40 protein-coding genes and 1 tRNA gene are annotated in these 45,005 nt (G+C 70.7%); 28 read left to right on the top strand and 13 right to left on the bottom strand.

Annotation, left to right across the window (positions count from 1 at the left end; translation table 11 throughout):
* Nucleotides 1-171 precede the first annotated feature (171 nt).
* A complete protein-coding gene (locus E1161_RS23720) occupies nucleotides 172-1,974 on the top strand; it encodes a gamma-glutamyltransferase family protein (RefSeq protein WP_132626936.1) in 1,803 nt (600 codons plus the stop codon).
* 2 nt (nucleotides 1,975-1,976) lie between these two features.
* Here the strand turns inward: E1161_RS23720 and E1161_RS23715 are convergent, their stop codons facing one another.
* The 5 genes from E1161_RS23715 to E1161_RS23695 form a co-directional block, all read right to left on the bottom strand.
* Nucleotides 1,977-3,113: a glycerate kinase family protein gene (locus E1161_RS23715; RefSeq protein WP_132626935.1), complete on the bottom strand. Its 1,137-nt coding sequence runs from the start codon at nucleotides 3,111-3,113 to the stop codon at nucleotides 1,977-1,979.
* A gap of 18 nt (nucleotides 3,114-3,131) precedes the next feature.
* Nucleotides 3,132-4,553, bottom strand: coding sequence for an SLC13 family permease (locus E1161_RS23710; RefSeq protein ID WP_132626934.1), 1,422 nt, complete (start codon nucleotides 4,551-4,553; stop codon nucleotides 3,132-3,134).
* A gap of 244 nt (nucleotides 4,554-4,797) precedes the next feature.
* The gene (locus tag E1161_RS23705) at nucleotides 4,798-5,460 is read right to left on the bottom strand and encodes a response regulator transcription factor (protein ID WP_132626933.1); all 663 of its coding nucleotides are present in this window, start codon (nucleotides 5,458-5,460) and stop codon (nucleotides 4,798-4,800) included.
* Entirely contained in the window at nucleotides 5,457-6,914 is a 1,458-nt protein-coding gene (locus E1161_RS23700) for a sensor histidine kinase (protein WP_207920372.1), read from the bottom strand. Before E1161_RS23700 ends, E1161_RS23705 begins: the two co-directional genes overlap by 4 nt.
* Nucleotides 6,904-7,182, bottom strand: coding sequence for a hypothetical protein (locus E1161_RS23695; protein WP_132626931.1), 279 nt, complete (start codon nucleotides 7,180-7,182; stop codon nucleotides 6,904-6,906). Before E1161_RS23695 ends, E1161_RS23700 begins: the two co-directional genes overlap by 11 nt.
* Nucleotides 7,183-7,321: 139 nt before the next feature.
* On the opposite strand from E1161_RS23695, the gene E1161_RS23690 reads away from it, so the two are divergent.
* Nucleotides 7,322-10,543 (top strand): glycosyltransferase, encoded by a 3,222-nt coding sequence (locus E1161_RS23690; protein WP_132626930.1) that lies wholly within the window; start codon nucleotides 7,322-7,324, stop codon nucleotides 10,541-10,543.
* A gap of 78 nt (nucleotides 10,544-10,621) precedes the next feature.
* Here the strand turns inward: E1161_RS23690 and E1161_RS23685 are convergent, their stop codons facing one another.
* A complete protein-coding gene (locus E1161_RS23685; RefSeq protein ID WP_132626922.1) occupies nucleotides 10,622-11,866 on the bottom strand; it encodes a hypothetical protein in 1,245 nt (414 codons plus the stop codon).
* Nucleotides 11,867-12,088: 222 nt separating this feature from the next.
* Between E1161_RS23685 and E1161_RS23680 the strand changes: the two genes are divergently transcribed.
* Both E1161_RS23680 and msrA read left to right on the top strand, forming a co-directional pair.
* Nucleotides 12,089-13,507 carry an acyltransferase family protein gene (locus E1161_RS23680; protein WP_235875262.1) on the top strand — a complete coding sequence of 473 codons (1,419 nt, stop codon included), beginning with the start codon at nucleotides 12,089-12,091 and terminating at the stop codon, nucleotides 13,505-13,507.
* 20 nt (nucleotides 13,508-13,527) lie between these two features.
* A complete protein-coding gene (msrA, locus tag E1161_RS23675) occupies nucleotides 13,528-14,184 on the top strand; it encodes a peptide-methionine (S)-S-oxide reductase MsrA (RefSeq protein WP_132626920.1) in 657 nt (218 codons plus the stop codon).
* Between the two features lie 147 nt (nucleotides 14,185-14,331).
* Here msrA and E1161_RS23670 read toward each other — a convergent pair.
* Together E1161_RS23670 and E1161_RS23665 are read right to left on the bottom strand one after the other, a co-directional pair.
* Nucleotides 14,332-14,404 (bottom strand) — tRNA-Gly (locus E1161_RS23670).
* Nucleotides 14,405-14,498: 94 nt separating this feature from the next.
* Nucleotides 14,499-14,897 (bottom strand): PPOX class F420-dependent oxidoreductase, encoded by a 399-nt coding sequence (locus tag E1161_RS23665; protein WP_132626918.1) that lies wholly within the window; start codon nucleotides 14,895-14,897, stop codon nucleotides 14,499-14,501.
* Nucleotides 14,898-15,144: 247 nt separating this feature from the next.
* Here E1161_RS23665 and E1161_RS23660 point away from each other — a divergent pair, with 247 nt between their 5' ends.
* From E1161_RS23660 to E1161_RS23590, 15 genes are all read left to right on the top strand, one after another.
* A complete protein-coding gene (locus tag E1161_RS23660) occupies nucleotides 15,145-15,582 on the top strand; it encodes a cytochrome d ubiquinol oxidase subunit II (RefSeq protein ID WP_165939920.1) in 438 nt (145 codons plus the stop codon).
* Between the two features lie 104 nt (nucleotides 15,583-15,686).
* Nucleotides 15,687-16,538 carry an Fpg/Nei family DNA glycosylase gene (locus E1161_RS23655; protein WP_132626914.1) on the top strand — a complete coding sequence of 284 codons (852 nt, stop codon included), beginning with the start codon at nucleotides 15,687-15,689 and terminating at the stop codon, nucleotides 16,536-16,538.
* Nucleotides 16,539-16,706: 168 nt separating this feature from the next.
* Nucleotides 16,707-17,960 carry a histidine kinase gene (locus E1161_RS23650; RefSeq protein ID WP_132626943.1) on the top strand — a complete coding sequence of 418 codons (1,254 nt, stop codon included), beginning with the start codon at nucleotides 16,707-16,709 and terminating at the stop codon, nucleotides 17,958-17,960.
* A 9-nt stretch (nucleotides 17,961-17,969) separates the two neighbouring features.
* Nucleotides 17,970-18,881, top strand: coding sequence for a S49 family peptidase (locus tag E1161_RS23645; protein WP_132626912.1), 912 nt, complete (start codon nucleotides 17,970-17,972; stop codon nucleotides 18,879-18,881).
* A 301-nt stretch (nucleotides 18,882-19,182) separates the two neighbouring features.
* Complete coding sequence (locus E1161_RS23640; RefSeq protein ID WP_132626910.1) at nucleotides 19,183-20,019, top strand: LytR/AlgR family response regulator transcription factor; 837 nt, start codon at nucleotides 19,183-19,185, stop codon at nucleotides 20,017-20,019.
* A 10-nt stretch (nucleotides 20,020-20,029) separates the two neighbouring features.
* The gene (locus E1161_RS23635) at nucleotides 20,030-20,434 is read left to right on the top strand and encodes a DUF485 domain-containing protein (RefSeq protein ID WP_132626908.1); all 405 of its coding nucleotides are present in this window, start codon (nucleotides 20,030-20,032) and stop codon (nucleotides 20,432-20,434) included.
* Between the two features lie 252 nt (nucleotides 20,435-20,686).
* Nucleotides 20,687-22,429, top strand: coding sequence for a sodium/solute symporter (locus tag E1161_RS23630; RefSeq protein WP_132626906.1), 1,743 nt, complete (start codon nucleotides 20,687-20,689; stop codon nucleotides 22,427-22,429).
* Between the two features lie 341 nt (nucleotides 22,430-22,770).
* On the top strand, nucleotides 22,771-23,085 hold the full coding sequence (locus E1161_RS23625) for a DUF485 domain-containing protein (protein WP_132626942.1): 315 nt from the start codon (nucleotides 22,771-22,773) through the stop codon (nucleotides 23,083-23,085).
* Between the two features lie 104 nt (nucleotides 23,086-23,189).
* The gene (locus tag E1161_RS23620) at nucleotides 23,190-24,713 is read left to right on the top strand and encodes a solute symporter family protein (RefSeq protein WP_235875263.1); all 1,524 of its coding nucleotides are present in this window, start codon (nucleotides 23,190-23,192) and stop codon (nucleotides 24,711-24,713) included.
* Between the two features lie 169 nt (nucleotides 24,714-24,882).
* Nucleotides 24,883-25,239 (top strand): rhodanese-like domain-containing protein, encoded by a 357-nt coding sequence (locus tag E1161_RS23615; protein ID WP_132626904.1) that lies wholly within the window; start codon nucleotides 24,883-24,885, stop codon nucleotides 25,237-25,239.
* Nucleotides 25,236-26,147, top strand: a complete 912-nt coding sequence (locus E1161_RS23610; protein ID WP_235875260.1) for a DUF4328 domain-containing protein — start codon at nucleotides 25,236-25,238, stop codon at nucleotides 26,145-26,147. The genes E1161_RS23615 and E1161_RS23610 overlap by 4 nt, the downstream gene beginning before the upstream one ends.
* 51 nt (nucleotides 26,148-26,198) lie before the next feature.
* The gene (locus E1161_RS23605) at nucleotides 26,199-26,984 is read left to right on the top strand and encodes a glycerophosphodiester phosphodiesterase (protein ID WP_132626902.1); all 786 of its coding nucleotides are present in this window, start codon (nucleotides 26,199-26,201) and stop codon (nucleotides 26,982-26,984) included.
* Between the two features lie 24 nt (nucleotides 26,985-27,008).
* Nucleotides 27,009-27,956, top strand: coding sequence for a DUF5926 family protein (locus tag E1161_RS23600; RefSeq protein ID WP_132626900.1), 948 nt, complete (start codon nucleotides 27,009-27,011; stop codon nucleotides 27,954-27,956).
* 296 nt (nucleotides 27,957-28,252) lie between these two features.
* Entirely contained in the window at nucleotides 28,253-28,831 is a 579-nt protein-coding gene (locus E1161_RS23595; protein WP_408012034.1) for a SigE family RNA polymerase sigma factor, read from the top strand.
* Nucleotides 28,831-29,355: a hypothetical protein gene (locus E1161_RS23590; RefSeq protein ID WP_132626896.1), complete on the top strand. Its 525-nt coding sequence runs from the start codon at nucleotides 28,831-28,833 to the stop codon at nucleotides 29,353-29,355. Before E1161_RS23595 ends, E1161_RS23590 begins: the two co-directional genes overlap by 1 nt.
* Nucleotides 29,356-29,382: 27 nt before the next feature.
* On the opposite strand, the gene E1161_RS23585 is transcribed toward E1161_RS23590, so the two are convergent.
* From E1161_RS23585 to E1161_RS23575, 3 genes are all read right to left on the bottom strand, one after another.
* Complete coding sequence (locus E1161_RS23585) at nucleotides 29,383-29,943, bottom strand: ferritin (protein WP_132626894.1); 561 nt, start codon at nucleotides 29,941-29,943, stop codon at nucleotides 29,383-29,385.
* A gap of 269 nt (nucleotides 29,944-30,212) precedes the next feature.
* Nucleotides 30,213-31,433: an arginine deiminase gene (locus tag E1161_RS23580; protein ID WP_235875259.1), complete on the bottom strand. Its 1,221-nt coding sequence runs from the start codon at nucleotides 31,431-31,433 to the stop codon at nucleotides 30,213-30,215.
* Nucleotides 31,434-31,552: 119 nt separating this feature from the next.
* A complete protein-coding gene (locus tag E1161_RS23575) occupies nucleotides 31,553-32,362 on the bottom strand; it encodes a CPBP family intramembrane glutamic endopeptidase (protein WP_235875258.1) in 810 nt (269 codons plus the stop codon).
* Nucleotides 32,363-32,496: 134 nt separating this feature from the next.
* Here E1161_RS23575 and E1161_RS23570 point away from each other — a divergent pair, with 134 nt between their 5' ends.
* Entirely contained in the window at nucleotides 32,497-32,874 is a 378-nt protein-coding gene (locus E1161_RS23570; RefSeq protein WP_132626888.1) for a hypothetical protein, read from the top strand.
* A gap of 73 nt (nucleotides 32,875-32,947) precedes the next feature.
* On the opposite strand, the gene E1161_RS23565 is transcribed toward E1161_RS23570, so the two are convergent.
* Nucleotides 32,948-33,730, bottom strand: a complete 783-nt coding sequence (locus E1161_RS23565) for a DUF2470 domain-containing protein (protein WP_132626886.1) — start codon at nucleotides 33,728-33,730, stop codon at nucleotides 32,948-32,950.
* 335 nt (nucleotides 33,731-34,065) lie between these two features.
* Between E1161_RS23565 and E1161_RS23560 the strand changes: the two genes are divergently transcribed.
* From E1161_RS23560 to E1161_RS23530, 7 genes are all read left to right on the top strand, one after another.
* On the top strand, nucleotides 34,066-34,947 hold the full coding sequence (locus E1161_RS23560) for a hypothetical protein (protein ID WP_268951418.1): 882 nt from the start codon (nucleotides 34,066-34,068) through the stop codon (nucleotides 34,945-34,947).
* On the top strand, nucleotides 34,944-36,149 hold the full coding sequence (locus tag E1161_RS23555; RefSeq protein WP_132626884.1) for a fumarylacetoacetate hydrolase family protein: 1,206 nt from the start codon (nucleotides 34,944-34,946) through the stop codon (nucleotides 36,147-36,149). Before E1161_RS23560 ends, E1161_RS23555 begins: the two co-directional genes overlap by 4 nt.
* 4 nt (nucleotides 36,150-36,153) lie before the next feature.
* Nucleotides 36,154-36,840 carry an IclR family transcriptional regulator gene (locus E1161_RS23550; RefSeq protein WP_132626882.1) on the top strand — a complete coding sequence of 229 codons (687 nt, stop codon included), beginning with the start codon at nucleotides 36,154-36,156 and terminating at the stop codon, nucleotides 36,838-36,840.
* A 173-nt stretch (nucleotides 36,841-37,013) separates the two neighbouring features.
* A complete protein-coding gene (locus E1161_RS23545) occupies nucleotides 37,014-38,531 on the top strand; it encodes a cytochrome ubiquinol oxidase subunit I (protein WP_132626880.1) in 1,518 nt (505 codons plus the stop codon).
* Between the two features lie 9 nt (nucleotides 38,532-38,540).
* Complete coding sequence (gene cydB, locus E1161_RS23540) at nucleotides 38,541-39,563, top strand: cytochrome d ubiquinol oxidase subunit II (RefSeq protein ID WP_132626878.1); 1,023 nt, start codon at nucleotides 38,541-38,543, stop codon at nucleotides 39,561-39,563.
* Entirely contained in the window at nucleotides 39,560-42,790 is a 3,231-nt protein-coding gene (gene cydD / locus E1161_RS23535; RefSeq protein ID WP_235875257.1) for a thiol reductant ABC exporter subunit CydD, read from the top strand. Before cydB ends, cydD begins: the two co-directional genes overlap by 4 nt.
* Nucleotides 42,791-42,846: 56 nt before the next feature.
* Entirely contained in the window at nucleotides 42,847-43,995 is a 1,149-nt protein-coding gene (locus tag E1161_RS23530) for a GAF domain-containing sensor histidine kinase (RefSeq protein ID WP_132626876.1), read from the top strand.
* Here the strand turns inward: E1161_RS23530 and E1161_RS23525 are convergent.
* Entirely contained in the window at nucleotides 43,992-44,387 is a 396-nt protein-coding gene (locus E1161_RS23525) for an Rv3235 family protein (RefSeq protein WP_235875256.1), read from the bottom strand. The two genes, E1161_RS23530 and E1161_RS23525, sit on opposite strands and share 4 nt — an antisense overlap.
* Nucleotides 44,388-44,498: 111 nt before the next feature.
* Between E1161_RS23525 and E1161_RS23520 the strand changes: the two genes are divergently transcribed.
* Nucleotides 44,499-44,882, top strand: a complete 384-nt coding sequence (locus E1161_RS23520) for an HAD-IA family hydrolase (protein ID WP_132626874.1) — start codon at nucleotides 44,499-44,501, stop codon at nucleotides 44,880-44,882.
* The last annotated feature ends 123 nt before the right edge of the window (nucleotides 44,883-45,005 follow it).

The following is a 45,005-nucleotide window of genomic DNA, read 5'->3' as shown; positions in this document are numbered from 1 at the left end:
TCCCCGAACCCCGTCCCCACCGTCTTCCCGGGGTGGCCCGATCACCGCCGCCACCCGCACCCGGCTTTCCGCCGTGATCGGTCACCCTCGTCGACCAGCGGTGGGGCGAGGGTGCGCGAGGTGTGGGGTCGAGCCCTCGGCATGGGGGTGTTGGAGATCTAGGGTGGACGGGTGTTCACGACTCGCCCGGAGCTCGCCGGTACCCATGGGATGGTCGCCTCGACGCACTGGCTCGCCTCGGCAGCGGGGATGGCGGTGCTGGAGGACGACGGGAACGCCTTCGACGCCGCGGTGGCGGCCGGATTCGTGCTCCAGGTCGTCGAACCACATCTCAACGGGCCGGGCGGTGAGGTCCCGGCGCTGTTCGCCACCGCCGCCGACCCGCGACCGCGCGCGCTGTGCGGGCAGGGACCGGCGCCGGCCGCGGCGACGATCGAGCACTACCGCGACGAACTCGGCCTCGACCTGATCCCGGGCACGGGACTGCTGGCCGCCACGGTGCCCGGCGCTTGGGACGGCTGGCTGACGCTGCTGCGCGACCACGGCACGAAGACGCTGCGCGAGGTGCTGACCTACGCGATCGGCTACGCGCGCGGCGGATGTCCGATCGTGCCGCGCATCAGCGACACCATCGGCCTGGTCGCCGACATGTTCCGGCAGCACTGGCCGACCTCGGCGGAGCGCTGGCTCAACGCGGACGGCTCGGTCCCGGAACCGGGGTCTGTGGTGCGCAATCCCGTGCTCGCCGACACCTGGGAGCGGCTGCTGTCCGAGGCCGAGTCGGTGACCGGCCGGGAGGCGCAGATCGAGGCCGCTCGCCGGGCGTGGTCGCAGGGGTTCGTGGCCGAAGCCGTGGAGGACTTCGCGCGGATCAGGCACCGGGACAACTCGGGCCGCGATCACGCGGGCGTGCTCACCGCGCAGGACATGGCGGAGTTCGAGACGACCTACGAGCAGCCGCTGACGGTCGACCTGCCGGGCGGGTGGACGCTGGCGAAGTTCGGCATCTGGTCGCAGGGACCCGCGCTCGCCCAGCAGCTGAAGCTGCTGGAAGGTCTGCCGGTGTCCTACGTGGACGGTGTTCCGCCGGTCGACGTGGTGCACGCGGCGGTGGAGGCCACCAAGCTCGCGTTCGCCGACCGCGAGGCGTGGTACGGCGACTCGGCCGACCCCGGCGTGCTCGCCGACCTCGTCTCCGACGAGTACTCCGCGCAGCGCCGGGGCCTGATCGGCGCGACCGCGTCGCTGGACCTGCGGCCCGGCTCGCCCGGTGGACGCGCGCCCGGGTTGCCGGCGTTCGTCGCCGAGAGCCGCGGTGTGGGCGGGCCGTCGGATCCGAGCGGTGTCGGCATCGGCGAGCCGACCGTGCTGCCCAACGGGGAGAGCCGGGGTGACACGGTGCACATCGACGTCGTGGACCGCTGGGGCAACATGATCTCGGCGACCCCTTCCGGCGGGTGGTTGCAGTCCTCGCCGACGATCCCCGAACTCGGGTTCTGCTTGGGCAGCCGCGCCCAGATGTTCTGGTTGGAAGAGGGACTGCCGAACTCGCTGGTGCCGGGCAAGCGCCCGCGCATCACGTTGAGCCCGTCGCTGGCGCTGCGCGGCGGCGTTGCGGCGCTGGCCTTCGGGACCCCCGGTGGGGATCAGCAGGACCAGTGGCAGTTGTGCTTCTGGCTGGCCCACGTCCACGGCGGGCTCGACCTGCAGGCCGCCATCGACGCACCCGCCTGGCACAGCACCGCGTTCCCTCGCTCGTTCTACCCGCGCGAGTGGGAGCCCGGTGCTGTGGCGGTGGAATCCCGCCTCGGCGCCGACACCATCGCCGCGCTGGGCTCCCGGGGGCACCTGGTGAGGGACAACGGCCCGTGGTCCCTCGGTCGCCTCTCGGCGGTGTCCAGGGATCCGGAGTCGGGCCTGCTCAAGGCCGCCGCCAACCCGCGCGGTGCCCAGGGGTACGCGGCGGGCCGCTGAGCTCACGCGGCCGGGAGGGTGGTTCCGAGCAGCAGCATCCGCAGGGTTCGGGCGGTCGCGTCGGTGATGAGCGCCGGTGCTCGGGTGATGGCGTCGGGCAGCGCCACCGGTCCGGTGAGGATTCCAGTGATGGCGTCGATCCCGTGCTCGTAGCTGGTGTCGGCGCCCGGCCCGATGGTGCCGCACAGCGCGATGACCGGTTTGCCGTGCCGCTTGGCGCGGCGCGCGACCTCGGTGGGGATCTTGCCGAGCGCGGTTGACGCGTCGATGGCGCCCTCGGCGGTGATCACGAGATCGGCGGTGCGCAGCCGCTGCTCAAGGTCGGCGCTGGTCAGGAACATGTCGAAGCGCGATTCCAGGCGCGCTCCGAGGACTCCGGCAAGTCCGGCGGCCAGTCCGCCCGAAGCCCCGGCGCCGGGCAGCTCGGCAAGGTCGGGGTCCAGCAGCCGCGCCCAGTTCGACATCGCCGAGGACAGCAGCTCTACGTCCTGCGCCGAAGCGCCCTTCTGCGGGCCGTAGCGGCGGGCCACCCCGTCCGGACCGCACAGCGCGTTGCGCGGGTTGACCGCGACCGTCATGTCCACTTCGGACAGCCGAGGGTCGAGGACGGAGGCCTCGACGCGGTGGGCGCGCAGCAGCTCAGCGCCACCGGGCCCGATTTCCCGGCCGGCTTCGTCGGTGATCCGCACGCCCAGGGCCTGCAGCGCCCCGGCGCCGCCGTCGCAGGTGCCCGAGTCGCCGCAGCCGACGACGATGCGCCGCGCACCGGTGTCCAGCGCCGCGCGGATCAGCTCGCCGACGCCCCGGCTCGTGGTGCGGCCGGGATCGCGTCCGCTTGGCGGGACCAGCGATAAGCCCGCCGCGGCGGCCATCTCGACGAACGCGGTGTCGTCGTCGAGCAGCGCGAAGTGGGCCGCGACCGGATCGCCGACCGGACCGGTGACGGTCACCGGCACGAGCGTGCCGCCGGTCGCGCGGGCGAGCAGCCGGGCCGAGCCCTCACCGCCGTCGATCAGCGGCACGGTGTCGACCACGCTCCCGGGGATGACCCGCCGGATGCCTGCCTGGATGGCGTCGGCGACCTGCTCGGCGTCCAGGCATTCCTTGAAGCCGCTCGGCGCGACGACGATGCGGAACATTCTTTCCTCCACGGTGGACTAGACGGACAAACCCAGCAGTGGCCAGATGAGCAGGGAGAACAGCAGCACCAGCGCGGCCGTCAGCGGCCCGAGGACGACGGCGAGCCTGCGCAGCTCGGGCGGCTCGTAGTGCTCGGCGAACATCGCGAGTGGTTTCGCCGAGGACGGCAGCGTGTGGCAGAAGCCGGCCGCCGCGGTCGAGGCGAACGCCACCGCCATCGGGTTGGCCCCGACGGCCAGCGCCGCGGGTACCAGCAGCGGGATCAGCACCGCCGACCGCGCCGACCGGGAAGCGATCAGCAGGTGCAGCGCGGTGCTCAGCGCCACGGCGGCCGCCAGCAGCGTGACCGGGCGGTCGCCGACCAGCGCGTGACCGGCGATCCAGCCGGCCGCGCCGGAGTCGGTGAGCGCGGTGCCCAGCGCACCCGTCGCAGCCATGAACAGCAGCAGCGACCAGGGGATCTCGCCGACGGCGGCCTTCATCGGGACGGTTCCGAAGCGGGGGGAGGTGACCAGCAGCGCCGCGCCCAGGGCGATCAGCGCGGGCGGCAGCCCGTGCCAGGACTCGGTGCTCCACAGCAGCACCACGCCTCCCAGCAGCGCTCCGGCCCGGACCTCGGCCGGTCGCAACCGCTCGGGGACGTCCAGCTGGGCGCGCAGCTCGGCCACGTCGACGCGCAGCGGCGTCCGCCCGTTCGCGCCGCCGGTCCACAGCACCAGTTCGGCCGCCAGGTGCGAGCTGACCAGCGCGAACGGCAGTCCCCAGCACAGCCACCAGCCGAACGGGATGCCTTCGCCGGTGGTCGCCGCGAGCACCTGGCTGGTGATCAGGTGCGCTCCGGCACCGGTGAGGGTGGCGATCGCGGACAGCAGGATCACCACCGGCACGAGCAAACCGACCGTCCGGACCAACCGGTCCGGCAGGGCGGACGCCAGCCCCCGGTGCAGCGGAACGGCCATCGCCGCCCGGCCGCTGGTGCTGGGGATCAGCAGCGCGGTGCCGACCAGTCCGAGCGTGAGCAGGTGGCACAGCGACCGGGGCGATCGCGCCCGGCCGGCCAGTCCGAGGGCCAGTCGCGCGGGCAGTCCGGTCCGGTTGATCCCGGCGGCCAGCATGAACGCGGCCACCAGCAGCCAGATCTGGTCCTCGCCGAGCGCGGCGAACAGCCGCTCGGACTCCAGCACTCCGAGCACGGCGAGCACGGCGGCGGCCAGCAGGGCGACGAAGGTGTCGTCGACCTGCGCGCGCGTCCACCCGAGGATGGCCGCGCCGAACACCACCAGCGCCAGCACCGCGTCGCGGCTCAACGACCCGTCGAGCCCTTGGGCCGGGACGGTGAGCACTGCCAGGACCCCGAAGACGCCGACGCCGGCGAGGGTGAACGCCACGGCCCATCCCCACCCGGCGACCGGGTCTGCTCCCACGCTGTTGACCTGCACGAGGAAGACACTCCGGGGCCGGCCTGAGACTTCCGTGAACCTCCGGTGAGAGCGCCTTCATCCCGCGTTTTCCACAGCCCTGTGGATGGAGTTATCCACAGGGCTGTGAACTGCGCTGATGGAGGTGCCCAGGCGTGGTTGTGCACAGTTCTGAACAGACTTATCCACAGCTGTGCACACCGCTCGCGGGCGCTGTTCCACACCCAGTGCCCAACCTCGGTTACCAGCAGGTGCGCCCGGGGTACTAGCCGCCGAGCCGGTAGCCCATGCCGCGCACGGTCCCGATCTGGCCGTTCCCGATCTTGCGCCGCAGCGCGCGGACGTAGACGTCGACGACGTTGGAGCCGGGATCGAAGTCGTAACCCCAGACGTGGGAGAGGATCTGCTCGCGGCTGAGGACCTGGCCGGGATGCCGCAGGAACAGCTCGAGCAGCGAGAACTCGCGGGCCGTCAGGTCCACGGTGCCGGTGGGCACCTGGGCGCGGCGGGTGCGCAGGTCCAGCGACAGCTCGCCGTCGCGCAGCACCGTGATCTCCTCGGCGCGCTCCGCCGAACGGAGCCGCAGCCGGATGCGGGCCAGCAGCTCCTCGAAGCGGAACGGCTTGGTCATGTAGTCGTCCGCGCCGCCCTCCAGGCCGGCGACCGTGTCGTGCACGGTGTCGCGCGCGGTCAGGATCACCACGGGCAGCGTCACCCGCTTCGCGCGCACGTCGCGCAGCACCTCGAACCCGTCGCGGCCGGGAAGTCCCAGGTCCAGCACGGCCAGGTCGTACCCGCCGTCGACCAGGTGGTGCAGCGCGGACTCCCCGTCGGCGACGACGGTGGTGGTGAACCCGTTGGCGCGCAGCCCCTTCTCGATGAACGCTGCGATGCGTTCCTCGTCCTCGACGATCAGGATCTTGCTCATGCCTCGCCTCCCGTGGTCTTCGCGGGCAGTTCCAGCCGGAAGGTCGCTCCCGAACCGGGCGTGGAGCGGACCACGACCCGGCCGTGGTGCGCGTCGGCGATGGCCCGGACGATCGCCAGGCCCAGCCCGGCTCCGCCCTTGCGGCCGCTGCCGTGGCTGAAGCGCTCGAAGATCTTCTCCACCTCCGAGGGATCGACGCCCGGCCCCTCGTCGCTGACCCACAGCCCGACGGTGCCGTCGCGGACGGCGGAGCCGATCCGGATCGCCGACCCGGGGGAGGTGTGCTGCACCGCGTTCTGCGCCAGCTGCACCATCGCCTGGGTGATCCGCTGCCCGTCGAGCGAGAACTCGCCTTCGCCCATCTCCGCCAGCACCCACCGCCGGTCGCCCAGCGAACGCACCTTCGCGTCGATGTCGCTGGTCAGCTCGGCCAGCGACACCTCGGTGGGGGAGACGAAGTCCGGCCGGTCGGCCTTGGCCAGCACCAGCAGGTCGTTGACGATCCGCGTCATCCGGTCCAGCTCGTCGGTGCACAGCCGCACCACCTCGTCGCGCTCGGCGGGATCGACGCCGATGAGTTCCAGGTTGCCGCGGACGATCGTGATCGGGGTGCGCAGCTCGTGGCCGGCGTCGTCGACGAACTGCCGCTGGATGCGGAACGCGTCCTCCAACCGGTCCAGCATCGCGTTGAACTGGTCGGCCAGCGCGGCGATGTCGTCGCGGCCATCCACCGGGATGCGCCGGGTCAGGTCGTGTTCGGTGATCTCGGCGGCGGCCTGCCGCACCGCCCGCACCGGGGCCAGGATCAGCCCTGCCACCACCCAGGAGATCAGCGCGGCCAGCACCACGCCCAGGGCGCTGACCAGAAGCAGCACTCGGACGCTGCGGTCGACCTCCGCGGTCTCGGCGGCGATGTGGTGCTCGACGACGAACCAGGCGCTGCCGCCGCGCGCGGTCTCGGCCCGCACCTTCACCCAGCGCACCGGGCCGGCCGCCGTGTCCAGATCGCCGTGCGCTCGCGGGTCGTCGATGATCCGCCGCAGCACCGTCCGGTCGTGGGCGACGGCCTTGATCGGCTCGGTCTGCTCCTGCGAGACCACGCCGAGACCGCCCACCGCCGGCCACGCGCCGATCAGGGCCTCGTCGATGTCCGGGTACTGGTGACCGAGGTAGTTGTGCAGCAGCGCCCCCGGATCGGCGAGCATCCGGCCGCTGACCGGGTCCTGGCCGCTCTCGGCGAAGGCCACGAACTCCTTCGCCTCCTGCTCCAGCGAGTTGGTGACCCGGCGGTCGACCTCGTCGTGCAGGTACTCGCGGACGATCACTATGACCGTCAGCAGCACCAGGACCAGCACCAGCAGCAGCCAGCCCATGATCTGGGCCCGAGCGGGCACGCGGGTGCCGCGACGACCGGCGAGCCTGGTCAGCGGGCGGGTGGGTGGATCAGTCGTCATGGCGGTCCGTCGCGTCGTCACCGTCGTCGTCATCGTTGGGCGCAGGCGGCGGCAGCTCGGCGGGTGGGGGAGGCACGTCGGGCGGACCGGGAACGACGGGCACCGGCGCGTCCGCGGACGGCTGAGGGCTGGACGAGCTGCCGACGCGCACGCTCTCCGGGATCTCGGGCGAGCGCGCCCCGCCGGTCAGCGCGAAGCTGATGAGCACGGCGACGATGGGCAGAGCGAGGGCCGCGAGCAGCAGGGCTCCCCGGGGGACGGAACGCATGGACCCACTCTGATCTGTCGGGGACACCCGCGGGTGAAACCGGGATGAGAACGTCCTCATGTTCCTCGCCCGAACCGGCCGCAGCAGCCTGCCGATGGGCGATAACCTGCGGGCGGATTGACAACTCGGTGAGGGGCCCATGGACGAGCGGCTGATCGACTGGACCGGGGAGCGCTGCGTGCCCTGGACCGAAGACGTGCAGGTGGTTTACGAGCACTACCACCGGTACGCCCTGGCAGCCCCCTTCGCGCGGGGCAAACGAGTCCTCGACCTCGCCTGCGGCGAGGGCTACGGCGCCGCGCTGCTGGCGGCCGGGGGAGCCGAGGTCGTCGGCGTCGACATCGACGAGCGGACCATCGCGCACGCCCGGCACAACTACGCGGGCCGCGACGTCAGCTTCGAGGTCGGTTCGATCACCGACCCGGACCTGCTCGCCGACGCCAAGCCGTTCGACGTCGTCGTGTGCTTCGAGGCCATCGAGCACGTCGCGGACCACGCGGCGGTGCTGCGGCTGGTCCGGTCGCGGATGAAGCAGGGCGGGCTGTTCCTGTCCAGCACCCCGGACACCGCCGTCTACAGCCACGAGCATGGCAACGACAACCCGTTCCACGTCAAGGAGCTCAGCGCCCGCGAGTACGAGTCGATGCTGGAGGAGTCCTTCCGGCACGTGGCGGTGCTCAAGCAGAACGTCACCGTCGGGTCGCTGGTGGTGCCCGCCGATCACGGCGACCGCGACACCGCGATCGAAGGCGTCCGGCTGCAGACCATCGAGCGCAACGAAGCCGGCGACTGGGCGGTCAGCCAGGGCGTCCCGCACACGTACCTGCTGGGCGTGGCCTCCGACAAGCCCCTGCCGAAGCTCCCCGCGGCGGCGGTGCTCACCGACGCGAAGTTGACCCTGGCCCGCGCGGGCGACTCGGCGGCGCTGATCGGGCAGCGCGACGAGGCGGTCGCCGACGTGGCCAAGCTCAACGAGCTCTACCAGCGCAGTCGCGGTGAGGCCGAGGAGCTCAAGGGCGCCATCGCGCGGTTGGAGGAGCTGCGCAAGTCCGAGGAGCAGCGCGCCGACGTCCACAACCGGGAGCTCGCCGAACTCCGCGAGCAGCTGCGCGAACGCGGTCTGCAGGCGCAGCGCGACGCCGCCCGCGTGGAGTGGCTGCGCGACACCGCCGCCCGCCTCGAAGGCAAGCTCGCCGACGCCGAGAGCCGTGCTGAGCGGCTCACCGCCGAGAACGCCGAGCTGTCCGCGCAGAACTCGGCGCTGGTGCAGCGCGCGGTCGGCAAGTACCGCGAGGTCGTCGAGCGGGTCGCCCCGCGCGGCACCACCCGTCGCGACGCCTACGAGATCGCGCTGGGCCGCAAGCCCGGCGTCCCAGCGGTCGCCGAGCAGGCCGAGAGCGGGCCGCTGCCGGTGCCCCACAGCGATTCGCCGCTGGTCAGCGTGATCGTTCCGGTCCACGGCAAGTGGTCCTACACCCGCCAGTGCCTGCGGTTCCTCGGCGGCCACCTGGTGTCGGTGCCGTTCGAGGTGATCGTGGTCGACGACGCCTCACCGGACGACAGCGCCGAGAAGCTCGCCGCCTGCGAGGGCGTGCGGCTGGTGCGGGCCGAGCGCAACCTCGGCTTCATCGGCGCCTGCAACCTCGGCGCCGAGCACGCGCGCGGCGAGCACCTGTTCTTCCTCAACAACGACGCCGAGGTCACCGAGTCCTGGCTGGACGTCCTGGTCGACACCATCACTTCCGATCCGCGGATCGGACTGGTCGGCGCCAAGCTCGTGTACCCGGACGGGCGGCTGCAGGAGTGCGGCGGGATCGTCTGGGCCGACGGCAACGGCTGGAACTACGGTCGCGGAACCGACGGCAGCGGCGCGGAGTTCAACGTGCTGCGCGACGTCGACTACTGCTCCGGTGCGGCGATCCTGGTGCGCGAGCAGCTGTTCCGCCAGGTCGGCGGCTTCGACACGAGGTTCGCGCCCGCGTACTACGAGGACACGGACCTGGCGTTCGCGATCCGCGCCGCCGGCTACCGCACCGTCGTGCAACCCAAGGCCGTGGTGGTGCACCACGAGGGCGTTTCCCACGGCACCGACATCGGTTCCGGGGTGAAGAAGCACCAGGAGCTCAACCGGCAGGTCTTCGTCGAGAAGTGGGCGGACGTGCTGCGCGCCGAGCACCTCCCGGGGGCGTCTGCGCGCAACCTGTGGCTGGCGCGCCAGCGCGGCGCACGCGGTCACCACGGGCCGATCGTGCTGGTCAAGGACCACCAGGTGCCGCGGCCGGACTTCGACTCGGGTTCGGTGCGCATCTTCCGGGTGCTGGAACAGCTGGTGGAGCTCGGGTACCGGGTGGTGTTCCTGCCCGCCAACCACGCGCCGCTGCAGCCCTACACCGAGAACCTGCAGCAGATCGGCGTGACGGTGCTGCCGCAGCCGCAGCTCCAGCAGGCGTTCCTGCACGAGGCGGGGTCGGAGATCTCCCTCGCGCTGCTATCGCGTCCGCAGGTCGCGTGGAGCCTGGTCGAGGAGCTTCGGACCCGCGCACCGCAGGCCGTCATCGCCTACGACACCGTCGACGTGCACTTCCTGCGGCTTGAGCGGGAGGCCGAGCTCGCCGAGCGGCAGGGCAAGACCGACCACGCGGAGGCGTTGCGCCGCAAGGCGTTCGCGTCGAAGCAGATGGAACTGGGCTTGACGAGGGCATGCGACGTGACGCTGGTCGTCTCCGAGACCGAGCGCACGCTGCTGGGCGAGCTGGTGCCCGAGGCCGATGTGCGGGTGCTGTCCAACGTGCACGAGATCGACCACGCGCCGGTTCGCGTCGAGGGGCGCCGCGACGTGGTGTTCGTCGGCAGCTTCGACCACCCGCCGAACGTGGACGCGGCTCGCTGGGCCGCCCGGGAGATCATGCCGCTGGTCCGCGAGCAGTGCCCGGACGCGGTCCTGCACGTCATCGGCAGCAACCCGACCGACGAGGTCCGGGCCCTGCGGGGCCCGGGTGTCGAGGTGCACGGCTGGGTCGAGTCGCTGGAGCCGCACTACGCGCAGGCCCGGGTCACGATCGCTCCGCTGCGCTTCGGCGCGGGGGTGAAGGGCAAGGTCGGCGAGAGCCTCGCGGTCGGCGTCCCGGTGGTGGGCACGTCGGTCGCGATCGAGGGCATGCACCTCAAGCCGGGTCAGGACGTCCTGGTCGCCGACGACGAGGAGTCCTTCTCCGTCGCGGTGACCCGGCTCCTGACCGAGGACGAGACCTGGTCGGCCCTCGCCGAGTCGGGGCGCACGGCCATCGAGGCCCAGTTCGGCCCGGCGGCGTCGCGAGCGGCTCTCGAGTCCCTCCTCACCAAGCTCACCACCGCTGCCTGACCTGCGACCGCGTCTGAGCGAGTGGAACGGCCGCTCACCTCGGAGTACGAGGCGAGCGGCCGTTCCAAGTGCGGCGGGTCATCCGGTGACCGTCGGCGGCGTCTGGGCGAGCTGCTGGTCGAGGACCGCCTTGAAGGACTGCTGGGCCGCGTCCTCGTGCTCCGGCGGGCCGCTGACGTCGATGATCACCGCGTAGTTGTGCGCCACGTAGGCCGTGCGGAACGTCGCTCCCGTGGAGACCACCGAAACGCCCTGGTAGGAGAGGTCTTCGATCTCGGAGAGGCCCTGCTGAGCGGCCAGGTACTTGTCGACGACGGTCTTGGCGGCGTTGGTGTCGGGCATCGTCAGCGCGAGCAGCGTCGTCTTCGGCTGCGCGCCTTCGGTGCCGTTGAACCAGCCCTCGACCAGCCCGTTCTGGAACGCGGTGTCGAGCACGGTCTTCGGCTGCAGCAGTCCGCCCTTGGCTCCCTGCAGGTTGGGCAGGTCCAGCAGCCCCACCCACGGGTGCGCGGGGCCGTTCGCGGCCACCAGCACCTCCTGCGTCGTCGCCGGCGGCGCCTTGGCGGCGGGCGGTGCCGGCAGCAGTTTGGTGGTCGGCGCGGGCGGCGGCGGAGCGGCTGTCTGGCCTTCGGGCTGGTCGCCGCCGCTGCTGGCGAAGTAGAAGACCACGGCGACGATCACGACGACCAGCAGCACGGCACCGATGGACAGACCGCCGATCAGCTTGCCCTTGCTGGACTTGCCGGCGGACTCGAAGACTTCCGGGCCCTGCCTCATCCAGGACGCCTCGCCGGAGTCGCTGGAGCCGGGAAGGTCATCGCCCCACGGCGTGCCGGTGGTCTCCACCGGACCCCAGCCCTGCGGGCCCTGCTGCTGACCGGCCCACGGCGGCTGCGAGCCCCACTGCTGTTGCTGCTGCGGCGCCTGCGGGACGCTGACGATCTGGGTGCTGTTGGAGTCCGCGGGCGGCTGCTGCGGTTGCTGCTGGTGGTACGGGTGCGGCACGACCTGCGTGGCCTCGTCGCCACCCTGCTGCGGCTGCTGCTTGGCGGCGTCGCCCCAGCTGAACGCGGGCGGGAACGGGCTCGACGGCTGCTGTTGCTGCTGGGCGGGCTGCTGCTGCGGGAAGCCCCCGGACGAGGGATCAGCCTGTTGTGTCTGGTCCTGTTGCGGGAAACCGTCCGGGTTCGACTGCGGTGGACCGGTTTGACCGCCCTGCGCCCTGCCCAGCACCGTGTCCCTGCGCTGTCGGTACTCCTCGGCGGAAATCCGTCCCGCCGCGAGTTCGGCGTCGAGGTTCTGCAACTCGTCTTGCCAGGTCACCGATAGCGCCCTTTCCGGATTTCCATGAACGCCGCTGCTGCGAACGACGCCATTCTGGCACTGTGCGACAGGTTCGCGGTGCACCGGCCGAATAACGATACGGTCTGCGGTCTGGTCCGGACGGGTGTCCGGGTTGTAAGGGGCCCCGAACCGCAGGGGGCCCCGGCTAGGCTACGCAGCGTTGACGTCCGAGTCGGGCGCGAATCGATGGGGTGATCCGGGTTGAGTGTTGCGCGCGTCGTGCACGCTCGCCCTGAGTTGTTCGCCGCCCCGAACCACGGCTTCGCCTGGATCCGCATGATCGGCGCGCTGCTGGTCATCTACGGTCACAGCTCCCCTCTGGTGGGGAGCGGCGAGCTGTTCCCGCCGGAGTGGCCGGTGCAGCCCGACGAGGGCGTGCTGATGGGCTTCTTCGCCCTCAGCGGTTTTCAGATCACCGAGAGCTGGATGCGCGATCCGCACGCGCTGCGCTTCGCGGTCAAGCGGGTGCTGCGGCTGTGGCCGCCGATGCTCACGGTGTCGGTCGGCATGGCCCTGGTCGTCGGCCCGATGATCACCACGCTGCCGCTCGGCGAGTACTTCCGCGCGCACGAGACCTGGGGCTACATCGTCAACAACGCGGGTCTGCTGACGTTGCGGCACGACCTGCCGGGCGTGTTCGAGAACAACCCGTGGCCGGACGCGGTCAACGGCTCGCTGTGGACGCTGCCGATGGAGCTGCTGGCCTACGGCGGCCTCTTCGCGCTGTTGCTGCTGGGCACGGCCAAGAAGGACTTCCGCTGGTTGACGGTGGTCGCGCTGATCGGCCTGATCGCCTGGGACCGGCACCTGGAGCAGACCCCGGGCGCCGAGTCCGCGGGTTCGCTGCTGAGCGTCCCGGTCGAGTCGCTGGTGGCGTTCCTGGTGGCCTTCGCGCTGGGCGTGCTGCTGAACCTCTACCGGATCCCGCTGTCGCCGCTGGCCGCGGGCGCGGGCCTGGTCGTGCTGGTGGTGATGGGCAACAACATCACCGCCTCGGCGTTCATGGCCTTCGCGGTCAGCTACGCGGTGATCGTGGCCGGGCACTTCTGGCCGTCGCGGCTGACGGTTCCGGGCGTGTGGGTCAACGGCAGCTACGGCGTGTACGTCTGGGGTTTCCCGGTGCAGCAGCTGCTGGCGATGGCCGGGATCGGCGACCAGTGGCTCATGCTGCTCTGCGCCGCCCCGACCTGCTACGTCCTGGGCACCCTGTCGTGGAAGTACGTCGAGGACCCCACGATGCGCCTGCGCCACCTCCTGGACACCGCGCCCGAGCAGGAGGTCGAGCGCGAACCGGATCCCGATCCGGCGGACGTTCGGACCGAGAGATCCCTCCCCCTGCCCGAACCGGCGGTGCGAAGGGTCCCGGAGAGGCCCGAGCGTCCTCTACCCGCGCCGCCGCGCCCGCCGGTGGGCGGTGCGCAGCGGTCCGCCGGGCCGCCGCCGGGGCGGGCGTTCCCGCCGGACCGGGCAATCCCGCGTCGCCAGCCGCCGGAGGAGTCGCCGTTGTCACGGCGGTTGTCCGGTGAGATCGACGAGCCGCCGCAGGGCAGGCACGCGCGCCGCCCGATGCCGCCGGAAGCGGGTCGCCGCGGCGATCCCAACCGGCTGGATCGCCGTTGACCACCGCGTACCCTGGAAACATGTTCGGTGCGAAGCTGAAGATGATCGACCCGTCGTCGGCGCTGCCCGGCCGTGACACGGCGATGCCGGTGGACGAGCGGCACGCGGTGTTCCCGGAGCGTCGCATCGTTCCGCCGTTCCCGGAGGGCCTGGCCACCGCGGTGGTCGGCATGGGCTGCTTCTGGGGCGCGGAGCGCGTGTTCTGGCAGACCGAGGGCGTGTGGGCCACGGCGGTCGGCTACGCGGGCGGCTACACGCCGAACCCGACTTACGAAGAGGTCTGCTCCGGGCTGACCGGCCACACCGAAGCGGTCCTGGTGGTCTTCGACCCGGAGGAGATCAGCTACGCGCAGGTCCTCAAGGAGTTCTGGGAGAACCACGACCCCACCCAGGGCATGCGGCAGGGCAACGACCTCGGCACCCAGTACCGCTCGGCCATCTACTGCGTCGACGACCAGCAGAAGGTCGGAGCGGAGGCCAGCCGCGAAGCCTTCCAGCAGGCCCTGACCGCGGCCGGCAAGGGCGAGATCACCACGGAGATCGCCCTGCTCCAGGACTTCTACTACGCCGAGAGCTACCACCAGCAGTACCTCTCGGACGCCAAGAACCCCAACGGCTACTGCGGCCTCGGTGGCACCGGGGTCTCCTGCCCGATCGGCCTCGGCGTCGAGAGCTGACCGGTGGTGCGGCTACCGCTGCTTCCCGCAGTGGTACGAGGTGGCGCAACGCGCGCGCCGGTGCGGAGGAGGCGGAGGTCTGGTCGACGCTGGTGCCAGCACGAGAAGCAGTGGGGCCGAGGTTGATACCTCGGCCCCACTGCTGCGAGCGGATGACGGGACTCGAACCCGCGACCCTCACCTTGGCAAGGTGATGCGCTACCAGCTGCGCTACATCCGCGTGTATTCATCGCCTCCCGGTGGCTTCCGCCCCCGGTGGGCTGTTGGTGAACACTTTAGCCCACGGTTCGGAAGCCGTTCACCGGGGGTCCCCTTCAGCCGACCGCGCGGGTGGGGGTGAGCCGCAGCAGGACCCGGTTCTCCGAGCGCATGGCCTCGCGGTAGGACTCCCAGTTCTCGTGCTCGCCGGAGATCGAGCGGTAGTAGTCCTCCAGCAGCGGCAGGGCCTCGGGCAGTTCGACGATCTCGACGTCGGCGTCGACTTGGAACCAGCGCCCGAAGAACGCGTCCGGCAGCACGCACAGCCAGGCGCGCGGGTCGCGGCGGAGGTTCCGGACCTTGCCCGAACCGGACTTGGTGCTGATCACCACCCGGCCCTGCTCGTCGACGGTCGCCAAGACCGGTGTCATCAGCGGTGTTCGGTCGGTGCGCAGGGTTCCCAGCACCGCGCGGTGCTGGTCGCGGATCAGCCCGCGGGCTTCGTCGACGTCCATCCGGAACCTCCCGAACCTGGTGTGCTCGGAGCGTAGTGGTTCAGCCGGGTTGTTTCCGGCTCGAAGGGTTGGCTCGGGCACCGTGATGATCGACAATGAGCGGGGTGTTGGTGGCCCGTTCCGTGCGTGCCATCACCCTCGGGGCCGATGACATGAGCGGTACCGTGGCACCACGCTCGGTGACAGGTGTGGTCCGAGTGGTGAGTTGGCGTTCGAGTGACCAGCCCGGGTGGGCGGGGAGGCGACGATGAACCGGGTGGTTCGAGGCTCCGACGGCCGGGAGTGGACGATCAGGGCGAACCTGGAGTGGTCCAACCCGATCGTGGTGGACGAGTTCGAGCACGACGTCAACGGCGGTTCGACGCCGGCGATCGTGGTGGGCGCGGCGCTCGCGGCCCTGGTGGTGGTGTTCATCGCCTGGACGCCCGCCGAGGTGATCATCCCGACTTGGCTGATCGCGGTGATCGTGCTCGCGATCCTGTTCTTCCCGATCCGCTGGGTGCTGCACCGCCCGTGGACCCTCACCGCGTCCACCCCGGGCGACGCCGACGAGAACCCACCGGAGACCTGGGTGGGCGTCGTGCGCGGGTTCATCGAGGTGCGAACCGAGGTCTCGCAGGTGGCCCGACACATCGAGCTGTACGCGGAACCGGACATGAACGGCAGGCTCCAGCCGACCGAATGAGCGTCCGCGGTCGTCCTGCTTGGCGGCGCAGGTAGCGGGACCTGACACGCCTCTTGACTCCGAGCGTCGCCGCTTCGCTGACGTTCCTGCGGCACACTGGGGTCGTGCCCGAACTTCCCGAGGTGGAGGCGCTGGCCCAGCACCTCCGCGACCACGCCGTGGGGCTGACGGTGGCGCGCGTCGACGTCGCCTCGATGAGCGTGCTCAAAACCGCGGACCCGCCGTGGACCGCGCTGCGCGGACGCGAGGTCACCGGTGCCGTCAGGCACGGCAAGTACCTCGACCTGGACTGCGGTGGCCTGCACCTCGTCTGCCACCTGGCGCGGGCCGGCTGGCTGCGCTGGTCGGACAAGCTCGCCGCGACCCCGCCGAAACCCGGTCGCGGGCCGATCGCGCTGCGCGTGGACCTCGGCGGCGTGGGCTTCGACCTGACCGAGGCGGGCACCCAGAAGAGCCTCGCCGCCTGGATCGTCGACGACCCGGCCGTGGTCCCCGGGATCGCGAAGCTGGGGCCCGACGCGCTGGAGCTCGACGCCGACGGGCTGGCCGCGCTGCTGGACGGGCGGACCGAGCGGATCAAGACCGTGCTCACCGAGCAGTCCACGATCGCGGGAATCGGCAACGCCTACTCGGACGAGGTCCTGCACGCCGCCAAGCTCTCCCCGTTCGCCACGGCCGGGAAGCTCGACGCCGCGGCCGTGACCCGGCTGCACGCCTGTGCCCAGGACGTCCTCCGCGACGCGGTGGAGCGTTCGCTGAACCAGGACGCCGCGCGGCTCAAGGCCGAGAAGCGGTCGGGGATGCGGGTGCACGGCCGCACCGGTTTGCCGTGCCCTGTGTGCGGTGACACGGTTCGGGAAGTCTCCTTCGCCGACCGGTCGATGCAGTACTGCCCGACGTGCCAGACCGGTGGGAAGAAGCTGGCGGATCGCAGGATGTCCCGGCTGCTCAAATGAGTTGTCCACATGTTGTGGGCAACTGCTGGGGTTGTGCACAGGGCATGCCTGCTGAACGGACGAATGGATTCCGCTGAACGGAACGGGTCCGTACCGTTCACCGATGGAAACCCCGCACTGGCCGTAGCCGCCTTGATTCACAGCGTGCTGCTCGTGCAGATTGATGTTGTGGCGGAGTTGTTGACAGAGCGGACGGTCCTGACCACGCTCGCCGCGCTCGCCGTGCTGGGCATGTTCGTGCTGTTGTGCCGGGCGCGTCGGGTGAACACCTCGGTGGAGGACGCCACGCTGGCGGCTCTGCACCGGGTGACCAGAGCGGCGCCCTACCTGCGCGAGGGCCTGAACCAGGAATCGGCGGACAAGACCGGTCCGCACCTGCGGGAACTGCTGGCCTGCGTCGCCGTCGGCATCGTCGACGGTGACGGAACGCTGCTGACCTGGGACGGCGAGGCCAATCACCACTACGCCGACCTGCGCACCAAGATCGAGCACGTGCTGCGCACCGGCAAGCGCGACTTCCTCGACCACGGCGACGTGGTCTGCGAGCAGCGGCCGTGCCCGATGCGGCACGCGGCCGTGGTGCCGCTGGAGGTCGAGGGCCACGTCCGCGGTGTGCTGACGGTCATCGCCGACGGCGATCGCAAGCGGCTCCTGCGCGCTGCCGCCGAGGTCGCGCACCACGTGTCCACCCAGCTCGAACTCGCCGAGCTGCAGGAGTCCAAGGAGCGCCTGGCCCAGGCCGAGGTGCGCGCGCTGCGGGCGCAGATTTCCCCGCACTTCATCTACAACGCGCTGAACACGATCTCCTCGCTGATCCGCACCGACCCGGAGCACGCGCGCGACCTGCTGCAGGAGTTCGCCGACTTCACCCGCTACTCGTTCCGCAACAGCGGGCTCTACACGACGCTGGCCGACGAGATCCGCAACATCGACCGGTACCTGACGCTGGAGAGCGCGCGGTTCGGTCCGGACCGGCTCAACGTGCAGCTCAAGATCGCCCCCGAGGTGCTTCCGGTCGTGGTGCCCTTCCTGGCGCTGCAACCGCTGGTGGAGAACGCCGTCCGGCACGGCCTGGCCAACAAGCCCGGTGGCGGGACGGTCTCGGTGACCGCCGAGGACAACGGTTCCGAAGCGCTGATCAGCGTCGACGACGACGGCATCGGGATGGATCCGGAGCTGCTGGACGCCGAGCTCGCCAACGCCCACCTCACCGGCGCGCACGTCGGGCTGGGCAACATCAACAACCGGATGCGCGCCACCTTCGGCAACGACTACGGGCTCGTGGTGGAGACCGAGAGGGGCGCCGGCATGAAGGTCATCATGCGAGTTCCGAAGTTCGCCCCCGGTGTCCGGCCGGAGCCGCTGACGCCCGTGGACGAGCCCGGAGTGGGTTTGGCCACCGGACCCGCCGCGGGCCGGTAGCGTCGAGGTATGGACGAGAAGGCACCCCAGAAGTTCGTCGACGCGGTCACGGCCAAGCTGCCCAAGGAGCTGACCGAGAAGTTCAGCGGGAAGCTGCCCGGCATGAACGAGCGCGGCCCGGTCGTGGCGGTGGTCAAGCTGCACGGCGTCATCACGCCGCAGCCGTCGCCGATGGGGCGGCCGTCGATCTCGCTGCAGAACGTGGACTCGGCGCTCAACCGGGCGTTTTCGCACGACCGCCTCAGCGCGGTGGTGCTGTCGATCAACTCGCCGGGTGGTGCGCCCACCCAGTCCGCGCTGGTCGCGGACCGGATCCGCGGCCTGGCGGCGGAGAAGGACGTTCCGGTGATGGCGTACTGCGAGGACGTCGCCGCCTCCGGTGGTTACTGGCTGGCGTGCGCCGCCGACGAGATCTACGCGCACCAGACCTCGCTGGTCGGTTCGGTCGGCGTGGTCAGCGCCAGTTTCGGGATGACGGGCCTGCTGGACAAGCTGGGCGTCGAACGCCGGGTCTACACCGCCGGTGAGAACAAGGTGCGGCTCGACCCGTTCCGACCGGAGAAGGCCGAGGACGTGCAGTGGCTGCGCGGCCTGCAGGACGAGCTGCACGGGCAGTTCCGGGACTGGGTGCGCGAGCGCCGCGACGGCAAGCTGTCCGGCAGCGAGGAGGAGCTGTTCTCCGGTGAGGTCTGGACCGGCGCGAAGGCCGCTGAGCTCGGGCTGATCGACGGTGTCGGCACGCTGCGCGAGATCATCGAGCGCAAGTACCCGGAGGCCCACGTGCAGACCGTGGAGGGCCGCAAACCGCTGCTGGCGCGCCTCGGGATGTCCTCGGGCGTGTCCAGGAACCCCGTGGCGAACCTGGTTTCCGGGCTCGATGCGCTCGAACACCGCGCCATGTGGGATCGTTTCGGCCTGTAGGGGCTTGTGCTTCGGGTCCCTGCCGGGAAGGCTCGGCGGGGACCCGTTTCGCGTGGTGTTGCGGACAGGGCTGATCTGGTCCGGGTACGGGACCATCGCTCGATCAGCCTCACGCGTTGATCCATTCGGGCGAAAATAGCCTTCTCAGGGCAGTTTCTTGCCGCTGGCCCCTCGTGGAGCACCCTCGTGCTGCGCTAACAACTAGGGTTCTGCGGCCGCATTCGCGGGATCGGCGGGGAGGCCGGATGGGACATCGGGACATGAACAGTGCGCCGAAGGCGCGGCACGAGATGGCGCTGCATTGAGTACACGAGAGAACTCGGCCGGGCTGGTCGTCCTCGCCGTCGATGACGAGCGAGCCGGGCTTGACGAGATGAAGTTCCTGCTCGGCAGCAACCCTCGCGTCGGGCGGGTGCTGACGGCCTTCGACGCCGCCGAGGCGCTGCGCCTGCTGCGCAGCGACGATCCGGAGCTGATCGGCCGCCGCGACGATGACAAGTCCATTGTGGACGCCGTGTTCGCGGACGTCTCGATGCCGGGGCTGTCGGGGATGGAACTGGCTCGAGTGCTCACCGCGTTCCGCAACCCGCCCGCGCTGGTGTTCATCACCGGGCACGAGGAGAACGCCCTGGAGGCGTTCGAGGTCGGCGCGCTGGATTACATCATGAAGCCCGCCAACGCCGACCGCGTCGACCGCGCGCTGCGCGGCATCGAGAAGAACAAGCAGCAGTCCGGCAAGAGCGGCTCGCCCCAGCCGCTCGAAGCTCCTGCACCCGAGGACGACGAGGTCATCCCGGTCGAACTCGCCGGCACCACGCGGATGATCCCGCGCAAGGAGGTCCGCTGGGTCGAGGCGCAGGGCGACTACGCGCGGCTGCACACCACCGAGGGCTCCCACCTGGTCCGAATTCCGCTGGCGCAGTTGGAAGAGCGCTGGGGCGAAGCAGGGTTCCTGCGCATCCACCGATCGTTCCTGGTCTCGCTCGCGCTGGTCACCGAACTGCGGATGTCCTCGTCCGGCTACTCGGTGGTGCTCGGCGGCGGGCCTCCCAAGGAACTGCCCGTGTCCCGCCGCCACACCAGGGAGCTCAAGGACCGCCTGGTGAAGGCGCCGCGCGACAACTGGGGCCAGCAGTGAGCGGGAACGGTTGAGTCCGGAGGGCTTCGACGTCCGCGCCCGGCTGAGCGAGTACTCGCCCCGGCCGAGGCGCAAGCGCGTCGTGCTCGCCGACCGCCGCGGACCGCACGTCCCCCGCGTCCGCGTCGAGGTCGACGAGCAGACCGGAGTGCTGGAGGGGTTGGTCAGAGACCTCGTCGAGAAGCAGCTGCGGGCGGCGTTGCTGCTGTCCGGCTTCGTCGGCGCGGTGCTCTTCGGCTTGCCGCTGGCGTTCTGGTTGGTGCCGTCCCTCGGTGACATCGAGGTCTTCGGGTTGCGGCTGCCGTGGTTGGTGCTCGGTGTCCTGGCCTACCCGTTCCTGGTGGTCATCGGGCTGCTGTTCACCCGCAAGGCCGAGCGCAACGAAGAGGACTTCCTCGGAATGCTGGAGGAATAGGTCCCTGATGTGCTCCTCTGCTCAGCGGTGGCAACCTCAGCTCTGGCTCCTGGATCCCGAGATCTGTGCGTGTCCCGTGCACGGCGCTACGGCTGTCCTCCCCGGAGGACGTCTGAGAACCCGCGGCGGTGCGAGCTGCTCGGGTGGGGCGAGGGAGGAGCGACTTCGTCGCTTGCCTGGCGGCTGCTTCGGGCGCGTCCGCTGCTCTGCGTAAGGTGGGTGCGACTCTGAGACGCCAGGTGGCTGGGTGAGATGCTCTCGAATCTGTGGTCCTTGGGCGGCGTCGTACTGATCGTCGTCGCGACGCTGGGCATCGGCCTGTGGGGCTCGCGCTCGGCTCGGACCACCGATTTCTCCGCCGCTCGCAAGCCGGTTCGGGAAGAGCGCAACGCCGCGGCCATCTCCGGCGAGTACCTGTCGGCGGCGTCGTTCCTGGGCGTGGCGGGTCTGGTGCTCAAGGACGGCGTCGACGCGCTCTGGTACCCGATCGGTTTCGCGGCCGGCTACCTGGCGCTGATGCTGTTCGTCGTGGCGCCGATGCGCCGCTCCGGCGCCTACACGATGCCGGACTTCGTCGAGGCGCGGCTGAACTCGCTGAACCTGCGCTCGCTGTCCACGGTGATCGTGGTGGTCATCGGCTGGCTGTACCTGGTGCCGCAGTTGCAGGCGGCCGGGATGACGCTGGCCGCCATCGTCGGTTTCGAATACCACGCGGGGGTTCTCGTGGTGGCGCTGATCGTGCACGTCAGCGTGGTCAGCGACGCGCTGCGCGCGGTGACGCTGGTGCAGGCGTTCCAGTACTGGGTGAAGCTGTTCGCGATCACCCTGCCCGCTTTCGCGCTGCTGATGGTGTTCCTGGTCGGCGGGCAGCAGCAGGCGCTGGACGAGCCGCGCACGCCGTTCTTCCAGCAGGACACCGCGGTCCGCGTCGAGACCGACGTCGTGCTCCAGGTGAGCGAACCGGTCTGGCTCACCGCCACCGAGGACGCGGGGCAGCCGGGCGCGATGTACCTGCAGCCGGGCGAGCACCCGGTGCGGGCGGGCAGCGAACTGCGCTTCCCGGCCGGCGCGGCCGTTCCGGTGGTGACCGGGGCGGCGCCCGACAACGCGAACTGGGTGCGACCCCAGCAGGACGGGCTGACCGGGCTGCTGGAGACCTATTCGGTGCTGATCGCGACGTTCCTGGGCACGATGGGCCTGCCGCACGTGCTCGCCCGCTTCTACGCCAACCCGTCGGGCGCGGGCGCGCGCCGGACCGCGCTCTACGTGCTGGGACTGCTGGGGGCGTTCTACCTGTTCCCGACGATCTTCGGGCTGCTGTCCCGGCTGTACGTGCCGCAGCTGCTGGTCACCGGCCGGACGGATGCGGCGGTGCTGCTGCTGCCGCACGCGATGCTGGGCAACTGGGTTGGTGGGGCGCTGGCCGCGATCACCGCGGCGGGTGCGTTCGCCGCGTTCCTGTCCACCTCGTCGGGCCTGGTCATGAGCCTTGCCGGGGTGTTGTCCGCGCGGGACGTGCTGTGGGGCCGGACGATGCGCTTCCGGTCGGCGGCGGTGCTGTCCTGCGCGGTTCCTGTGGTGTTGGCGCTGGCGGTGGACGACCACGACCTCGCGCGCAGCGTGGGCCTGGCGTTCGCGATGGCCGCCTCGACCTTCTGCCCGGTCCTGGTGCTGGGCATCTGGTGGCGCGGGCTGACCGCGGCCGGCGCGGCGTGCGGCATGGTCACCGGCGGATCGCTGGTGCTGATCTCGGCCTCAGCCTCGCACCTCGCCGGGCACACCGGCTGGTGGGCCCAGCTCGCCTCGCAGCCCGCGCTGTTCACGGTGCCGCTGGCGTTCGCGGTGACCTACCTGGTCAGCCTGGCGACCCGGGCGCGCGTGCCGGGCGGTGTCGCGCGGCTGATGCTGCGGCTGCACGCGCCGGACCGGCTGGGCCTCGTGGACAGCAAGCCGAACTCCGAACCGGTTCCCAAGCACGGCCGCCACGAGCGCTGATGCCGTGGGTATCAATCGCTCCGCCGATGCTCCCCCATGCCGCCAACCGTGTGGGTGATCTAGCAGTTGATTACGTTCCGTCGAGAATTTCGACCGAACGATACTCCGTATGAATGAAAATTTTCCCATTAGGCACATTTCGATGCCTCTTGTTGGAGCGTTAACTTCACTCGATCGTTAGCACGCGTACTCCCAACGGGCCTACCCACCGCTCGGTCGAGTTCCGTAGCGTTCCGGCGTTGAGTGGTTCAGGCTCATGCTTGGCGATAACGCGAAGCTGAGCCTTTCTTTGTGGAAGGAGAGCCGTGAGCGCCACGGACCAAAACGGGTCCGGGTCCGGTATTGACGCCGAAACCTGGGCCGCTGCGCAGAGCAGTCCCGAATTCGCCCAACTGCGCAAGCGACTGCGCAACTTCGTGTTCCCCGTATCGGCGTTGTTCCTGGTCTGGTACCTGGTGTACGTGCTGCTCGCCGACTACGCGCACGGCTTCATGAGCATCAAGCTGGTCGGCAACATCAACGTCGGACTCGTGCTCGGCCTGCTTCAGTTCGTGTCCACCTTCGCGATCACGACCTGGTACGTCCGCTACGCCAACAAGAACCTGGACCCGGTCGCCGAGAAGATCCGGGAAGACGTCGAGGGGGGCGGCAAGTGAGCACGTTCCAAGCTGTTTCCGCCGCCCAGCCGATCGCTCAGGAAGCGACCGGTGGCAACTCGCTGCTGAACATCGGGATCTTCGCGATCTTCGTGGCGGTCACGATGGTGATCGTGTTCCGGGCGAGCCGGAACACCAAGACCGCCTCGGACTACTACGCCGCCGGGCACGCGTTCAGCGGGCCGCAGAACGGGATCGCGATCTCCGGCGACTACCTGTCGGCGGCGTCGTTCCTCGGCATCGCGGGCGCCATCGCGGTCAACGGTTACGACGGGTTCCTCTACTCCATCGGCTTCCTGGTGGCCTGGCTGGTCGCCCTGCTGCTGGTGGCGGAGCTGCTGCGCAACACGGGTCGCTACACGATGGGTGACGTGCTCAGCTTCCGGATGCGGGAGCGCCCGGTGCGCACGGCTGCCTCGCTGTCCACGCTGGTGGTGAGCTTCTTCTACCTGTTGGCCCAGATGGCCGGTGCCGGTGGCCTGATCGCACTGCTGCTGGGCATCACCGACAAGGGCGGGCAGGCCATCGTGATCGCCGTGGTCGGTGCGCTGATGATCCTCTACGTTCTGGTCGGCGGCATGCGCGGCACGACCTGGGTGCAGATCATCAAGGCGGCGCTGCTGATCGCCGGTGCCTTCGTGATGACGATCTGGGTCCTGGCCCTGTACGGGTTCAACCTCTCGTCGCTGCTCGGCCACGCGGCCGAGGTCGCCGGCGAGAAGGTGCTCAACCCGGGAGCGCAGTACGGCAAGACGGAGACCAGCAAGCTGGACTTCATCTCGCTGGGCATCGCCCTGGTGCTGGGCACCGCCGGTCTGCCGCACGTGCTGATGCGCTTCTACACCGTGCCGACCGCCAAGGAGGCGCGTCGTTCGGTGGTCTGGGCGATCTGGCTGATCGGCCTGTTCTACCTGTTCACGCTGGTCCTGGGTTACGGCGCCGGTGCGCTGGTGGGACCGGACGCGATCAAGGACGCCCCGGGCGGGGTGAACTCGGCTGCTCCGCTGCTGGCCTCCTACCTGGGCGGTCCGCTGCTGCTTGGCTTCATCTCCGCGGTCGCCTTCGCGACGATCCTGGCGGTGGTGGCCGGTCTGACGATCACGGCCTCGGCCTCGTTCGCGCACGACATCTACGCGAACGTGATCAAGAAGGGCAAGGTCGACGACAAGCAGCAGGAGGTCCGCGTCGCGCGGATCACCGCGGTGGTCATCGGCATCGTGTCGATCCTGGGCGGCATCGCGGCCAACGGGCAGAACGTGGCCTTCCTGGTCGCGCTGGCCTTCGCCGTCGCCGCCTCGGCCAACCTGCCGACGCTGCTGTACTCGCTGTTCTGGAAGCGGTTCAACACCACCGGTGCGCTGTTCAGCATCTACGGTGGTCTGGCGATCACCATCGTGCTGATCATCTTCTCGCCGGCGGTCTCCGGTGGCGAGGAGGCGATGTTCCCGTCGATGGACTTCGCCATGTTCCCGCTGAAGAACCCGGGCCTGGTGTCCATCCCGCTGTCGTTCCTGCTCGGTTACCTCGGGACCATCCTGAGCAAGGACGAGAACGGCGGAGAGAAGTACGCCGAGATGGAGGTCCGCTCCCTCACGGGTGCGGGCGCGGAGAAGGCGGTCCAGCACTGACCCGATCCACCTCGTGACGAACGCGCCCCGGACCTCCCCAGGTCCGGGGCGCTCCGTTTCGAGGTGGTGGCGGTTCGACCGGGCGAACGCGACATCGATCACGAACGGTCGGCCCAGGACCGACGACACCCTCACACCGAAGCGACGCCCGACGTGGCAGCATCGGGGCGTGACTACTCCACCTCCAAGCCAGGTGCCCGGCGTCGAGCCGGGGGAACTGCCCGAGGAGCTGCCGCAGGGCAGCGTGCTGCTGGACGTCCGCGAGGACGACGAGTGGCAGGCCGGGCACGCCCCCGAGGCCGTGCACATCCCGATGAGCAAGCTCGTCGAGCGCCTCGACGACATCCCGGAGGCCGACCAGCTCTACGTGGTGTGCCGCTCGGGCGGTCGTTCGGCGAAGGTCACCGCGTACCTCAACGCCAACGGCTGGGACGCGGTCAACGTCGAACGCGGCATGAACGGCTGGTCGGCCCTCGGCCGTCCGCTGGTGTCCGATGAGTCCGACGGCGAGCCGTACGTGCTGTGACCCCTCCGCCCCAGCACGACCGGATGGAGTGGGTCGCCACTCCGCCCGGCGGTCCGCGCCGCGCCTGGCAGCGGCGACGGCCGCGCCCGTACACCGGGCCGCCGTCCTATCCGGCGCCTCCGCGCTGGGGTTTCCCGCTGCTGGCCTGGCGCTGGCCGCTGGCGCTGCCCACGAACGGCCGGGTCGACCAGGCCGAACGGGCCGGGACCACCGCCGCCACCGCGATCGCCGCCCTGTGGGTGACGGCGGGCGTCGCGGCGCTGGCGACCTTCGCCGAGGCGTGGCGCTACGCGTTGCTGCTGTTCAGCAGGGATGAGGCGCTGTCGCGGACGGTGCTGGCGATCTCCGACGCACTGGTCGGCACCACGGGCCTGATCCTGGTGCTGATGGGCGTGCTGACCGGAGTGTTCGTGGTGCTGTGGGGTCTGCGCGCGCGGGCCGCGGCGGCCGAGCGGATGGGTGTACGCAGCGCCCGGCCGGACTGGCAGGTCGTGGCCGGCGTCCTGATCCCGGGCGCGAACCTGTTGATCCCGGGTGCGGCGGTGGCCGAGTTGGAGCACTCGCTGCTGGTCGCCGAGGGCGACCGGGAGGAGGACGCGCGCCCCTGGCCGAGCCTGCGGGTCCGGTTCTGGTGGGCGCTGTGGGCGGCGACCGTGGTGGTTGGCCTGCTCACCTTCGGTTGGACGTTCCGCGACGGGGTCCAAGCCCTGGCCGACGGCGTCGTGCTGCACGCGGTCAACAACGCGCTGGTCACGGTGCTGGCGGTGGTGACCGCGCGGCTCATCGACCACTTCATGCGGTTGCTGCTGCCGCCGGACCCGGCTGAGCTGAGCCGGCAGCGGGTCCACGCGGTCCGCGCCGCTCCTCCGCCGCCGCGTGCTGCGCGCCCCGACACGGCCCCCCGCTGAGGTGGGTCACAGGTGACGGCGGTGTTCGCATCCGGTTCGGATACTGGTGGTGTGGCGGAGATTCCTGAGGTCGTCGCGCACCGGGGCGCGTCTGCGCACCGCGCCGAGCACACCCGGTCCGCCTACGAGCTGGCGCTGGAGCAGGGCGCGGACGCCCTGGAGTGCGACGTCCGGGTCACCCGCGACGGCCATCTGGTCTGCGTGCACGACCGCCGCATCGACCGCACCTCCAGCGGACGAGGCGTGGTCAGCGCGCTGACCGTGGCCGCGATGGCGGAGGTGGACTTCGGCCGTTCCGCCGCCGAGTACGGCGTGCTCACCCTGGACGAACTGCTCGGCATGGCGTGCGCGAGCGCGCGCCCGACGAGGTTGTTCGTGGAGACCAAGCACCCGGTCCGCTACGGCGGTCTGGTCGAGCACAAGCTGGTCGCTCTGCTGGCCAGGCACGGACTGGCCGCGCCGGACGACCCGCGCGATTCCCAGGTCTTCATGATGTCCTTCGCGCCCGCAGCGATCCGCCGCTTCAAGGAGGCGGCGCCCCGGGTGCCGACGGTGCTGCTGTTCTCGCGGTACACCGGGGCTCGCCGAGGTGGCGTGCTGCCGCCGTGGGCGGACCTGGCCGGACCGGACGTGCGGCTGCTGCGCGAGGACCCGGGTTTCGTGTCGCGCGCCGCCGCGCTGGGCCGCGACACCTACTGCTGGACGGTCGACGCACACGCCGACATCGATCTGTGCCGGAGCGCGGGCGTGCGGTACCTCGCGACCAACTCGCCCGAGGGGACCCGTCTCCACCTGGCTGATCCCGATTCCGCCCACTTCGGTAGCGTCACGGGGTAGTCACCGCCAGCGATTGGAACAGCCGTGTCGAAGCGAGCCGCGACCAAGCCAGCCCAGCACGAAGGCGCCGTCGGTCCCCGTCAGCCCTGCCCGTGCGGGTCGGGCAAGCGCTACAAGGCCTGCCACGGCAAGGCCGGTGGCTCGGCGGATGTGATCGTGACCCGGCCGTTCGAGGGCCTGGCCGCCGAGTGCGAGCTGGTCGCGCTGCGCGAGTTCGTCCCCTCGGCGATCGCGAAGCTGCCGATGCGCGACGGCTCGGAGATCACCCTGGCGACGGTGCTGCCGATGGCGGCCGCTGCGCTGCACCGCAACGACGGTGTGCGCTTCGTGGGCCTCCAGGTGCAGACGCACTCCGGCGACATCAGCCGCGACCTGGCCTGTGCGATCGAGTGGGTCGAGGAGGCCGAGACCGGCCAGTCCCTGTCGGTCGTGGGTCCGGAAACCACCGAGGCCGGCTCCGTTCCGACCCGGCTGCAAGACCTGATCGACCCCGACGTCGCCCTCGACGTCGAGCTGCACGCCGACTTCGGCTGGTGGCTGCCGGAGGACGTGGACCCGACCGGTGAGGTCGCGCTGTCGCTCGAACGCGCCAACGCCGCGATCATGCCCACCGACCGCCTCAAGGGCGTGACCTCGGCCTACTGGGTCGACGCCGGCGAGAAGGCGCACGTGCGCTGGGTCCGCCCGGAGCCGGAGGAGCAGCTGCTGGCCGCGATGGCCCGGCTGTCGGCCCGCGGAGAGCTGGCCCTGGGCGAGGAGAGCCGTTACGCGGGCTCGTTCCGCGCGCACGGCCTGCTGGTCCCGGTCTGGGACCTCGACCGCGAACTGCACGCCCGCGAGTGGGACGAACCGGCGGTCGCCCTCGGCCAGCGCATCGACGAAGCCCTCGCCTCTCTGGAGGACGAGCCGCTGACCAGCTCGGAACGCCGAGCCCGCGATGGCCTCCGCGGCCGCCAGGTCACCATCCGCTGACCGGCGAGGTCGTTCACCCGCCTTGCTCAGCGGTACGGGTGGGTGGCACCTGATCGGTTCGCGGACTCCCGCACGCCAGTCCTGGTGCACGTCCACATGTCCCATGCGCGGCGTCGCGGCCACGAAGCCGCTCACCACCCCGCGGTGCCGGCTGCCCGGGTGGTGGAGGAGAGCGGCTTCGTCGCTTGCCTGAGCTCGCGTGCTCCTTTCGGGTGATCTCGGTTGCGGGTGGCAACGAAGTGGCGGCTACTCGCGTACCCCTCCACAGTGGTACCCGGCGTCGAGGGGGTGGAGGGGTGACCGCGCACTCGCCTGCCGTGCCGGCCGCTGCCGAGGCGTCCGGAGTACCTGTTGGGCAGGCGCGCCGGGGGGACATGGCTGCGACAGAAGACGACTTCGCGGAATTCGTCCGGGTGGCTCTGCCTGGGCTGATGCGCTACGGCCACGCGCTCACCGGCAATCCGCACGACGCCGCGGACCTGGTGCAAACGGTGCTGGAGAAGGTCGGCGCTCGCTGGAACAAGATCAGCCGCACCACCGACGACCCCACCGCCTACGTGCGCAAGGCGATGGCGAACGCGCACATCAGCCGCTGGCGCCGCACCCGTCGTGAAACCCTGCTCGCCGAGTTCCCCGACGTCCCGGCGATCCCGCAGCAGGACCGCCTGGAGAACGAGCCGGTGTGGCAGGCGCTGCGGGATCTGCCGCCGAGGCAACGCGCGGTGGTCGTGCTGCGTTACTACGAAGGTCTTTCCGAACTGGAGATCGCCGATGCCCTCGGCGTCAGCTGCGGAACCGTGAAGAGCCAGGCGAGCAAGGCGCTCACGTCCTTGCGGAAGCGGCTCGGCGAGACCGTCGAGGGAGGTGACGTGTGATGGATCTGGACGATGAGCTGCAGCGCCTGCTGCGCGACGACCGGCTGGAGGTCCCGGTCCGCACCGGCGCGGAGTGGTCGCTGGTCGCCGCCGCGCGTCGTCGCCGCCAGCGCAACGGGATGCTCGCCGCCACGGCCGCCGCGATCGGATCGGCGCTGCTGGTGGGCGGGGGAGTCGCGCTGGTCAACCACGACGCACCGCTGCAGCCCGCCCGGCCGCCGGTGGTCGAGCAGCCCGGCCCGCAGGTACCCCCACCGCTCACGTCGAGCGGATCCGTCCCCCCGCCGCTCACCGGGCACGTCCCCCCGCCGCCGTCGAAGCCGGAAACCCGGTGGCCGCGGACGAACCCGCAGGAGCCGGACCCGTCGGTCAGCGAGTCGTTCGACCCGTCGATCCTGCGCACCGCGCCCTCCCAGACGGCGGATCCGGAGACCTCCCAGCAGCCAGACCCGGAGATATCACAGCAACCCGCGCCGTCGGAGCAGAGCCCGCCCAGCGAAATGCACATCACCCCGAGCGGCTGAGCCACCCGGGGTGATGGGGATCGGGCATCAGAGCGCGCCACCGGCGGCCTTGGGGGCCGTGGGGTCGGTGCCCTCGTCGCCCACGGATTCGCGGGCGAGGAAGTTCTCGACGTCGAAGAGGTTGCCCTTGGAGCGGTCCACGACGTTGAGCAGCGTGGACATCGACGAGACCTCCTCGACCTGCTCCTTGAGGAACCACTGCATGAACTGCTCGCCGAGGTAGTCGCCCTCGTCGCGGGCGGTCTTGGCCAGCGTTTCGATCTCCCGGGTGACCTCGCGCTCCTGCTCCAGGGCCAGCGCGATCAGCTCACGGGTTTCGGAGAAGTCGTTGCGGACCTGCTCGATGGCCGGAATCTGCGGTTTGATGCTGTTGTCCATCAGGTACTGGACGATCATCATCGCGTGGTTCCGCTCTTCGAGCGCCTGCTTGTAGAAGTACGACGCCAGCCGCGGCAGATCGTTGTCGTCGAACCAGACCGCGACCGCGATGTACTGCTGCGAGGCGGTGAACTCGTTCTTGACCTGTTCCTGCAGCAGGTGTTCGAACTTCGATTCCTTGTGCTGAATCTTCTTCGCGGTGACAGCCATGCCATCAATATAACCTTGAATTGGTCCAGTTACATTCCAGGCGAACCTAATTATGATGTGGCTAGCCTTAGTTCTCCGGCGACTGAAGAAAGGCTTGCCTCAATTAGTAGAGCCAAGCCTGCCTTGCTGTTCTCGCTGGTGAGGGTGCTTCTAGCGGGGAGTGTGCGAGCAGTTGCAGTTTCGTCCCCGAGCGAGCGCATGCGGTTCTCGAACCGGTGTCCGCCCAAGATCTCCGACTTGGTCTCGATCACACCCGAAAGTTCGCCCCATCAGGTGGCCGGGATTCCCTCATCGCCCAGTCGTGCCCTGCTGACCGGACACGACATGCACCGCGGACCGCCTCGACCGGAACCCAGTTCCGACCCGCTGATGCGAAGCACCTCGATGCCGGCCTCCTCCAGCCGCGTGTTCGTCTCGGCGTTGCGCTCGTAGGCCACCACCACACCGGGAGCGACGGCGAGCGTGTTGTTGCCGTCCTCCCACTGCTCGCGCTCCGCGGTGACGGGGTCGAGCCCGGTGTCGATGACCCGCAGCCGATCGATGCCCATCGCCTCGGCCGCCGCGTCCAGGAACGGTTCCGGGCCGGACACGTCCAACTCGCCGTCCTTGGGGCGCAGCGCGTAGGCGCGCAGCGAGTGCTGGATCGCCGGGTACATCACCACGGCGTCCCGGTCGACCATCGTGCAGACGGTGTCCAGGTGCATCGACGCGCGGGTCTGCTCGATCGGCACGGCCAGCACCGTGTGCGCGAGGTCGTCGGCGAACAACGAGCGGGCCAGCGACTCGGCGCCCGCGGGGGTGGTGCGCTCGCCGACGCCGATCGCGACCACGCCGGGGGCCAGCAGCAGCACGTCGCCGCCCTCCACCGGCGCGGAGTGCGCGCCGTACGCGCGGGCCGCGTGCGAGAACCGCGGGTGGTAGGCGTAGATCAGGTCGGTGATCGCCGACTCGCGCCGCCGGGCCGGCATCGCCAGCGCCGCGATCGCCACCCGGTCACCGATCCACACCGACGAGTCACGGGTGAACAGCAGGTTCGGAATCGGTTCGATGGCGAAGTCGTGCGGGCGGTGCATCCGCCGCACGAGCGAGTCGCCCTCGGCGGCGGGCAGCTCCTCGAAGGTCATGCCGCCGATGATCACCTCGGCCAGCGTCGCGTCGGGGACGTCGGCCAGGTGCGACCGCAGCGCGTCGGCCACGTCGCGGCCGAGCCTGAGCCCGTCGACGCCGGCGTGCACGGCAGCGGCGCGCGCGCGGGCGTCGGCGAGGGCCTCGGTGAGCAGGTCGCGCAGCAGCAGCACCTCGACGCCGCGTCCGCGCAGCACCTCGGCGAAGGTGTCGTGCTCCTCCTGCGCCCGGTCGACCCAGGGGATCGCGTCGAACAGCAGCTGGTCGTTGTTGCGCGGCGTGAGGCGCTTGAGCTCGGAACCGGGCCGGTGCAGCACCACCGAGGTCAGCGGTCCGACTTCGCTCTGGACGTGCGGTCGAGTCACATCCCGAAGCCTAGCCCGGACGAACATAATCGTCGCTGATCACGTTCACTTTCGATGGAACATGAACTTTCTTGCCCGCTGAACCATCGATGCGTTGCGTTTGATGCGGGATTCCAAGATCACGGGAGCCAGCTGACGTGGCCGCGCAGCGCCGAGTAGCCGACGAACGCCACGACGTCGATCAGCGCGTGCCCGACGATGAGCGGGACCAGCCGATTGGTGCGCTGCCAGATCCGCCCGTACACCAGGCCCATCACGACGTTGCCCACGAAGCCGCCGAAGCCCTGGTAGAGGTGGTAGCTGCCGCGCAGCAGCGCCGCCAGCCACAGCGACCGGTTCTCGCTCCAACCGAGCTGCCGCAACCGCGTCAGCACGTAGCCGACGACCAGCACCTCCTCGGCGAAGGCGTTGCCGAACGCCGCGAGCGCGAGAACCGGTGCCCGCCACCACGCGTCGGTCAGCGTCGAAGGCTGCACGGTCAGGCTCAGGCCCAGCGCGTGCGCCAGCAGGTACAGCCCGAGGCCTGGAACCCCGATGAGCGCCGCGAGCCCCGCGCCGCGCAGCACGTCCCCGCCCAGCCGGGTGCGGTCCAGCCCGATCCGCCACAGCGCCATGCCGCCGCGCCACAGCAGGAACGCGCCCAGCGCGCCCCACGCCACCAGGCGCAGCACGTTGACCAGTTGCGCCAGCATGTCGAGAAGCCCGAGGTGGGCCTGCGGCTGGTTGATCGCGACCTGCTGCTGCGCCAGCGGAGTCGGCTGCAGGAGCGCGTCCAGCAGCGAGACCAGGCTCTGCAACCCCGACATCCCCAGGGTCACCGCGAACACCACGAGCAGTTCGACACCGATCGCCTTGCGCTCCGCCGGATCGGTGAACTCCTCGGGATCACCGGGGCGTGTGGGGCTCAGCCAGGCGCGCAGGGTGCTCACCGGACGAACCGTACCCGTCGGCGTGCTGTCGCCACCCGGATGTCGCACCTCGTTGCGGAGGGAGGGATTTCGGTTGGAACCGCGGGAGGCCCGCATCCCGTCGTACGAGTGGTCGCCGACGCCGGAGGGTGGGCGTGGACGTTTACGTGTGGGGCACGCAGGAAGCCGAGCCCATGGCCGAGACATTGCCGGCGCTGGCCATGCGCGTGCTGCGGGAGGTCCGGGAGTTCGATTCGATCAACTGCGCGCTGGGCGCGACTGATTTCTTCGGGGTCCGCGACGGTGTGCTCGTGGAGTTCCAGTACGCGGATCCGGGCGGCCTGCAGGTCCGCTTCTCCGACGGCCTCCGCGAAGGCCGGGCGTGGGCCGTGGCGCACGCGTTCCTGTGGTTGATGACGCGCCAGGCCCAGGTCGCCGAAGCCGTCCTCCTCGGCGGGGACGACGGCTCGCTGCGGTTCCGCCACGGGCGGATCACCCGTGCGGCGACGTGGTTCTCGGACGAGACCTCCTGAGCACGGGGCGGTTCTGGTCCGAACCCGATCACGATCGAAGTCCGTCCGGTCGGTTCGGACCAGGTCGTCGAGCTCAGGAACCCTTGCGCTGCTGGGCGAGGAAGGGGCAGCCGACGAGGCGGCGGAGTTCGAAGCCGAGGCGCTCGGTGGTGTCGGCCGGGCGGGAGAAGCCGAGCCGGACGTCGTGATCGCCGTCGGAGGACTCGACGCGCAGCCGCAGGCCGTAGCGGTCCAGGCCGAGCGGGCGGATGTGCCCGCCGCGCAGCTGTTCCGGCAGGTGCCGGGAGAGCAGACCGACGACGTCGCGGTGCGAGAGCTCCAGGTGCCGCAGCCAGTCGTCCTCGAAGGTGCAGAACGGGTCCGGTGTCGCGGCCTGGAAATCGGTGGAGTCCACCGAATCCGTGCCCTCGGCGTCGGCCAGCACGATCGAGGCGGACTCCAACCGCAGCACGCTCGCGCCGTGACCGGCGTCCAGCAGCCGCGGGTCGGGGCGGTCGTCGACGATCGACAGCACCTCGTGTTGGGCCTCTCCGGGGTCCAGCACCCGCAGCCAGCCGGTCAGCCACAGCAGTCCGCGGACCGGTTCCCGCAGGCGCACCGGAGTGGGGTCGGCGACCTCGATGACGGCGGCGAGCTCGCCGCGCGGCGCGTGCCAGCAGGCCGCGATCAGCGGGTGGTCGTCTGCCAGCAGCACGGTCGCGCTGCCGTCCGGGTGCACGTGGTGCAGCAAGGGGGCGACGCGAGCCGAGACCTCGCCGGACGGCAGCAGTGCTGCTTTCCCGCCACGCTTGGCAATGCTCCTGGCTCGTTCCGCGAAACTGGGTCTGGCCGGCTTGCGGATCGTCTTCTCGCCCACCTTGCTCACCTCCTACTTAGGCAAGCCTAACTTAAGTTTGAGCGTGGCGAAAGTCCCCGGTCCGGTGAGCGGATCGCGGATCTCGCGGACTCCCCACGCAATGCAACGCCCTTACTACCAGGTGCGACGACGTGATGGGGAGCCGACCGGAGTAGTGAGTGGAGGGCCGTGCGGGTGGTATCTCGGACCGGACCACCCGGGTGGTGGGTGCATTGACTACGCAGGGGTGCATGATGTCGGCCAAACACGTCCTAGGGAGTCGCGTATGACCCGGTCAGACGTCCGTTTTTCGGGCATCTTTGTTCACTGGCCGCAACGGCACTAGCGTGTCCACCGTGTCAAGCGCTGTTGAGCTTCGCGCGCCAGGTCCGCGCGGCATCCCACCCCTGTTCGCCCGACTGGTCGATGACGCCGCGCTGTTCCCACCCGGCAACCGCAACGAGGCGGCCACTCCGGTGCCGCAGGCGGTCGCCGAGCACCTGGACGCGCGGGCCGGTGAGTTCGCCGGTCTGCTCGGCCCGATGCTGTGCCAGGCGTCGCGGCTCGCCGAGCTGATCACCGAGCTGGCCAAGGTCAAGCCGTCCTCCCCGGTCCCGCTGTCGCTGGTGTGCGACACGGGTCTGGGCGGGGTCCCCAAGGCGCTGTCGATCATCGAAGGACGCCAGGAGCTGCTGGCCCTGCGGATGGTCGAGATGCCCGCGCCGTCGGACGTGGACGACATCTGGCTGGAGCGGGTCTCGGAGTTCGTGCCCGAGGACATCACCCGCGTCGTCGAACCGCGCCGGGGCGGCGAGGGCTGGCTGGACGGCGTTCGCCGCGTCGCCGAGCACGGCTGCTGGCCGAAGCTGCGCACCGGCGGTCAGACCGCCGAAGCCGTCCCCACCGTCGACGAAGTCGCCGAGTTCCTCGCCGTCGTCGGTTCGCTGGACGTGCCGTTCAAGGGGACCACCGGCCTGCACGCCGCCGTCCGGGGCGAGGATCCCGAAACCGGGTTCACCCATCACGGTTTCCTCAACCTGCTCGTCGCGACCGCGCGGTCCCTTTCCGGGAAGGATGTGCGGGCGGCGCTGGAAAGCACCGATGGTGCCGCGCTGGCCGAGGAGGCCCGCTCGCTGTCCGACGACGCGGCCAACGCGGTGCGCGACGTCTTCGCCTCGTACGGCTCGTGCTCGCTGAAGGACCCCGTCGCCGAACTGGAAGGTTGGGGTTTGCTGTGAGCTGGATCGAGGACGCGGAGTTCACCCCGGACAAGCCGTTCGGTCCGCAGACCCTCCCGTACGGGGTGCTGGTCACGGGCAACGGTCCGGTGGTCGCCGTGCGCGTCGGGCGGCACGCCCTGCCGCTGCGCGCCATCGCGGGTGAACTCGGTCCTCGCCTGGCGGAGCTGATCTCCGGTGACTCCCTCGACCCGCTGCTCGCCGCGGGCCGCGACGCCTGGCGCGAGCTCCGGGAACGGCTCACCGGCATCGTGACCGCCGACCGCGCGCCCTCCGGTGCGGAGCTGGTGCGCACCGACTGGCACACGCTGTCGATGCCGTTCACCGTCGGCGACTACGTCGACTTCTTCGCCTCCCGGCACCACGCCGAGAACGCCGGCCGCATCCTGGCGCGCGGTTCGGCGCCGCTGCCGGAGAACTGGACGCATCTGCCGGTCGCCTACCACGGTCGCTCCGGGACGGTCCACGTCTCGGGCACCGACGTCCACCGGCCCAGCGGTCAGCGCAAGGCCGCCGGTGACGCGCACCCGGCGTTCGGCCCGACCCGGCGACTGGACTTCGAGGCCGAGGTCGGGTTCGTCTGCGGCGGCGAGGCCGCCGCGCAGATCCCCACTTCCGAGTTCGCCGATCACGTCTTCGGTGTCGCGCTGGTCAACGACTGGTCGGCGCGCGACGTCCAGGCGTGGGAGTCCAAGCCGCTCGGCCCGTTCCTGGGCAAGTCCTTCGCCACCTCCATCGCCGGCTGGATCACGCCGCTGGAAGCCCTCGAAGCCGCCAGGGTCGCGGTTCCGCCGCCGGAGCAGCCGTTGCAGCAGTACCTGGTGGAGCACGAGCCGTGGGGCCTCGACCTGCGGTTGGAGGTGCGCTGCAACGAGACGTTGCTGGCGCAGCCGAAGTTCGCCGACATGTACTGGTCGCCCGCCCAGCAGCTGGCGCACATGACCGTCGGCGGGGCACCGGCCCGGCCGGGCGACCTGTTCGCCTCCGGGACCGTGTCCGGGCCCGAGCGCGACCAGCGCGGGTGCCTGCTGGAGCTGACCTGGGGAGGATCGGATCCGGTCACGCTCTCCGACGGTGAGCAGCGGACCTTCCTCCAGGACGGCGACCGGGTGACACTGAGCGGCAGTGCGCCGGGTCCCGGCGGTTCGGTCGTCGGGCTCGGCGAGGTGACCGGCACGGTGCTCGCGGCGGCTCGGAGGTGACGCGATGGCCCAACCCGATCCGGCGCACGCCGCTCCGCGCCTGCAGCACGAGGGGCCGACGGGCACCAAGGAGAGCTCGCTGACGCTCGAGCGCGGGCTGAGCCTGCTGCAGGCGGTCGCCGACGCGGAGAGCGAAGCGCCCACGATCAGCGATCTGGCCACCCGCATCGGCGTGAGCCGCGCCGCGGTGTACCGGCTGCTCGGACCGCTGCAGAGCCGTGGCCTGGTGCGTCGTGAAGGATCTCGGGTCCGGCTGGGCTTGGGAGTGCTGTGGCTGGCGGGACGGGTCCTGCCGCAGCTGCGGGTCGCCTGCACGCCCGCGTTGCGCGGGCTGGCGGAGAAGGTGGGAGCCACCGCGCACCTGACCGTCGCAGACGGCAGCGAGGCGCAGGCCGTCGCGGTCGTCGAACCGTCCTGGACCAGCTACCACGTGTCCTACCGGGTGGGCACGCGTCATCCCGTCCAGCGCGGTGCCGCCGGGCAGGCGGTGGACCTGCCGGCGGGCTCTCCGCGGTGGATCTCCAGCGGCGGTGACCTGCAGCAGGGCGCCTTCGGCGTGGCCGCGCCGGTGCGTGGGGTCCCGGGGCTGCGCGCCAGCGTCGGAGTGGTGGCGCTGCAGCCGATCGCGGCCGACGAGATCGGGCCGATGGTCGTCGAGACGGCCGAGTCCGTGGCCGAAGCCCTGCGATGACGGTCCGCGTCGGGCCTTCAACCTGATCGTGTCGGAAGGTCGTTCCGGGCGGGTGGCCGAGGTCGCGCTGCGTGGAGGAGGACCTTGGTCCCGTCGGAACCAGGACGCTCGACCGGCCGATGGGGGGCCCTTGCCTCTGCGCGCGCGGGCGCGCGGAACGGCAGTGTGGTGTTGTGGATCTGCTCGACATCGCGCGCTGGCAGTTCGGGATCACGACCGTCTACCACTTCCTGATGGTGCCGCTGACCATCGGACTGGCGATCCTGGTCGCCGGAATGCAGACGGCCTGGTACCGGACCGGGAACCGCCGATACCTGAAGATGACCAAGTTCTGGGGCAAGTTGATGCTCATCAACTTCGCCATGGGCGTGGTCACCGGCATCGTGCAGGAGTTCCAGTTCGGCATGGCCTGGAGCGCCTACTCCCGCTTCGTCGGTGACGTCTTCGGCGCGCCGCTGGCGATGGAGGGCCTGCTCGCGTTCTTCGTCGAGTCGACCTTCCTCGGCCTGTGGATCTTCGGCTGGGACCGGCTGTCCAAGGGCGTGCACCTGGCGTGCGCGTGGGCGTTCTCGCTGGCCACCGTGCTGTCGGCGTACTTCATCCTGGCCGCCAACTCGTGGATGCAGCACCCGGTCGGCGTGCGCGTGGTCGAGGGCAAGCCGGAGCTGATCTCGATCTGGGCGGTGCTGACCAACTCCACGGTGCTCGCCGCTTTCCCGCACACGATCTTCGGTTGCTTCGCCGTCGCGGGCGGGTTCCTCATCGGCATCGCGGCCTGGCAGATCGTCCGGCAGCGCAAGCAGGCCGACGAGACCGGGGAGCCCGTCGACGAGGAGGACCGGCGGACCTGGCACGGGTCGATGCGGCTCGGCGCCTGGGTGGCGGTCGTCGCCTTCACCGGCCTGGCCATCAGCGGCGACGTCCAGGGCAAGCTGATGTTCGACCAGCAGCCGATGAAGATGGCCTCGGCGGAAGCGCTGTGCCACAGCGAGGCCCCGGCCAGCTTCTCGATCTTCGCGGTGGGCGACGTCAGGAGCCCCGACTGCGAGGACGTCAAGAGCCTGACCGTGCCCTACATCCTCTCCTACCTCGCTGAAGGTGACTTCACCAGCGAGGTCGACGGGGTCAACGAGTTGATCCCCAGGTACCAGGCCGAGTACGGCACGCACTACCCGAACGACCCGAAGCTGGGGCAGTTCGCCGGCCAGCCGATCGACTACCAGCCGCTGCTGCCGGTGACCTACTGGGGTTTCCGGTTCATGATCGGCTTCGGCGGCCTGGCCGCGCTCGGTGGCCTGGTCGTGCTGTGGCTGACCCGCAAGCAGCGCTTCCCCAAGGGCAAGCTGTGGGCGCCGCTGGCGCTGCTGGGCATCGGAGCGCCGTTCGCCGGCAACATCTCGGGCTGGGTGTTCACCGAGATGGGGCGCCAGCCGTTCGTGGTCGCGCCGAACCCGAACCCGTCCGGGGTGGACGGAGTCTTCATGTACACCGCCTCGGCCGTGTCCTCCGGCGTCACGCCCGGCGAGATGCTGACCTCGGTGATCAGCCTGACCGCGCTGTACGGGGTGCTGCTGGTCGTGGAGGTCTTCCTGATGATCCGCTTCGCCCGAGGAGGTTTCGCGGCCGTGATGCCACCGGAGAAGGAACCGGGGGAGTCCGACTCCGACGAAGCCCTGTCCTTCGCGTACTGAGAGGCCGAGATGGACCTGCCCACCTTGTGGTTCCTCGTGATCGCCCTGCTGTGGCTGGGATACCTGTTCCTGGAGGGCTTCGACTTCGGCGTCGGCATGCTGCTGCCGATCTTCGGGCCCCGGCGGAGCGAGCACGGCAACACCGACCGCAGAGTCATGATCAACACCATCGGCCCGGTCTGGGATGGCAACGAGGTCTGGCTGATCGTGGCCGGTGGCGCCACCTTCGCCGCCTTCCCCGGTTGGTACGCCTCGCTCTTCTCCACCGCCTACCTGCCGCTGCTGTTGTTGCTGCTCGCGCTCATCGGTCGCGGCGTCGCCTTCGAGTACCGCGGCAAGGTCGACACCGACCGCTGGCGCCGCACCTGGGACACCGTGATCGTGCTGGCGTCCTGGATCGCACCGGCGATGGTGGGTCTGGTCCTGTCCGCCAACGTCTTCGGCCTGCCGTTGGACGCCAACGGTGACCGGGTCGGTGGCTGGTGGACGATCTTCACCCTGCCCAGCGTCGTCGGCGCGATCGCCGTGGTCACCTTCTCGATGCTGCACGGTGCAGTTTTCCTGGCGCTCAAGACCGAGGGCGAGATCCGGCTGCGCGCCCGGCGGTTCGCGTTGCGCGCGGGCGTCCCGCTGCTGCTGCCGGTGGTCGCGCTGGTGCTGCTCGCCCAGTTCCGCGGAGGCTCGGCCTGGACCTGGATCCCGCTGGTCATAGCACTGGTGGCCGGACTGCTCGGCATCGCCAGGGTCGCCGCGGATCGCGAGGGACAGGCGTTCTTCCTGCAGGCCGTCGCGCTGACCGGCGTCGTGGTGACCCTGTTCGGAGCGCTGTGGCCGAACGTCATCCCGTCCACCGTGGACCCGGCGTTCTCGCTGTCGATCGAGGACACCGCCGCCAGCGACTACCCGCTGATGATCATGACGTGGGTCGCCGCGTTCGGAACACCGGCCGTGATGGTCTACCAGGGCTGGACCTACTGGGTGTTCCGCAAGCGCATCGGCACCGGGCACATCCCGCCGGTGCACGCGCCGTGACCGGGCCGCTCGGCGCGCTGCCCCGGCTGTCCGGCGCGACCCGGCGCGCTCTGGTGGTCGCCGGACTGCTCGCCGCGGGCAACGCGATCGCGCTCATCGCGCAGGCGTGGGCGATCTGCAGCGCGCTCGCCGACGTCGTCGTGCGCGGCGTGCCCGCCGCCGAGATCAGCGACCGGCTGGTGGTGCTGGCCGCCGCCGTGATCGCCCGCGCGGTGCTGAGCTGGGCGACCGAATCGGTGTCCGCCCGTGCCGCCGCCGGGGCGAAGGAAGAACTGCGCGCGCTGCTGCTGGACTCCGCCCTTCGGCGTGGGCCCGAGTGGATCGGCCAGCGCGGGCCCGCCGAGCTGACCGCGCTGGCCACCCGCGGTCTGGACGCGCTGGACGCCTACTTCACCAAGTACCTGCCGGCGCTGGTCACCGCCGCGATCGTGCCGCCGCTGGTCGGCGCCTGGATCCTCTGGTCCGATTGGCTGTCGGCGCTGGTCGTGGTCCTGACCGTGCCGCTCATCCCGCTGTTCGCCTGGCTCGTCGGCCGCTACACCGAGCAGCGCATCGCCCGCGCCACCGATTCCGAGCACCGGCTGTCCGCACGCCTGCTGGAACTGATCCGCGCGCTGCCGGTGCTCACCGCGTTCGGCCGCGCTCGGGCGCAGCGCGAGGTCGTGCGCCGGGTCAGCGAGGAGCACCGCCGCAGCACAGTCGCCACGCTGCGGATCGCGTTCCTGTCCGCGTTGGTGCTGGAGCTGTTCTCGTCGTTGTCGGTGGCGATGGTCGCCGTCGGCATCGGACTGCGGCTCGTCGCCGGCGAACTCGACCTGACCACCGGGCTGTTGGTGCTGGTCCTGGCCCCGGAGTGCTACTTGCCGCTGCGCGCGGTCGGTGCCGCGCACCACGCCAGCGAGGACGGTGTGGAGGCCGTCCGCCGAGTGGACGAGATCGTGTCCGAACCCGAGGGAACCGGATTCGCGATCTCCGGCTCGCCGGACGACGAGCCCGGCGTGCTGCGGGTGTCCGGACTGCGCGTGCGCCGCCGCGGCGCCTACGTGCCGGACGGGCTGAGCTTCACCGCGCGGCCCGGATCCGTGGTGCGACTCGCCTTCGGCGACGTCGGCCCCAGCGGCAGCGGGAAATCCACGACCCTGTCGGTGCTCCTCGGCTTCACGCGACCCAACTCCGGCACGGTGACCTGCGGCGGAGCCACCCCCGACGTCGCGGAGTGGCGTCGGCGGATCGCCTGGGTCCCGCAACACCCGACCTTCACCGGCGGAACGGTCCGCGACGAGCTGATGGTGGCCACCGCTGATCAGCCGGACCTGGCGGAGCACGTCGACGGGGCGCTGGCCGAGGCGTCCGCCGGCCACCTGCGGGACCGCCGCATCGACGAGCTGTCGGCCGGCGAGCGGCAGCGCGTCGCCGTCGCCCGCGCGCTGCTGCGGCTGCGCGGTTCGGCGACGTTCCTGCTGCTCGACGAACCGACCGCGCACCTGGACGCGGTCAGCGCGCGGCACGTCGACACCGCGATCGAACGCGCGGCGGCGTCGGGCGCGACCGTCGTCCTGGCCAGTCACCGCCCGACCGGTGAAGGCGCCGAGGTCGAGACCTGCGCTCCGGCCGTCGAAGCGCAGGCCGGGGAAGCGGTGACCGGCCGTGGACGGCTGCGCGACGTGATCAGCTCCCGGATGCTTGCCGGCGCGGGACTCGGAGCGCTGTCGTTGCTGTCCGGTCTCGCGCTCACCGCCGTGTCCGCCTGGCTGATCGCGCGCGCTTCCCAGCAACCTCCGATCCTGACGCTGTCCGTCGCGGTCGTCGGTGTCCGGACCTTCGCGCTCTCGCGTGCCGCGCTGCGCTACCTCGAACGCCTCGTCACCCACGACGCCGCCTTCCGGACCGCCGGTGAACTGCGGGAACGCTTGTGGTCAGGGCTGGTCCGCCTAGGACCGGTCCGCACCTCCGGACTCCGGCGCGGCGAGGGCGTGGCGCGACTCGTTGACGACGTCGACAAGGTCCGCGACCTGATCCCACGCGTCCTGCTGCCACCCCTGATCGCGGTCGCGGTGCTCGTCGCCGCCGTCGTCGTGCAAGCGCTGGTGCTGCCCGAAGCCGGTCTCGTGCTCGCCGCCGCGCTGGCTGCGGCGAGCGTGGCGACCCCCGCCGCGGCGGTGATCGCCGAACGCCGAGCCAGCGACGCGGTCTCCGAAGGCCGTCGCGTCGTGGCCGCGCGGGTGCTGGCCCTGCTCGACGGCGCCGCCGAGCTGCTCGCCTTCGGCGCGCACACCGGCCGCCGAGCCGAACTCGCTGCCGCGGACGCGCGGTTGGCCGCCCGCGCGCGCCATGCCGCGTTCGGGACCGGTGCTGCGACCGCCGTGCACACGCTGCTGATCGGTGCCGCAGTGCTCGGCAGCGCCCACCTCGCGGCCGTCGCGGTCGCCGAAGGGCGCTTGGCTCCCGAACTCGCACCGCTGCTCGGGCTCGTCCCGCTGGCCGCGGCCGAAGCCGTCGCGCTGCTGCCGCCCGCCGCGCAGCAGTGGCGCTCGATGCGCACTGCCCACGACCGAATCGCACCCTTCCTCACCTGCCAGGGAACCGAGGCGTCGTTGAGCCGCACCGAGGGCGAGATCGACCTGGTCGACGTCGACATCGCCTGGCCCGACGGCGAACCGGTGCTCACCGGCGTCGACCTGAACGTGCCCGCGGGATCGCACGTGGCCGTCGTCGGACCTTCCGGAGCGGGCAAGTCGACCCTGCTCGCGCTGCTGCTCGGCTTCCTGCCCGCCGCGCGCGGCCTGGCCCGGGTGCCTGAGCGCGTGGCCTGGTGCCCGCAGGATCCGCAGCTGGTGACCACCACCATCCGCGAGAACCTGCGGCTCGCGGCTCCACGCGCGTCCGACGCCGAACTCGCCGAAGCGCTCGACGCCGCCGCGCTGACCGGCTGGGACCTGGACACACCGGTCGGCAGCGGCGGAACCGAGCTCTCGGGCGGCGAAGCCCAGCGGCTCGCGCTGGCCCGCGCCTTGCTCGCCGACGCAGACCTGGTGCTGCTCGACGAGCCCACCGCACACCTCGACGCCGAGACGGCCGACGCGCTGCTGCACCGGCTGCGCACCGACCTCCGAGGCCGGACCGTCGTGCACGTGACGCACCGGAGCACCGAGACCGCGGGTGCCGACCTCGTGCTGCGGGTGGACGGTGGCACCGTCTCAGCTGTGACCACGGCGGATGTGTCATGAACCGCAGTCGCAACTCCCTTCACCGCGTGTACGGGCGCTATAACCTCGAAAGCGTCATGGATTCCACTCTCGCCAGGCGGATGCTCACCGCGTCCACCGAGATCACCAGGGTGGCGCTGTCCGCGGAAGATCCCGAGGCTGTGCTGCCGCTGGTCGTCCGCCGCGCCGCGGAACTCGCCGAAGCGGACCTCGGCGTGGTCACCGTCCGCTCCGACGACGGCAGGCTCACCGTCGAAGCCGCCTACGGCGCACCGAGCGCGACCGGTCCGCTCGCCGACCCCGTCGGCACCGTGCTGTCCTCCCGTTCCGCGGCCGCCCGCGTCGCGCGCAGCGGCGTTCCGGTGGTCGTCGACGACCTGATCGACGACCCGCTGACCGCGCCGTACGTTCCCGCGTCGCTGCGGGTCTACGGCCCGTTCGCCGTCGCTCCCTTCGGCACTCGCGAACGGCGTCTCGGCGCGCTCGCCGTCTACCGTCGGCGCGGCGCCTCGACGTTCAACCGCGTCGCCGTCGACGTGCTCACCTCCTTCGCCGCTCAGGCCGGACTCGCGCTCGTGCTCGCCGAAGGCTCCACCGCCCGCCAGCGGATCGCCGTCTACCAGGAGCGCGAACGCATCGCCCGCGACCTGCACGACGTGATCGTGCAGCGCCTCTACGCCGCCGGCGTGCAGCTGGACGTGCTGCAACGACGGGTCGCGGGCAGCCTCGACACCGCCGACGCCGACCGGTTGGCCGAGACCGTCGAGCAGATCGACCAGGCCATCGCCGAAGTCCGCGCCACTGCCCGCACGCTGCGCTCGGCCGACCCCGAGACGCCCACCCAGGCACCCGCGCTCGACGACTCGATCCGCTCCGAGGTGCAGATCGCTGGCGAGCTCCTGGGGCGGCCGCCGAAGCTGGAGATCGACGGCGACCTCACCGACGTACCGGTACCCGTGGCCGATCACGCACGAGCCGCGCTGCGCGAGGCGCTGTCCAACGTCGTCCGCCACTCCGGTGCCCGCACCGTCCTGGTCCGGGTCCGCCGGTCCGAGCCGGGACTGCGCTTGCAGGTGGTCGACGACGGCTGCGGCATTCCCCGCGACGTGAGCAAGCGCGGCCTGCGCAACCTCGAAGAACGCGCCGCCGCTGCCGGTGGCCGCTGCACCCTCACCTCCTCCCCGGACAGCGGTACGACGGTCACCTGGGAAGTTCCGCTCGCCTAGATCGCGCTCCGCTCGACCGGGGACAGCCGGGTGCAGACCCAGCGCTCCGCCCGCCGTTCGAGTCGCAGCGCCAGCGCGCGGACCCGGTGAGCGCCCACGACCAAGCACGCCTCCACCGCCGAGTCGCCGATCGCGCAGGCGTGCACCGAGCGCAGTCGGTATTCCGGGTGGTCAGCTCCCCGAAGTCGGAGGCCGAGGAGGTTGCCGAACACCGTCGCGGTCAGGTGTTCGCGCACGCTTCTCGCACCTGATCGCCCGGCCAGCACGTTGAAGACCTGCCTGCCGATCACCGAGGCCACCGACACCGCGGTGCGTTGACGGGGGTCGGGGATGGCGGGCAGCGGTGCATCGGTGCGGCGGAGATGTTCGGTGCTGGGCCGGATTGCGGTCATGAGGCCTCCCACGTCGTTGATTTCGCCTTCGACGTGGAAGAGGCGCGAGGACCCCTGTTTCGGTCACTTTTCAGCCGGTATCACTCGATCGTGTGGCTTACGGTGCTTCACGTGGATCTGCGAGGACTGTTGCTGGACTACGCCGGGGTGCTCGACGAACCGGGGATGGCCTCGGTGGCGAGAGCGGTGCGCGGGGTCGGAGTGCGCACCGCCGTCGTCTCCAACGCCGACCAACTCGCGGACCCGGCATTGCCGGAGGCATTCGACGCGGTCGTCCTGTCCGGAGTCGTCGGATTCGCCAAACCCGACGCCGAGATCTACAGGCTCGCTGCGCGCCGCCTCGGACTCGAACCGGCTGAGTGCGTGTTCGTCGACGACCTCCGCCGCAATGTCGATGGCGCGGTGGATGCGGGAATGGTCGGGATCCACCACTCGGACCTCGAATCCACGGTCATGGAGCTCCAAGCCCTCTTCGACCTCGAACTTGGCGCCTGACCTGCGGTTTCACCCTTAGGAGGGGGGTGGTGTTCACGGCGTTTTTCGGGGTGCGTAAAGTATTCCAAGTCAGAGCGACACGGGCCGGGAAAACCGGGCCGGGCCTGACGGGGCCCCGAGAAC

Origin of the sequence: Saccharopolyspora aridisoli (assembly GCF_004348445.1) — a bacterium.
GTDB lineage: Bacteria > Actinomycetota > Actinomycetes > Mycobacteriales > Pseudonocardiaceae > Saccharopolyspora > Saccharopolyspora aridisoli.
The sequence above is the reverse complement of the archived record's forward strand: the minus strand, read 5'-3'. Positions and strand labels throughout refer to the sequence as shown.

What these genes read in the sequence shown, in the direction of transcription:
- E1161_RS23715 (WP_132626935.1), bottom strand. Translation starts at nt 3,113, where the DNA reads ATGTTCCGCATCGTCGTCGCGCCGAGCGGCTTCAAGGAATGCCTGGAC.
- E1161_RS23705 (WP_132626933.1), bottom strand. Translation starts at nt 5,460, where the DNA reads ATGAGCAAGATCCTGATCGTCGAGGACGAGGAACGCATCGCAGCGTTC.
- E1161_RS23700 (WP_207920372.1), bottom strand. Translation starts at nt 6,914, where the DNA reads ATGACGACTGATCCACCCACCCGCCCGCTGACCAGGCTCGCCGGTCGT.
- E1161_RS23695 (WP_132626931.1), bottom strand. Translation starts at nt 7,182, where the DNA reads ATGCGTTCCGTCCCCCGGGGAGCCCTGCTGCTCGCGGCCCTCGCTCTG.
- E1161_RS23690 (WP_132626930.1), top strand. Translation starts at nt 7,322, where the DNA reads ATGGACGAGCGGCTGATCGACTGGACCGGGGAGCGCTGCGTGCCCTGG.
- msrA (WP_132626920.1), top strand. Translation starts at nt 13,528, where the DNA reads ATGTTCGGTGCGAAGCTGAAGATGATCGACCCGTCGTCGGCGCTGCCC.
- E1161_RS23665 (WP_132626918.1), bottom strand. Translation starts at nt 14,897, where the DNA reads ATGGACGTCGACGAAGCCCGCGGGCTGATCCGCGACCAGCACCGCGCG.
- E1161_RS23660 (WP_165939920.1), top strand. Translation starts at nt 15,145, where the DNA reads ATGAACCGGGTGGTTCGAGGCTCCGACGGCCGGGAGTGGACGATCAGG.
- E1161_RS23645 (WP_132626912.1), top strand. Translation starts at nt 17,970, where the DNA reads ATGGACGAGAAGGCACCCCAGAAGTTCGTCGACGCGGTCACGGCCAAG.
- E1161_RS23630 (WP_132626906.1), top strand. Translation starts at nt 20,687, where the DNA reads ATGCTCTCGAATCTGTGGTCCTTGGGCGGCGTCGTACTGATCGTCGTC.
- E1161_RS23620 (WP_235875263.1), top strand. Translation starts at nt 23,190, where the DNA reads ATGGTGATCGTGTTCCGGGCGAGCCGGAACACCAAGACCGCCTCGGAC.
- E1161_RS23590 (WP_132626896.1), top strand. Translation starts at nt 28,831, where the DNA reads ATGGATCTGGACGATGAGCTGCAGCGCCTGCTGCGCGACGACCGGCTG.
- E1161_RS23585 (WP_132626894.1), bottom strand. Translation starts at nt 29,943, where the DNA reads ATGGCTGTCACCGCGAAGAAGATTCAGCACAAGGAATCGAAGTTCGAA.
- E1161_RS23550 (WP_132626882.1), top strand. Translation starts at nt 36,154, where the DNA reads ATGGCCCAACCCGATCCGGCGCACGCCGCTCCGCGCCTGCAGCACGAG.
- cydB (WP_132626878.1), top strand. Translation starts at nt 38,541, where the DNA reads ATGGACCTGCCCACCTTGTGGTTCCTCGTGATCGCCCTGCTGTGGCTG.
- E1161_RS23530 (WP_132626876.1), top strand. Translation starts at nt 42,847, where the DNA reads ATGGATTCCACTCTCGCCAGGCGGATGCTCACCGCGTCCACCGAGATC.
- E1161_RS23525 (WP_235875256.1), bottom strand. Translation starts at nt 44,387, where the DNA reads ATGACCGCAATCCGGCCCAGCACCGAACATCTCCGCCGCACCGATGCA.